Annotated in this window: 55 protein-coding genes and 2 pseudogenes (1 of these 57 cut by a window edge); 30 read left to right on the top strand and 27 right to left on the bottom strand. The window is 57.8% G+C overall.

The genetic code is table 11. The features are described from left to right. The first annotated feature begins 127 nt into the window (after positions 1-127). The 7 genes from BQ8011_RS02530 (at position 128) to nrdF (ending at position 8,540) form a co-directional block, all read left to right on the top strand. On the top strand, positions 128-2,311 hold the full coding sequence (locus BQ8011_RS02530) for a S9 family peptidase (RefSeq protein ID WP_072457843.1): 2,184 nt from the start codon (positions 128-130) through the stop codon (positions 2,309-2,311). Between the two features lie 11 nt (positions 2,312-2,322). Beyond that, positions 2,323-3,381 (top strand): ribonuclease H family protein, encoded by a 1,059-nt coding sequence (locus BQ8011_RS02525; RefSeq protein WP_072457182.1) that lies wholly within the window; start codon positions 2,323-2,325, stop codon positions 3,379-3,381. A 132-nt stretch (positions 3,382-3,513) separates the two neighbouring features. Beyond that, complete coding sequence (locus tag BQ8011_RS02520; protein ID WP_072457180.1) at positions 3,514-4,650, top strand: hypothetical protein; 1,137 nt, start codon at positions 3,514-3,516, stop codon at positions 4,648-4,650. Positions 4,651-4,905: 255 nt separating this feature from the next. Further along, positions 4,906-5,655: an AzlC family ABC transporter permease gene (locus BQ8011_RS02515; RefSeq protein WP_072457178.1), complete on the top strand. Its 750-nt coding sequence runs from the start codon at positions 4,906-4,908 to the stop codon at positions 5,653-5,655. After that, positions 5,655-5,984, top strand: coding sequence for a branched-chain amino acid transporter permease (locus BQ8011_RS02510; protein ID WP_072457176.1), 330 nt, complete (start codon positions 5,655-5,657; stop codon positions 5,982-5,984). Before BQ8011_RS02515 ends, BQ8011_RS02510 begins: the two co-directional genes overlap by 1 nt. 144 nt (positions 5,985-6,128) lie before the next feature. Beyond that, complete coding sequence (locus BQ8011_RS02505) at positions 6,129-7,439, top strand: alpha/beta fold hydrolase (RefSeq protein WP_072457174.1); 1,311 nt, start codon at positions 6,129-6,131, stop codon at positions 7,437-7,439. A gap of 138 nt (positions 7,440-7,577) precedes the next feature. After that, positions 7,578-8,540, top strand: a complete 963-nt coding sequence (gene nrdF, locus BQ8011_RS02500) for a class 1b ribonucleoside-diphosphate reductase subunit beta (protein ID WP_034500868.1) — start codon at positions 7,578-7,580, stop codon at positions 8,538-8,540. An 81-nt stretch (positions 8,541-8,621) separates the two neighbouring features. On the opposite strand, the gene BQ8011_RS02495 is transcribed toward nrdF, so the two are convergent. After that, positions 8,622-11,258, bottom strand: a complete 2,637-nt coding sequence (locus tag BQ8011_RS02495; RefSeq protein WP_072457172.1) for a SpaA isopeptide-forming pilin-related protein — start codon at positions 11,256-11,258, stop codon at positions 8,622-8,624. 231 nt (positions 11,259-11,489) lie between these two features. Between BQ8011_RS02495 and BQ8011_RS02490 the strand changes: the two genes are divergently transcribed. The 10 genes and pseudogenes from BQ8011_RS02490 (at position 11,490) to pknB (ending at position 22,371) form a co-directional block, all read left to right on the top strand. Beyond that, positions 11,490-12,191 (top strand): FhaA domain-containing protein, encoded by a 702-nt coding sequence (locus BQ8011_RS02490; RefSeq protein WP_034500872.1) that lies wholly within the window; start codon positions 11,490-11,492, stop codon positions 12,189-12,191. Then, positions 12,188-12,664, top strand: coding sequence for an FHA domain-containing protein FhaB/FipA (locus BQ8011_RS02485; protein ID WP_034500874.1), 477 nt, complete (start codon positions 12,188-12,190; stop codon positions 12,662-12,664). The genes BQ8011_RS02490 and BQ8011_RS02485 overlap by 4 nt, the downstream gene beginning before the upstream one ends. Position 12,665: 1 nt before the next feature. Then, a pseudogene (locus BQ8011_RS02480) lies at positions 12,666-13,361 on the top strand (PP2C family protein-serine/threonine phosphatase); the annotation flags it as partial. A 98-nt stretch (positions 13,362-13,459) separates the two neighbouring features. Further along, the gene (locus BQ8011_RS02475) at positions 13,460-14,161 is read left to right on the top strand and encodes an FhaA domain-containing protein (RefSeq protein WP_034500872.1); all 702 of its coding nucleotides are present in this window, start codon (positions 13,460-13,462) and stop codon (positions 14,159-14,161) included. Then, entirely contained in the window at positions 14,158-14,634 is a 477-nt protein-coding gene (locus tag BQ8011_RS02470; protein WP_034500874.1) for an FHA domain-containing protein FhaB/FipA, read from the top strand. Before BQ8011_RS02475 ends, BQ8011_RS02470 begins: the two co-directional genes overlap by 4 nt. Before the next feature lies 1 nt (position 14,635). Beyond that, a complete protein-coding gene (locus BQ8011_RS02465; RefSeq protein ID WP_034500875.1) occupies positions 14,636-15,976 on the top strand; it encodes a PP2C family protein-serine/threonine phosphatase in 1,341 nt (446 codons plus the stop codon). Continuing rightward, entirely contained in the window at positions 15,976-17,394 is a 1,419-nt protein-coding gene (locus tag BQ8011_RS02460) for an FtsW/RodA/SpoVE family cell cycle protein (RefSeq protein WP_072457170.1), read from the top strand. The genes BQ8011_RS02465 and BQ8011_RS02460 overlap by 1 nt, the downstream gene beginning before the upstream one ends. Beyond that, positions 17,391-18,848, top strand: coding sequence for a peptidoglycan D,D-transpeptidase FtsI family protein (locus BQ8011_RS02455; RefSeq protein ID WP_072457168.1), 1,458 nt, complete (start codon positions 17,391-17,393; stop codon positions 18,846-18,848). Before BQ8011_RS02460 ends, BQ8011_RS02455 begins: the two co-directional genes overlap by 4 nt. Then, complete coding sequence (locus BQ8011_RS02450; protein WP_072457166.1) at positions 18,845-20,392, top strand: serine/threonine-protein kinase; 1,548 nt, start codon at positions 18,845-18,847, stop codon at positions 20,390-20,392. The genes BQ8011_RS02455 and BQ8011_RS02450 overlap by 4 nt, the downstream gene beginning before the upstream one ends. Continuing rightward, a complete protein-coding gene (gene pknB, locus BQ8011_RS02445) occupies positions 20,365-22,371 on the top strand; it encodes a Stk1 family PASTA domain-containing Ser/Thr kinase (protein WP_072457164.1) in 2,007 nt (668 codons plus the stop codon). Before BQ8011_RS02450 ends, pknB begins: the two co-directional genes overlap by 28 nt. A 113-nt stretch (positions 22,372-22,484) precedes the next feature. Here pknB and BQ8011_RS09050 read toward each other — a convergent pair whose 3' ends face one another. The 3 genes from BQ8011_RS09050 to BQ8011_RS02435 are packed head-to-tail and all read right to left on the bottom strand — an operon-like array spanning position 22,485 to position 24,118. Further along, positions 22,485-22,637 carry a hypothetical protein gene (locus tag BQ8011_RS09050; protein ID WP_034500888.1) on the bottom strand — a complete coding sequence of 51 codons (153 nt, stop codon included), beginning with the start codon at positions 22,635-22,637 and terminating at the stop codon, positions 22,485-22,487. Between the two features lie 13 nt (positions 22,638-22,650). Continuing rightward, positions 22,651-23,397, bottom strand: coding sequence for a class E sortase (locus tag BQ8011_RS02440; RefSeq protein ID WP_072457162.1), 747 nt, complete (start codon positions 23,395-23,397; stop codon positions 22,651-22,653). After that, positions 23,390-24,118 carry a DUF881 domain-containing protein gene (locus BQ8011_RS02435; protein ID WP_083429972.1) on the bottom strand — a complete coding sequence of 243 codons (729 nt, stop codon included), beginning with the start codon at positions 24,116-24,118 and terminating at the stop codon, positions 23,390-23,392. Before BQ8011_RS02435 ends, BQ8011_RS02440 begins: the two co-directional genes overlap by 8 nt. Before the next feature lie 187 nt (positions 24,119-24,305). On the opposite strand from BQ8011_RS02435, the gene BQ8011_RS09285 reads away from it, so the two are divergent. Beyond that, the gene (locus BQ8011_RS09285; RefSeq protein WP_231945347.1) at positions 24,306-24,734 is read left to right on the top strand and encodes a cell division protein CrgA; all 429 of its coding nucleotides are present in this window, start codon (positions 24,306-24,308) and stop codon (positions 24,732-24,734) included. Between the two features lie 483 nt (positions 24,735-25,217). Here BQ8011_RS09285 and BQ8011_RS02425 read toward each other — a convergent pair whose 3' ends face one another. From BQ8011_RS02425 to BQ8011_RS02415, 3 genes are all read right to left on the bottom strand, one after another. Continuing rightward, positions 25,218-25,982: a DUF364 domain-containing protein gene (locus BQ8011_RS02425; RefSeq protein ID WP_072457160.1), complete on the bottom strand. Its 765-nt coding sequence runs from the start codon at positions 25,980-25,982 to the stop codon at positions 25,218-25,220. 8 nt (positions 25,983-25,990) lie between these two features. Next, positions 25,991-26,785, bottom strand: a complete 795-nt coding sequence (locus tag BQ8011_RS02420; RefSeq protein ID WP_231945346.1) for a rhomboid family intramembrane serine protease — start codon at positions 26,783-26,785, stop codon at positions 25,991-25,993. 121 nt (positions 26,786-26,906) lie between these two features. Next, positions 26,907-27,428 carry a peptidylprolyl isomerase gene (locus BQ8011_RS02415; RefSeq protein ID WP_034500899.1) on the bottom strand — a complete coding sequence of 174 codons (522 nt, stop codon included), beginning with the start codon at positions 27,426-27,428 and terminating at the stop codon, positions 26,907-26,909. A gap of 153 nt (positions 27,429-27,581) precedes the next feature. Here BQ8011_RS02415 and BQ8011_RS02410 point away from each other — a divergent pair, with 153 nt between their 5' ends. Beyond that, a complete protein-coding gene (locus BQ8011_RS02410; RefSeq protein ID WP_052040799.1) occupies positions 27,582-28,172 on the top strand; it encodes a hypothetical protein in 591 nt (196 codons plus the stop codon). Positions 28,173-28,294: 122 nt separating this feature from the next. Here BQ8011_RS02410 and BQ8011_RS02405 read toward each other — a convergent pair whose 3' ends face one another. From BQ8011_RS02405 to BQ8011_RS02395, 3 genes are all read right to left on the bottom strand, one after another. Next, positions 28,295-28,879: a hypothetical protein gene (locus tag BQ8011_RS02405; protein ID WP_231945345.1), complete on the bottom strand. Its 585-nt coding sequence runs from the start codon at positions 28,877-28,879 to the stop codon at positions 28,295-28,297. Positions 28,880-28,947: 68 nt separating this feature from the next. Beyond that, the gene (locus BQ8011_RS02400; RefSeq protein ID WP_072457156.1) at positions 28,948-29,868 is read right to left on the bottom strand and encodes a Cof-type HAD-IIB family hydrolase; all 921 of its coding nucleotides are present in this window, start codon (positions 29,866-29,868) and stop codon (positions 28,948-28,950) included. Between the two features lie 19 nt (positions 29,869-29,887). Then, positions 29,888-30,271 carry a hypothetical protein gene (locus BQ8011_RS02395; RefSeq protein WP_072457154.1) on the bottom strand — a complete coding sequence of 128 codons (384 nt, stop codon included), beginning with the start codon at positions 30,269-30,271 and terminating at the stop codon, positions 29,888-29,890. 128 nt (positions 30,272-30,399) lie between these two features. On the opposite strand from BQ8011_RS02395, the gene BQ8011_RS02390 reads away from it, so the two are divergent. From BQ8011_RS02390 to BQ8011_RS02380, 3 genes are read left to right on the top strand one after another with little or no spacing between them, the layout of a single operon-like run. Next, positions 30,400-31,866 carry an adenosylhomocysteinase gene (locus tag BQ8011_RS02390; protein WP_234952138.1) on the top strand — a complete coding sequence of 489 codons (1,467 nt, stop codon included), beginning with the start codon at positions 30,400-30,402 and terminating at the stop codon, positions 31,864-31,866. Between the two features lie 4 nt (positions 31,867-31,870). Next, positions 31,871-33,247, top strand: coding sequence for an amidohydrolase family protein (locus tag BQ8011_RS02385; RefSeq protein WP_072457838.1), 1,377 nt, complete (start codon positions 31,871-31,873; stop codon positions 33,245-33,247). Next, positions 33,244-33,720, top strand: coding sequence for a cupin domain-containing protein (locus BQ8011_RS02380; RefSeq protein WP_072457152.1), 477 nt, complete (start codon positions 33,244-33,246; stop codon positions 33,718-33,720). The genes BQ8011_RS02385 and BQ8011_RS02380 overlap by 4 nt, the downstream gene beginning before the upstream one ends. A 13-nt stretch (positions 33,721-33,733) precedes the next feature. Here the strand turns inward: BQ8011_RS02380 and BQ8011_RS02375 are convergent, their stop codons facing one another. Beyond that, a complete protein-coding gene (locus BQ8011_RS02375; protein ID WP_072457150.1) occupies positions 33,734-36,016 on the bottom strand; it encodes an FAD-dependent oxidoreductase in 2,283 nt (760 codons plus the stop codon). 94 nt (positions 36,017-36,110) lie between these two features. Here BQ8011_RS02375 and BQ8011_RS02370 point away from each other — a divergent pair, with 94 nt between their 5' ends. The 5 genes from BQ8011_RS02370 to BQ8011_RS02350 all read left to right on the top strand — a co-directional run bounded on the left by BQ8011_RS02370 (position 36,111) and on the right by BQ8011_RS02350 (position 39,878). Next, the gene (locus tag BQ8011_RS02370) at positions 36,111-36,704 is read left to right on the top strand and encodes a TetR/AcrR family transcriptional regulator (RefSeq protein ID WP_072457148.1); all 594 of its coding nucleotides are present in this window, start codon (positions 36,111-36,113) and stop codon (positions 36,702-36,704) included. A 114-nt stretch (positions 36,705-36,818) separates the two neighbouring features. Next, entirely contained in the window at positions 36,819-37,010 is a 192-nt protein-coding gene (locus BQ8011_RS02365) for a hypothetical protein (protein ID WP_072457146.1), read from the top strand. 227 nt (positions 37,011-37,237) lie between these two features. Continuing rightward, entirely contained in the window at positions 37,238-38,119 is an 882-nt protein-coding gene (locus BQ8011_RS02360) for an ABC transporter substrate-binding protein (protein WP_072457143.1), read from the top strand. Positions 38,120-38,247: 128 nt separating this feature from the next. Continuing rightward, positions 38,248-39,096, top strand: coding sequence for an amino acid ABC transporter permease (locus BQ8011_RS02355; RefSeq protein WP_072457837.1), 849 nt, complete (start codon positions 38,248-38,250; stop codon positions 39,094-39,096). Continuing rightward, positions 39,096-39,878 carry an amino acid ABC transporter ATP-binding protein gene (locus BQ8011_RS02350; protein ID WP_072457141.1) on the top strand — a complete coding sequence of 261 codons (783 nt, stop codon included), beginning with the start codon at positions 39,096-39,098 and terminating at the stop codon, positions 39,876-39,878. The genes BQ8011_RS02355 and BQ8011_RS02350 overlap by 1 nt, the downstream gene beginning before the upstream one ends. A gap of 66 nt (positions 39,879-39,944) precedes the next feature. On the opposite strand, the gene BQ8011_RS02345 is transcribed toward BQ8011_RS02350, so the two are convergent. The 3 genes from BQ8011_RS02345 to BQ8011_RS02335 are packed head-to-tail and all read right to left on the bottom strand — an operon-like array spanning position 39,945 to position 44,542. Then, positions 39,945-40,814 (bottom strand): alpha/beta fold hydrolase, encoded by an 870-nt coding sequence (locus BQ8011_RS02345; RefSeq protein ID WP_072457139.1) that lies wholly within the window; start codon positions 40,812-40,814, stop codon positions 39,945-39,947. Between the two features lie 25 nt (positions 40,815-40,839). Continuing rightward, a complete protein-coding gene (locus BQ8011_RS02340) occupies positions 40,840-42,792 on the bottom strand; it encodes an ABC transporter ATP-binding protein (RefSeq protein WP_072457137.1) in 1,953 nt (650 codons plus the stop codon). 1 nt (position 42,793) lies between these two features. After that, a complete protein-coding gene (locus tag BQ8011_RS02335; RefSeq protein ID WP_072457135.1) occupies positions 42,794-44,542 on the bottom strand; it encodes an ABC transporter ATP-binding protein in 1,749 nt (582 codons plus the stop codon). Positions 44,543-45,011: 469 nt separating this feature from the next. Between BQ8011_RS02335 and BQ8011_RS02330 the strand changes: the two genes are divergently transcribed. Next, positions 45,012-45,374 carry a hypothetical protein gene (locus BQ8011_RS02330; protein ID WP_072457133.1) on the top strand — a complete coding sequence of 121 codons (363 nt, stop codon included), beginning with the start codon at positions 45,012-45,014 and terminating at the stop codon, positions 45,372-45,374. Between the two features lie 23 nt (positions 45,375-45,397). Here BQ8011_RS02330 and BQ8011_RS02325 read toward each other — a convergent pair whose 3' ends face one another. From BQ8011_RS02325 to BQ8011_RS02280, 10 genes and pseudogenes are all read right to left on the bottom strand, one after another. Next, the gene (locus tag BQ8011_RS02325; RefSeq protein ID WP_231945344.1) at positions 45,398-46,030 is read right to left on the bottom strand and encodes a hypothetical protein; all 633 of its coding nucleotides are present in this window, start codon (positions 46,028-46,030) and stop codon (positions 45,398-45,400) included. Positions 46,031-46,032: 2 nt separating this feature from the next. Then, positions 46,033-47,688, bottom strand: a complete 1,656-nt coding sequence (locus BQ8011_RS02320) for an ABC transporter permease (RefSeq protein WP_072457131.1) — start codon at positions 47,686-47,688, stop codon at positions 46,033-46,035. Positions 47,689-47,716: 28 nt separating this feature from the next. Further along, the gene (gene modA / locus BQ8011_RS02315; RefSeq protein WP_072457129.1) at positions 47,717-48,541 is read right to left on the bottom strand and encodes a molybdate ABC transporter substrate-binding protein; all 825 of its coding nucleotides are present in this window, start codon (positions 48,539-48,541) and stop codon (positions 47,717-47,719) included. Beyond that, on the bottom strand, positions 48,538-48,954 hold the full coding sequence (locus tag BQ8011_RS02310) for a TOBE domain-containing protein (protein WP_072457127.1): 417 nt from the start codon (positions 48,952-48,954) through the stop codon (positions 48,538-48,540). Before BQ8011_RS02310 ends, modA begins: the two co-directional genes overlap by 4 nt. 74 nt (positions 48,955-49,028) lie before the next feature. Next, the gene (locus tag BQ8011_RS02305; protein WP_231945343.1) at positions 49,029-49,739 is read right to left on the bottom strand and encodes a helix-turn-helix transcriptional regulator; all 711 of its coding nucleotides are present in this window, start codon (positions 49,737-49,739) and stop codon (positions 49,029-49,031) included. Positions 49,740-50,150: 411 nt separating this feature from the next. Further along, positions 50,151-50,414 carry a SemiSWEET family transporter gene (locus tag BQ8011_RS02300; RefSeq protein WP_009408046.1) on the bottom strand — a complete coding sequence of 88 codons (264 nt, stop codon included), beginning with the start codon at positions 50,412-50,414 and terminating at the stop codon, positions 50,151-50,153. 200 nt (positions 50,415-50,614) lie between these two features. Continuing rightward, positions 50,615-51,403, bottom strand: a complete 789-nt coding sequence (narI, locus tag BQ8011_RS02295) for a respiratory nitrate reductase subunit gamma (protein ID WP_072457123.1) — start codon at positions 51,401-51,403, stop codon at positions 50,615-50,617. A gap of 8 nt (positions 51,404-51,411) precedes the next feature. Continuing rightward, positions 51,412-52,149, bottom strand: a complete 738-nt coding sequence (gene narJ / locus BQ8011_RS02290) for a nitrate reductase molybdenum cofactor assembly chaperone (protein WP_072457121.1) — start codon at positions 52,147-52,149, stop codon at positions 51,412-51,414. Further along, on the bottom strand, positions 52,146-53,660 hold the full coding sequence (gene narH, locus BQ8011_RS02285) for a nitrate reductase subunit beta (protein ID WP_072457119.1): 1,515 nt from the start codon (positions 53,658-53,660) through the stop codon (positions 52,146-52,148). The genes narJ and narH overlap by 4 nt, the downstream gene beginning before the upstream one ends. 38 nt (positions 53,661-53,698) lie before the next feature. Further along, positions 53,699-53,962 (bottom strand): annotated as a pseudogene (locus BQ8011_RS02280) (molybdopterin dinucleotide binding domain-containing protein); the annotation flags it as partial. Between the two features lie 41 nt (positions 53,963-54,003). Between BQ8011_RS02280 and BQ8011_RS02275 the strand changes: the two are divergent. Further along, the gene (locus tag BQ8011_RS02275; RefSeq protein WP_197678558.1) at positions 54,004-54,294 is read left to right on the top strand and encodes a hypothetical protein; all 291 of its coding nucleotides are present in this window, start codon (positions 54,004-54,006) and stop codon (positions 54,292-54,294) included. Continuing rightward, positions 54,245-54,853, top strand: coding sequence for a YbaK/EbsC family protein (locus BQ8011_RS02270; protein ID WP_083429971.1), 609 nt, complete (start codon positions 54,245-54,247; stop codon positions 54,851-54,853). Before BQ8011_RS02275 ends, BQ8011_RS02270 begins: the two co-directional genes overlap by 50 nt. Here BQ8011_RS02270 and ndk read toward each other — a convergent pair. From ndk to BQ8011_RS02255, 3 genes are all read right to left on the bottom strand, one after another. Continuing rightward, a complete protein-coding gene (gene ndk, locus BQ8011_RS02265; protein WP_034500937.1) occupies positions 54,850-55,320 on the bottom strand; it encodes a nucleoside-diphosphate kinase in 471 nt (156 codons plus the stop codon). The genes BQ8011_RS02270 and ndk overlap by 4 nt on opposite strands. A gap of 298 nt (positions 55,321-55,618) precedes the next feature. Beyond that, positions 55,619-56,284 carry a hypothetical protein gene (locus tag BQ8011_RS02260; RefSeq protein WP_072457115.1) on the bottom strand — a complete coding sequence of 222 codons (666 nt, stop codon included), beginning with the start codon at positions 56,282-56,284 and terminating at the stop codon, positions 55,619-55,621. Positions 56,285-56,345: 61 nt separating this feature from the next. Then, positions 56,346-57,016, bottom strand: partial view of a nitroreductase family protein gene (locus BQ8011_RS02255; protein ID WP_173656065.1) — the 3' portion only. Its footprint extends 130 nt past the window's final position; 671 of the gene's 801 nt are visible here — the last part of the coding sequence; the start codon falls outside the window, past its right edge; the stop codon is at positions 56,346-56,348.

The raw sequence follows: 57,016 nt of genomic DNA, 5'->3' as shown, positions 1-57,016 counted from the left end.
GGTGGGCGTCACTTGTTCTGTTTCCTGTGTGGGCACGGTAAAGATTTTAACGTTTATTTCGTCGACGTTTGGGAAGGCTCAGCTCAAGTGCGCTCCAGATGACGGCGTGCTCCCTTAGAGTATGAACATGACTGAAGAGACCGCTCCTGTTGCCCCGCAGCGTTTTGGGACGCGCGTGCGTTCCATTCACGGGGACCATTTTGATGATCCATGGGATTGGTTGCGTCAGCGTGACAACCCAGATGTCATTGCCCATGTCCATGCGGAAAATCAATGGGCGGAACAGGTCTGCAAACCGGCTCAAGAGCTGGCTGAGAACCTCGTTTCGGAGTTTGATTCTTTCACCGCACCGGTTGTGTATTCAGCTCCCCAGCGCGTTGGGGACTGGTGGTATTTCCAACGCCAGTATCACGAAGACTCCTATGCAAAGCACTACCGCGTGTCGGCCTCGCACTACCCGGACACTCCGGTGCTGACAGATAGCGAAACACTGGACGGCGAGCAGCTTCTCCTCGACGAAAACCTATGCGCACAAGGTGAAGAGTTCTTCAAGGTCGGGGAATTGGTGCCAACCGCGGATGGGCGTTTGATCGCGTGGTCTCAAGATACCGAAGGCGACGAGCGCTGGACGTGGATCGTTCAAGACGCGTCCAGCGGCGACATCATTGATCAGCGTGTCAGCGACGCGGGCTATGGGTTTGCGTGGGCCGCGGATTCTCAGTCCTTCATCTACACGCGAGTCGATGACGCGTGGAGGCAATTCCAGCTCATGCATCACCGCGTGGGTGCGGATGCCGATGGTGACTCCCTGCTGTTGGAAGAACCTGACGAGGCCTTTGACCTGTGGTTTTCCGCATCGAACGACCCCTGGCACGTCATCGTTCATTCGACCTCAACGACCAGTGGCGGTGCATGGCTGTGGGATCCTTACGCACCCAGCGTTCCGCCGCGGCCTATTGTCGCTAAACGCGATGATATCCAGGTCAATGTTGAGCCCGCAGGCGATCACCTGCTTGTCATCCACACAGCACTTTCACGCGAGGGAAGTTTGGCATGTATTCCTTTGCCTCAAGAGGGCACGGTGGATTCGCTTGTGGACCCCGAACGCTGGGTGACGCTCTACACCGCCCGCGACGGTGAGCGCCTGAGCGATCTCGAGGCATATCGCGATTTCTTCACGCTGTCCTACAGGCGTGACGCACTCCCCCAGGCACGCTACTACCGGCGCACACGACCCCTCGAAGTTGTCGACGGAAAGCCGGTTCCGGCCTCGGATTGCAGTGATCTATGGGCGCTCGGGGAAGAACTCAACAAGGAAGGCACGATCCGTAGCCTCTATCCCCTCAGTTCCGGGCGATTTGAAGACTGCCTTGTTCGAGTGGGATACCAGAGCGTCCTGACCTCGCCCACCGTAGAAGAACTCGATCTGCGAACTGGGAAGTCGCGTATCCTCAAGGCCACTCAGGTTCCCAACTGGGATCCGTCTGATTTCACGGAAGAGCGAGTGTGGGTGACCGCGCGGGATGGACACACACAGATTCCCGTGACCTTGGTTCACCGCCGCGATGCCCAGCCCGACGGTACTCACGCGGGGTGGATCCACGGCTACGGTTCCTACGAGGTTTCCTTCGACCCCGAGTTCGACATCCTGCGTCTTCCCGCCCTCAATCGAGGCGTCGTTCACGCGATCGCACATATTCGCGGTGGTGGCGAAATGGGACGCTCATGGTACGAAGACGGTAAGAAACTGGTGAAAACACACACCTTCACCGATTTCTTGGATGTCGCAAACTATCTGGTCGATTCCGGCTGGGTTCACCCCGAACGCTTGATCGCCGAAGGTCGCAGCGCGGGTGGTCTCCTCATGGGTGCGGTCACGAACGCACAGCCTGATCGTTTTGCTGCAGTGATCGCAGGAGTCCCTTTCGTTGACGCGCTAACAACCATCTTGGATCCCTCACTCCCCTTGACCGTGGGTGAGTGGGAGGAATGGGGTAACCCCATTGAAGATCCTGAAATTTACGCGCTCATGCGCTCCTACACCCCCTACGAAAATGTCCGCCAGGGCGTGCGTTACCCGGCGATCATGGCGACCACCTCGATCAATGACACGCGCGTCTTCTACGTTGAACCCCATAAGTGGGTCCAGCGCCTTCGACAGGCCACCGCACAGGTTCCCGACCAGCCTCCTATCGTGATCCGCACCGAAATGGTCGCCGGGCACGCGGGAGCTTCTGGGCGCAAGGGACGTTGGCAGGCTCGGGCTCAAGAATTTGCCTTCGCACTCCACCAGGTCGGAATCACCAAGTAGAGGAACTTCCTATGACGATTACAGCCGCAGTGGATGGTTCTTCTCTGGGTAATCCGGGGCCTGCTGGATGGGCCTGGGTGGTCTCGGAGGATTGTTGGGATGCGGGCGGGTGGCCCAGCGGTACCAACAATCTGGGCGAATTGAATGCTGTCCTTGAACTCCTCAAGGCCACTGCTCAGGCCGGTCTTGCCGACGAAGAACTCCACATCCTCGCGGACTCTCAGTACGCGATCAATGTGATCTCCAAGTGGTCACCGGGGTGGAAGAAACGCGGGTGGGTCAAAGCCGATAAGAAACCCATTAAAAACCTGGAGCTCATTCAAGAGATCGACCGCGCCATGCAGGGGCGCATCGTGACCTTCGAGTGGGTGAAGGGCCATGCGGGGCATCCTCTCAACGAGCGCGCCGATGATGCGGCGCGCTCGTGCGCGGAAGCTTATCGCGATGGCCGCGATATTCCCACGGGCCCGGGCTTTGCTTCAACTGAAAGCACCGAATCTGGCGCTGGGGTATCCACTACCACCACGGAAGCGTCGAGTACGGTCGGTACTGCGGCAAGCGCGGCGGAATTGGGGACCATCACACCCAAGGCTGATGCGGCCTCGGCAGACAGGGGAATTCTGGAAAGTACGACGGGGACGGAAGCTCCGGAAGTGCTGCTTGAGCGCCAATTCCTTGACGCGTGGCTTCAGGCAGATTCCCGCGCGCTTAAGGCGCTCGAGGCACCCGGGTGCATTCGGATCTGGCATAACGGTTCTCTCACGCAGGGTTTGGAAGGGCGCGCACCCGAGCACGTGGAGGCCTCAAATTTCCAAGTGATCCCGGTGACAAGACTGCGCGAAGACAGCGCTGTTCTGACCGATTCTGCGGCGATAGCCCGCTGCGAAGGACAAGCATCACTGCGCAATCACACCAGTTCAGAGGCTGTTTCACGTGCAACACCAGGTATCACTTGGGTCGTGACCTACGTTTTAACGTGGACGGGCGGGAAACTACGCGAAACTAGTACCTGGGTTGTTGGGGAAGACGGGCCTCGGATCCTCATGCACCAGTCCTCAACAATCCGGTAGCGCGACCTTCCAGCGCGACGAACGACTACGATTCGGAGTTCACCTTCAGTACAATACCGGCAAGGCCAACAAGGCCACCTGAATAATCCTCATCGTTCACACAAAATCCCATCACACACCAGGAGAACACACATGAGCGCCCCCGAGCTCAACAAAATCCATTTCACCAACCCGAAGCTGTGGTCGAAGCGTAAGAAGATCATTGCAGCCATCGTTGCAGCTGTTCTTGTTCTGGCGGGCATCACAGGCGCTGTTATCACCTCGCATATCCAGCACAAGAAGGACTGCCAGGCTCGCTCAGTGGCTTTCACTGACAAGATGGCCCAGCTCGATCAGTCCGTGGTCAAGGCTCACGACGCCCTCGCGACAGTCGATGAGTCCGTGAAGGAAGGCGAAGGCTCCCGCCTCGCTCACACCCAGGGCTTCACTCTTGCTCCCGAAGGACAGAGTGCAACCGCTGATCTCAACGACGCTATCGCCAAGGCTGAGGAAGCTAAGACCTCTGAGGCTGCAAAGGCAAGCGCAGAGCAGGGCAAGTGCCTGAGCCAGCAGGACGTCACTGACGCCGAAGCAGCTATCAAAGCTGTTGACGACAAGACTCAGTCGTTCGTGGGTGCTCGCGATGCATACCGTCTGACCAAGGCAACCGACGAAGCAAACTCCACCATGGACGCTGCAAAGGCAAACCTTGCCGAGGCTCAGAAGAACGCAGATGAGCAGATCAAGGTCGTTGACGAGGACTCGCAGATGGCCTCTGATGGAAACGTCAAGGGTGCATACGACACTCTTAAGAACATCAACAACGAGTCTCACACCCTCTCGACCACGGTAACCACTTCCTCTTACGACGAGGCTGTCGCCTCCATCGCAAAGGCAAAGGACGTTGACCAGAAGGCAAACGACATCAAGAAGGATCTGGAGTCGTTGAAGGGTGCTGTGAACACCTACCAGGAAGCCAAGGCTGCTGAGGCGGCTGCTGCCTCTCGCTCCACTCAACAGAGTGCATCCTCTAACGGTGGCTCAGCTCGCTCATACGGTTCGACCAGCGGATCGCAGGCACGCTCGTACTCCAATGGTGGCGGCTCTGGCTCCACTGGCGGATCGTCCTACTCTAACGGCGGATCTAACTCCGGTAGCGGCTCTGGCGGTAACCAAAGCCAAAGCAGGACCGGCGATGAAAGCTGGCGGCAATACGTCAAGAGCGGCAGTGAGATCAAACCTGGAATGCATTGCTACATTGTGGGTAAAGACCAATACATCTGCTCCTGATCCACACTAAGCAAAGCCCCGTAGCATGGTTCGCAACCTGCTACGGGGCTTTGGCATCATGACACCACGCACAACAAAACAACAACAGTAACTCCGCTTCGTCGTCCTCAGGTGGCGGTTCCAATACTTCCCCTGCTCCGGCACGCCAGTCCAACAATGGTGGCTCTGGCCGTATCGACCTCGGTCCCGGCCAAGCTGACCACCCCGGCATACGCCTCTCAGAGATCGACCTCCTCGACCGAGTAGAGTGGAGGAATGCCATCCTCGACCCGCACGGAAATCCTCACCGGAATCCGCATGACCGCACCCATTGCGGCGGGTTACATTCCTCTGGGGATTGCATACGGCATCTTGGTCATGCAGCTGGGAATGCCGTGGTGGATGGCCCCGGCACTGTCAATAGCAGCTTTCTCAGGATCTGCTGAGCTACTCGTCATCACTTTGGCGGCCTCGTACACTCCAATTGCCGTCATCGCTGTAACGATGATGCTCGTGAACTTCCGGCATCTTTTCTACGCGTTCTCTTTTCCTCTTCACCTGGTTGAGGGAAGGTTCGCGCGCTTCTTCTCCATGTATGCCCTGGTCGACGAGGCCTATGCGATCACCGCAGCGCGCCCCGAAGGCTGGACGAAGCCTCGTCTCCTTGCCATGCAAGCCACCTATCTGACGACATGGGTGGCCTCTGGTCTGGTTGGCGTTCTTGCAGGGTCGTTCATTCCCGCTCAGATCCAGGGCTTGGATTTCGCGCTCACAGCGCTGTTTATCACCCTCACCGTCGACTCGATTCGCTCCATCAAGGACATTCCCTCGGTTGTTTTGGCAGCTGGGTCCTTCCTCATCGCGATGGCCATCTGGCCTAAACAAAGACTTTTGCTTGCACTGCTGCTATTCGTCGCTTCCCTTGTGGTGCGTCATGTGCTTACAAGAAGACGCGAAGCCTCTTCCAGTCCCAGCGCCGATTCAGACCATCAGCTGCACGCGCCGCACACCGGTGAGGAGGCCTGATGTCCCACTCGCTCCCCTACCTCTTCGGAATCCTCCTGGTCGTCTTCGTCATCGACTTCACCTTGCGCGCGCTCCCTTTCAAGATCCTCGAGCCCCTGCGCGAGTCAAGCTTCGTTCGGAATATGGCCGTATGGATGCCTCCCGGGATTTTGCTAATCCTCGTCTTGGCGACGCTCAGCGATAACGCAGGCTCTGCAGGCTCCCAATGGTGGGCGGCGATTGTCGCGACCGTCATCACTGTTGTTGTCCATCTGGCAGCGAAACGGCGCCTCCTGTGGAGCGTCGGCCTCGGAACCCTCAGCTACATCCTCATGTTGAACTTGCTCTAGAAGCCTGACTTCCGCTGCCCGCCTCGCCCCTCCACACGAAGTCGACAAAAGACACAGCTCGTTCCCTGCGACATTCCGCAACTTCGTGTGGCATTTGGGCAGTAGGAGGCAAATCCACACACCCCACCGCGCTACCCTTGTCCCATGCGTACGAACTCCTACATCCACCACGCTCACACCGTTTACGAGCACCGCCTCGACGTCCCCCTCGATCACACGCGTCCCCTCGGCGCAGATAACCCGACCATCGAGATTTTCGCGCGCGAGGTCGTGCGTCCCGGCAAGGAAAACGCGCCCTACGCCGTCTTCCTCCAGGGCGGTCCCGGCTACCCCAGCCCTCGCTTCGGCACTTTTGACGGCGGGTGGATGAATCGTCTCCTGCAGGATTACCGCGTGGTCCTCCTCGATCAACGAGGCACCGGCCAGTCCACCCGCATGGATGCGCAATCCCTTTCCTTCCTTCCGACCCCACAGGAAAAGGCCAACTACCTGCGCTATTTCCGCCAAGACCAGATCGTCTACGATGCCGAGGCCTTCCGCCACGAGCTCGCGGGAGACGAACCATGGACGACTCTTGGCCAGTCCTACGGCGGCTTCATCACGACTTCGTACCTCTCGCTTGCGCCCCAGGGCCTGAAAGCCAGCCTCATCACGGGAGGCCTGCCCGGCCTCGTCCATGTCGATGAGATCTACCGCCTGACCTACCAGCGCACAGCAGCGCGCAACCGCGCCTATTTCCAGCGTCACCCCGAGGACGAGACAACGATCCGTCAGATCGCCGCGCACCTTCGCGACACTGAGGAACTCCTCCCGACCGGCGAGCACCTGAGCAGCGCGCGCTTCCGTCAGATCGGCATGATGCTGGGCGGACAGGGACGCACCGATCAGCTCCACTACTTGCTCGAGGGCCCGTGGGTGACCATCAACGGCCAGCGCCGCCTGTCTACCCAATTTTTGGAAGCAATCGGTGACGCAACGAATGTTGCGCCGATCTACGGCGTGTTCCAGGAATTTATCTACGCCTGCGCAACGCCCGAATTGCGCGGAACCACGACGAATTGGGCGGCAGATCGCCTGGCCGAAGAAGTTCCCGGTTTCGCCAAGGATGCTGATCCCCTGGATACTTCCGAGCCCTACTACCTCACGGGTGAGCACTTCATGCACCGCGTCTTCGACGAGGACCCGGGGCTCGCTCCCTTGGCGGAAGTCGCGCAGATCCTCGCTGAAACGACGGATGCGACTCCCGTCTATTTCCCCGAGGCCTTAGCTGAGAATTCCGTCCCCGTCGCCGCCGCGGTGTACTACGACGACATGTTCGTCCCGCGTGAGCTCTCCCTTCAGACTGGTGAACTCATGGGTGCGCACCACTACATCACGAACGAGTACCAGCACGATGGATCGCTCTACTCCGGTGGAAAGGTCGTCGATCACCTGCTCAAGCTTTTGGCGGACTAGTTCCTGCGGCCTCGTTATTTTCGTGATTCATTCAATCAGAGGCAGATTTCAACCGACGAAGACGGTAGTCTTTAGAACTATCAGGCCCGCTTCCTATCCCGGATCGCGCCGCATGAAACACTCGTGTCAGGAGGACGCGTGAGCGTAACGCCCGTTTTTGAAGCCATTAACTGGAACCGCATCGAAGACGATAAAGACCTCGAGGTCTGGGATCGTCTGACCGGTAATTTCTGGCTCCCCGAAAAGGTGCCCTTGAGCAACGACTTGGCATCGTGGAAGACGCTTACCGCCGAAGAACAGCGCATGACGAACCGTGTTTTCACCGGTCTGACCCTGCTCGACACGCTCCAGGGAACTATCGGCGCGGTCTCGCTGATTCCGGACGCCCGCACCCCCCACGAAGAAGCGGTTTACACGAATATCGCCTTCATGGAGTCCGTGCACGCGAAGTCGTACTCTTCGATCTTCTCCACGCTCTTGTCCACCGAGGAGATCAACGAGTCCTTCCGCTGGTCGAACGAAAACGAGGCCCTGCAGCGCAAGGCAGAGATCGTAAAGTCCTACTACCAGGGCGACGACCCGGAAAAGCGCAAAGTCGCCTCGACGATGCTCGAGTCCTTCCTTTTCTACTCGGGCTTCTACGCGCCCATGTACTGGAGCGCTCACGCGAAGCTCACGAACACCGCTGACTTGATCCGCCTGATCATTCGCGACGAGGCCGTGCACGGCTACTACATTGGCTACAAGTACCAGCTGGCCGTCAACGAGTCCGATGAGGCTCGTCGCCAGGAGCTCAAGGACTACACCTTCTCCCTGCTCTTCGAGCTGTACGAAAACGAGGAAGAGTACACCGAGGACCTCTATGATCCGCTCGGCCTGACCGAGGACGTCAAGAAGTTCCTGCGTTACAACGCCAACAAGGCCCTCATGAACCTGGGCTACGAGGCCCTCTTCCCCGCCGATGCGACGAACGTGAACCCCGCGATCCTGGCGGCCCTGAGCCCGAACGCGGATGAGAACCACGACTTCTTCTCGGGTTCTGGTTCTTCCTACGTCATGGGTGAAGTTGTCGATACCGAAGATGAGGACTGGGACTTCTAAGTTCTTTGCCCAACTCACCTGACTGAGCGTTAAAGGAGGGGGCGCCCGCCGTTTGGCGGGCGCCCCCTCCTTCGCTATTTCTTAGGCTTCAAGCCCTTCGCGTCGTTTCATCCACACGATGCCACCGGCAGCAACCATCAGCACAGCACCCGCTCCAAGGTAGGGGTAGATGCCTGTGGACCCGGCTACTGGTAGATGCCCAACCTGAGTATCAACCACGCGGATACCCGGCAGAGCCGCATCTCCAGTGCCGGCCTTTGCGGGTAAAACTCTCACGGAGGAGAAACCATCATCGGGACCAAAATCGGTGGTGATCACGGTCGAGGCAGCAGCATCGGTTCCAACACTGATATGGAAGGGAATGGGACGCGGCAGCAGAACGTGTCCTGCAGGCGCGCGGGTCTCAACCAGCCAGTAGGTCTTCCCCGTTTCAAGAGAGGGGCTGACGAAACTGGATCCACCATCAAGAACGCTGATCGGAGCACCGGTGAGTGCCTGATTGTCATAGATCGCGAAAGCCGCGCCATTGAGCGGATAGGTTCCATCATCGTTTTGAGTTCCGACCGGTTGGGTGCCGGCCTTCTCGATGCGGATCGGTCGCGGGCGAACCGGGGCGCAGGCCTCGTTATTGGATTCACCATCGTGGTCGTAGTTTCCGCTGACGCGGTTATACAGACCATTCTTTGGGCGAAGGCGATCATTCTGGGTTGCACACTCGAGCGCGACCTCGTTGTAGCCCGCCGCGGTCTTATCTCGGCTCACACGCATACGGATGTACCACGTGGCTGACTGACCGGGCTCAAGATCCGCGCCTTCGGTAAGGACATAGGATGCGGCGGCCGGCTGCACTGCAGCGCTTGCAAGTCCCTCAAGAGTGGTCGCGACCGCAGCCGAGCGGACATTCAATCCCGGTGCGAAGTCCGGGGTGTCGGTCAAGCGACCTGTTGTTCCCTTGAGCGAGCCGTCGTTGGTGGCGCTGATGCGATAGGTCACTGTAATGTCATCGGTCGTTGCGCCTTCAACGCTTTCCAGGTCCTTCTGGATGCGCAGCTTGGGGACCTTTTCTTCATTCGTGAAGGTGCAGGTGATGGGCAGGGCTGCGGGGGATGAGGCCGGGGCGACCTGGGAGAAGTCCACACCGCCCGTGTCAGGGTCACGAGTAACGTTGACCCGCTCGCCAATGCCGTTCAGACAGGTCACGTCGACGAGGTTCCACTGCGCGGAGTTCGGGTCGTCACTGGTCTTCCAGGGGCCGAAACGCCCCGGTGCTCCAAACTGCAACGGGAATCGGCCGGCGATGCGCGGCCCTGTCTCAGCGACGACGAACTGAGAGAAGCCGGGCATGAAGGCCCTGTACCCGGAGGTGACCGCCCCGGCCTTGCCGAAAGCGGTCGGGGTCAGGTTCGCGTCCTCGAAGGAGTTCCAACCGACGAAGCCATCGGCCGTGACGCTGGTGCTGAGCGGTGTTCCCGTGGGCGCGGACCAGTCACCAACGCCCATCGTTGTAAAGGTGAACGGTGGGATCGTTTCGCCCACCTGCTCGGAGTCCTCGGTGACCGTCTTCGCGACGCGCAGGTAGCGCTCTTGGCTGAAGGAGCCGTAGAGGCAGCCGAAGGAGCTCTGGTTTTCCTTGGTCGTGAAGGTGGAGACCGGCGTGGCGCCAGCAGGGGGTGTTGCCGGGCAAGAACCATCGGCGCTGGGAACGAACCCGTAGAGGACGAGTCGATAGGGGATCCCGTTGACGCTGATCGTCTGGTCCGAGGTGGTCTTCGTGATTGTCAGGACGTCGTCTGACTGGGGGGTATGGTCGGGCACGCCCGCCGAACCCGGATAGTACTGGGGCTGATCCGTGTAGATGTCGTATCTGCCTTTTCCTTCACCAACTCTTTTGAAGCAGTGCCAGTTGCCATCGGATCGAGCGAGCGCATAGTAGGGGGCAGTCGATGGGCAGGTGCGCGGCGCGGAGGCACGGGAGACCCACTCGTAGGGGCCTCCCTTGCGTCGCACGGCCGTCGTGTCCGTGTCGTTGTCGGTTTCCTGCTGGTCAAAGGGGAAGGATTCCTCCAGGTCACCAATACGAATGTCGAAAGACGAGTGCACCCAGTGAATCTGGGAGTAGATCGGGAAGTTGTTGTGTCGAACCGTACCGATAAGGAAGGTGCTGTTGAGGGAGACCGTCCCGGGGTCATTCGGCTTGTATCCGAGCGCACTGGTTGTCGAGGTCGAGATCGCGTTGGGAGTGTAGTCCCCGTGGTAGGCGTAGTGGTAGTAAGCGGCCATGTGGTAGTCCCAGGCCACGCCTCGAGTAACGTAGGACCAGTAGTCGCCGTTATTCGCAACATTCGCGTCAAGCCAGTCTTGGGAATAACCCGCGCGATAAGCGACGGAGCGCTGGTTCGGATCCGAGGAGTCGTAGTTGGTCATTCCGCGGACGACACCGAAGTAAGAGTTGTCAGCAACAACGGTGCTTCGATCGGTTCCCGAGTCATTGAGAACAGCCTTGCCAATTCGACCTTCGGAGCGATTGAAAGTAATGGTGTCGGCACCGGGTGTTTCAAGGGGGGCATCTGCCCGGGCCGGGGATTGAAAATTAGTCACTGCGGGAAGGGCAATGAGGGCTGCAAGGATGCACGAAATCACCGCATAGCGCGTAGACTTTCGACGCTCAGGACGACGCTGTACATGCTGCGGTTGGGGGGCAGTTCTGAACCGATTCATATGTCTCCGTATCAGGGATCTCACATGATATTAACAGCATTAATTGACATTGCAAACATGTGACCTGCGTCATCAATAGAGCACCTTAACGGGCCCACTCAAATAGCCTTTCAAATACCCTTCACCCCACCCAATTTGGGACGAAACTGTAAAATACTGTCAGTAGGTCTGTCGAATCCCTCGGGTTAGGGCCTGCACGCAAGGTTAGATACCGAACAAGGAACAGTCTGCATGAGTATTTTCGACCGTTTTGAAAGCGCGGTAGAGCGCGGTGTAAACGGTGCCTTCTCGCGTGTTTTCCGTTCGGGAATCAAAGCAGTTGATATCACCTCGGCGCTCAAGCGCTCCATGGAAGACCACGTCCAAGAACTCTCCACCGACCGCGCGATAGCCCCCAACCACTTCCTCATCCGCATGGCACCCTCCGATATGGACGCACTGGGTGACCTCGACATCCTCGCCGGCGAATTTGCCCAACAGGTAACCGATCACGCGGCCTCTCAGGGCTACGCTCTTCTAGGCCCGATCTCCATTGATTTCACGCGCGACTCGGAGGAATTCACCGGCCAGCTCCAAGTGGAAGCACGCAACGAACGAGGCGCCGCCGCCCCGGCCACGGCCTCGTCGCCCTCCCCCGAGCACCCCATCCTCGACATCGACGGCCAGAAGTGGCTCCTCACCGAACCCGTCACTGTCATTGGCCGCGGAGCCGAGGCCGACATCACCGTTGCAGACTCGGGCGTTTCGCGCCGTCACCTGGAACTTCGTATTACTCCGACCGGCGTGATTGCTACCGATTTGGGTTCAACAAATGGTACTTTCGTTGAAGGCCACCGCATTGATGCAGCGACCCTTTTGGACGGAAACCAGATCACCATCGGACGCACCCGAATCCTGTTCTGGACGCACCCGCAAAGTGAGGATGCCCAGTGACTTCAGATCTCACCTTCACCCTTTTCCGCTTGGGCTACCTTGTTCTCTTGTGGCTCCTCGTTTTGGGAGCGGTCTCAACGCTGCGCCGCGATATCTTCGGCACGGTCGTAACCCCGCGCGGAAAAGGACGCAAGGATGCGGATCGCAAGCGTCGCGAATCTCGGCGTTCAACACATACTTCCGAGCCGCGAAATCTTCTCCTCACCGGTGGCCCGCTTGTGGGCACGATCATTCCCCTCGGAAGCACTCAGATCGTCATTGGACGTTCACCTTCATCAACACTGGTTTTGGAGGACGAGTACGCATCTTCCCAACACGCGCGTCTGACCCCCGCTGACGGACGTTGGTGGATCGAAGACCTTGGTTCCCGAAACGGAACTTTCGTGGACGACGAAAGACTGACGTCGCCTCGGGAATTGAACGTGGGAGATATCGTCCGAATCGGCCAAACGACCCTCGAATTGGTGAAGTAACATGGCCCCACCCAAGCCCGTCGAATTTCACTACGCCGCTCGCAGCGACGTCGGCTTGGTGCGCCAAAATAACCAAGATTCCGGCTATGCGGGCGCGAATCTTCTGGTTTTAGCCGACGGAATGGGCGGCCCCGCAGGCGGCGATATCGCTTCCTCGGTTGCTATTGCTCACCTGGTTCCCCTCGATACCGACTCCCACCCCGCTGAGACTCTTCTCCCCTCTCTTCGCGATGCCCTCATGGACGCGCACGAGGAACTTTCCGAGCGCTCCGAGCAAGACCCCGAGCTCGCTGGACTGGGGACAACCTGCATCGCGCTCATGCGTTCGGGAAACAAGCTCGCCATGGTCCACATCGGCGACTCGCGCGCCTATCTCTTGCGCGGCGACACCCTGACCCAGGTCACCACCGATCACTCTTTTGTTCAGTACCTGGTGGACAGCGGCCAAATCACTCCTGAAGAGGCCGAACATCACCCGCAGCGCAATGTCGTCATGCGAATCCTTGGGGATTCTCAAGCCGATGTCACTCCCGATGAAACCATGCGTGAAGCAGTCGTGGGAGACCGCTGGCTGCTGTGTTCTGACGGGCTTTCCGGAGTTGTCTCCTCCGATACGATCGCTGAAATTCTCACCGATGTCCGCGATCCCGGAGAGTGCGCCGAAGAACTGATCCGGCTGGCTTTGCTTGCGGGTGGTCNTTGGGACGAAACTGTAAAATACTGTCAGTAGGTCTGTCGAATCCCTCGGGTTAGGGCCTGCACGCAAGGTTAGATACCGAACAAGGAACAGTCTGCATGAGTATTTTCGACCGTTTTGAAAGCGCGGTAGAGCGCGGTGTAAACGGTGCCTTCTCGCGTGTTTTCCGTTCGGGAATCAAAGCAGTTGATATCACCTCGGCGCTCAAGCGCTCCATGGAAGACCACGTCCAAGAACTCTCCACCGACCGCGCGATAGCCCCCAACCACTTCCTCATCCGCATGGCACCCTCCGATATGGACGCACTGGGTGACCTCGACATCCTCGCCGGCGAATTTGCCCAACAGGTAACCGATCACGCGGCCTCTCAGGGCTACGCTCTTCTAGGCCCGATCTCCATTGATTTCACGCGCGACTCGGAGGAATTCACCGGCCAGCTCCAAGTGGAAGCACGCAACGAACGAGGCGCCGCCGCCCCGGCCACGGCCTCGTCGCCCTCCCCCGAGCACCCCATCCTCGACATCGACGGCCAGAAGTGGCTCCTCACCGAACCCGTCACTGTCATTGGCCGCGGAGCCGAGGCCGACATCACCGTTGCAGACTCGGGCGTTTCGCGCCGTCACCTGGAACTTCGTATTACTCCGACCGGCGTGATTGCTACCGATTTGGGTTCAACAAATGGTACTTTCGTTGAAGGCCACCGCATTGATGCAGCGACCCTTTTGGACGGAAACCAGATCACCATCGGACGCACCCGAATCCTGTTCTGGACGCACCCGCAAAGTGAGGATGCCCAGTGACTTCAGATCTCACCTTCACCCTTTTCCGCTTGGGCTACCTTGTTCTCTTGTGGCTCCTCGTTTTGGGAGCGGTCTCAACGCTGCGCCGCGATATCTTCGGCACGGTCGTAACCCCGCGCGGAAAAGGACGCAAGGATGCGGATCGCAAGCGTCGCGAATCTCGGCGTTCAACACATACTTCCGAGCCGCGAAATCTTCTCCTCACCGGTGGCCCGCTTGTGGGCACGATCATTCCCCTCGGAAGCACTCAGATCGTCATTGGACGTTCACCTTCATCAACACTGGTTTTGGAGGACGAGTACGCATCTTCCCAACACGCGCGTCTGACCCCCGCTGACGGACGTTGGTGGATCGAAGACCTTGGTTCCCGAAACGGAACTTTCGTGGACGACGAAAGACTGACGTCGCCTCGGGAATTGAACGTGGGAGATATCGTCCGAATCGGCCAAACGACCCTCGAATTGGTGAAGTAACATGGCCCCACCCAAGCCCGTCGAATTTCACTACGCCGCTCGCAGCGACGTCGGCTTGGTGCGCCAAAATAACCAAGATTCCGGCTATGCGGGCGCGAATCTTCTGGTTTTAGCCGACGGAATGGGCGGCCCCGCAGGCGGCGATATCGCTTCCTCGGTTGCTATTGCTCACCTGGTTCCCCTCGATACCGACTCCCACCCCGCTGAGACTCTTCTCCCCTCTCTTCGCGATGCCCTCATGGACGCGCACGAGGAACTTTCCGAGCGCTCCGAGCAAGACCCCGAGCTCGCTGGACTGGGGACAACCTGCATCGCGCTCATGCGTTCGGGAAACAAGCTCGCCATGGTCCACATCGGCGACTCGCGCGCCTATCTCTTGCGCGGCGACACCCTGACCCAGGTCACCACCGATCACTCTTTTGTTCAGTACCTGGTGGACAGCGGCCAAATCACTCCTGAAGAGGCCGAACATCACCCGCAGCGCAATGTCGTCATGCGAATCCTTGGGGATTCTCAAGCCGATGTCACTCCCGATGAAACCATGCGTGAAGCAGTCGTGGGAGACCGCTGGCTGCTGTGTTCTGACGGGCTTTCCGGAGTTGTCTCCTCCGATACGATCGCTGAAATTCTCACCGATGTCCGCGATCCCGGAGAGTGCGCCGAAGAACTGATCCGGCTGGCTTTGCTTGCGGGTGGTCCCGATAACGTCACCTGCGTGGTCGCTGATATCGTCCCCGCGGGCACCGTCCCTCCCAGCGCACCGCAGATCGTTGGCGCTGCTGCGAAGGACCGCCTCGCGCCCACCCGTGGGGGTGGCGGGGCAGCGGCTCGCGCTGCGGCTTTGGCTTCCCCGACCAAGGAGCTTCCCGTCGACGACGAGGCCGAGGCCGAGGCCGACGCTCCTCGGCGCCCACGTTTCGCTTGGCTCTTGCCCGTCATCAGTTTGATGCTCGCAATTGGCGTCGTTATTGCCGGCTGGTTGGGCTGGCAGTGGAGCCAATCCCAGTACTACGTCATGGGCAAAGACGGCTCAGTCGTCATTTTCCAAGGGATCCCACAGTCCATCGGCTCGTGGAATCTCTCCCACGCCGTTGAAATCACCGACGTGAAGCTCGACCAGCTCGCAGCGGTCGATCAGCAGCGTCTTCAAGAGCCCGTCACGCGTTCCTCGCGCGGTGAAGTCGACGCCTATGTTGCGATCTTGCGCTCAAACGCCCGCGAGCGTGCCCTTCAGCAGGCGCGCGAAGCGCAGCAGGCTCAACAATCTCAGCAAAACAGCGACCAACAAAACCAGAGCCAACCCACCCCCACCCCTGAAGCAACACAGGAGGGGGGCAACTAGTGGCAACCGTTTCCATTAACCCTGTCCGCCCCCGGCGCGTCCTTGAGCTCTTCCTCATGTTGATCGCACTGGCGGTCGGAATCGGCGGCTACGTCCTGACCACGCTCAACCGCACGGGGGAAATCCCCGCGAATTTGGGACTCCACATCGGGATCTTGGTGGCTCTGGCGATTGTTGCCGAGGTCGGCGTTCACTTCCTCGCCCCCTACGCGGACCCCGTAATTTTGCCAATTGCGGTTGCCCTGACCGGCATGGGTTTGGCGATGATCTACCGAATCGACTTATCTCTTGATGCCCTAGGCATGGACACCGTCGGTGTCCGACAGTTGATGTTCGTTGGAATCGCCATCGTCCTTGCCGCGGTTGTCTTGGTGCTGGTGCGTGATCACCGTGTTCTTCGCCGCTACACCTACACTTTTGGCCTGGTTTCTGTTGTTTTGCTTCTGCTTCCTATGATTCCTGGCCTCGGCAAGGAAACCTACGGAGCGCGAGTGTGGATCAGCCTCGGCCCGCTTTCCATGCAGCCAGGCGAGCTGGTGAAGATCACTCTGGCGATTTTCTTCGCAGGCTACCTGGTTACTAACCGCGATAATTTGACCATCGGCGGGCCGAAGGTGTTGGGATTGCGCCTTCCACGCGCTCGCGACTTGGGCCCGATCTTGGTCGTGTGGCTTGTCGGCGTGGCAATTCTTGTCCTCCAGCGCGATCTGGGAACCTCGCTTCTCTTCTTCGGGCTCTTCGTCGCAACCCTCTATGTCGCAACGAATCGAGTCTCGTGGCTTGTCATCGGTTTCACCATGTTCGTCCCCGCGATTTTCATTGCGATCAAGACCTTCAGCCACGTGCGCGCGCGCTTCGATGTGTGGCTCAATGCCCTCGAGCCCGACGTCTACAACGCCGAGGCGGGAGGCTCCTACCAGCTGGTTCAGGGACTCTTCGGCCAGGCCTCGGGCGGGCTCATGGGAACCGGCTGGGGTCGCGGTTACCCGCAGCTCGTCCCCTTGGCGAACTCGGACTTCATTTTGTCTTCTTTCGCTGAGGAGCTGGGGATCACTGGTCTTGCAGCGATCCTTGTCCTGTACTTGGTCCTCATTGAACGAGGCCTGCGCGCAGCAATCGGCGTCCGCGACGGTTTCGGAAAGCTCTTGGCTACGGGCTTGAGTTTCTCCTTCGCCATCCAGATTTTCGTTGTTTTGGGTGGAATCACCCGACTGATTCCTCTGACCGGATTGACCGCGCCTTTCTTGGCCGCCGGCGGTTCGTCGATGGTGTCTTCTTGGCTGGCTGTTGCACTCCTGATCCGAGTTTCGGATGCTGCGCGCCGTCCTTCTGCGCCTTCCGCGTGGACGTCTGGCAGCCTCCCCGAGGTTGAACCTAAGCGCCGTCAGGCCCCCGAGCACATGGGAGGTCGCGCGTGAATACTCAGATTCGTCGCCTTTTCGTTATTGTGCTCATGATGTTTGCGGCCCTTGGCCTGATGGTGACCAATAATCAGGTGATCCAAGCCCCCTCGCTGAACGCCGATGGACGCAACCAACGCACGATTTTGCACGCGGCTGAAACCGACCGCGGTCCGATCATCGTTGATGGTACTGCGATTGCTTCCTCCGAAAAGGTTGAAGGATCCTCGCGCTACCAGCGCTCTTATTCCCAGGGTCCGCTCTACGCGCACACGACCGGCTATTTCTCGGCGGCATTCTCTCAGTCCACCGGGATGGAAGCTGCGGCCGAGGACATCTTGGACGGCCAGTCTCAGGCTCTTCTCGCTCAGCGTTTCCGCAATCTCTTTACGGGTCAGAACCGTCAAGGTGGTGGCGTTGTTTTGACGCTCAACCCGCAAATGCAGCAGATCGCCGCGGAAAAGCTGGGGAATCGTAAGGGAGCTGTCGTTGCTCTCGATGCCAAGACCGGTGCCGTTTTGGCCATGTATTCTTCGCCCTCCTACGACCCGAATTCCCTAGCGGTTTTTGACTCTCAGGAAGCCAATACGGCCTACACGGATCTGATCAACAATCCCTCAAAGCCTCTGTATAACCGTGCAATTGCTGGCGATCTTTACGCCCCCGGTTCGAGCTTCAAGATCCTCACCACCATTGCCCTGCTTGAAAAGGGCGCTGTCACGCCGCAAACAGAGATGGATTCTCCCGTCTCAACCGTCCTGCCGGGAACCCAGACCTCGGTGTCGAATATTGAGTCGACGGAGTGCGGTAATGGTCACCCGACTCTTGCCGAGGCCTTCGCGCGCTCGTGTAACACGACTTTCGTTCTTGCCAGCGAGAAGCTCACTCATACAGATCTGGCTGACCTGACGAATCGCTTCGAATTCGGAACAAGCCAGAAGATCCCCTTGAGTGTCACCGCCTCGCAGTTCCCGGATTCAACGGATTCTGCGCAGCTGGCGATGAGTTCCATTGGCCAGTACTCCGTGAAGGTCACGCCTTTGGAAATGGCTATGATCTCGCAGACCATTGCCAACAAGGGCACCATGATGCGCCCCTACATGGTTTCGCAGATCGTTGACTCTGACCTCCAGGTTCAGTCCGAAACTTCTCCGGTGCGCGTCGGTCAAAAGATCAGCCCCGAGATCGCTTCCCAGATGACTGAGCTCATGCAGGGAGTCGTCTCCCAGCCCTACGGAACCGGCACCGAAATGGCTCTTCCCGGTATTTCCGTGGCGGCAAAGACCGGAACGGCTGAAGTGGGTGATGGTTCGGGGCGCGCAAACGCATGGGCCGTTGGTTTTGCGCCCGCCGACAACCCGAAGATCGCCTTCGCAGTCTTGGTTGAGGGCGATGATTCTAGGCCCGTTCCCCACGGCGGAAGCGATGCGGGTCCCATCGCACGCGCGCTCCTCCAGGAGGGATTGAAGTGAGCGATTCGAAGCCTTCGACTGCCCCCAACCAACTTGCCGGACGAGTTCTTGGCGGTAGGTATCTTCTGCTCTCCCTGATCGCGCAGGGCGGCATGGGCGAGGTGTGGAAGGCACGTGACCGTGTCACAGGCCGGACCCTTGCCGCGAAAGTCTTGCGCCCCGAACTTTCCGGGCAAGAACTTTCTCTGTCTCGCCTGCGTATTGAGGCTCGAAACGCGATGAGCGTTGAGCACCCGAACATCGCGAACGTTCTTGATTCTGGCGAAGAAAACGGCCGTGGCTGGATCATCATGGAACTCGTTGAGGGCCGCCCTCTGACCGACTACCTACGAGGCGGACAATCAATCTCTCCCGAGTACCTCATGCCGATCCTCATGCAGATCGCCATGGCCCTTGGTGCAGCAGCCCAAGCGGGAGTCGTTCACCGTGACATTAAGCCCGCGAACGTTCTTATTCGCCCAGATGGCATGGTGAAGCTCACCGATTTCGGGATCTCGCGCACGGACTCGCAGATTGATCTCACTGCCGACGGTATGGTCATGGGGACCGCTCAATACCTTCCCCCCGAACAGGCGATGGGCGAGAAGGCTACGTCTTTGGGCGACCTTTACGCCCTGGGTGTGATTGCGTACGAGGCCGCAGCTGGGGTTCGCCCCTTTACCGGGAAGTCACAGGTTGATATCGCTTTCGCCCACGTGAATGAGCCTGTCCCTGCGCTTCCAGATTCGGTTCCTGAACCCTTGGCCCGAGTCATCTATCACCTTCTTGATAAGGATCCCCAGCGGCGCCCCGAGTCGGGATCGGCATTGGTCCGCGAGTTGGTTGCTGCTGGAAGTGAGATGGGGGTTTCCCTCCGAGCACGTCCGCTTCCCCCGCCGACGGTTGAGGCACCCCACCACGGGGCTCCTCCGACTCCCGGAGCGCCGGCCGTGGAGACTCGCGTGAATCCGACCCTTCGTTCCGGTGCCCCGGTTCAGCACACTCAGCGGCGCTCGCTTCCGGCGGATCTCCTCGAGCCGGTTGATCTTGAGGCGCAGGCAGCAAAGCCTTCCTTGGCTGCGCGCAAGCCGCTGGCCTCGCGAATGGGAAGTACTCCGCGCACGCCTCGCCTGCCCGAAACAACGACGCCCGAGGCGCAGGCAGCGAAGCCCGCTGCACCCACGCGCGAACGCCGGCCTTCCCCCACGAAGGCGGAGGCTGCCTCGGCAGAGACGCCCCGACGCCGCAGAAGCGCAACGCGGCCAAGCCGCGTCACGATCAACCCCGCTCTCATCCGCTGGCACGCAGTCACCGAAGAGAATGGGACAATCCGCACGAGCGCCCCGGTGAAGACTCGCTACAATCGTTCCGTTGTGGCACCGGAGCCAACGCGTAAGGACCAGATCGGGAAGTGGTTGGTCATCTTCTTGATCTCTCTCACCATTTTCTTAATTGCAGTTGCTACTATCCACAACAGATTCGGGTCACTCTTGCACCGAACAAGTGCAGAGGTCTCATCCAATCAGGAGGTTACGACATGGCAGATTCCGCCCCTCGAGTTCTAGGGGGACGCTATGAGGTGCGCTCGCTTATCGGGCGCGGAGGCATGGCCGAAGTACACCTCGGGTTCGACAAGCGCCTGTCGCGAATCGTTGCAATCAAGATGCTGCGAACCGACTTGGCGATGGATTCCGTCTTCCAGGCACGTTTCCGCCGCGAAGCACAGTCAGCTGCTTCGCTGAACCACCCCAACATTGTTGCCGTTTACGACACGGGTGAAGAGGCAACGCTTCTCCCCGATGGGCGTAAGGTCTCGATCCCCTACATCGTCATGGAGTACGTCGATGGGCGTCCACTCAAGGACCTCCTCTCCGACGATGCGGGTCCTTTCCCGATCGCCGAGGTCGTCGACATTGTTGCCGGCGTCTTGTCAGCGCTCGAGTACTCGCATTCGGCTGGCCTCGTGCACCGCGATATCAAGCCCGGAAATGTCATGCTGACCTCCAAGGGCGAAGTCAAGGTCATGGACTTCGGTATTGCTCGCGCGATTGCCGATTCACAGGCGACAATGACGCAGACCAATGCGGTCGTGGGCACGGCTCAGTACCTCTCCCCCGAGCAGGCACAGGGTAAGCCGGTTGATGCTCGTTCGGATCTGTACTCCACGGGCGTACTGCTTTTCGAGCTGCTCACTGGAAAGCCCCCCTTCACGGGTGATTCTGCCGTGGCCGTGGCCTACCAGCATGTCCAGACCATCCCGCCGCTCCCCTCCTCCATTGCGGGAGATGTTCCCGAGGCCATGGATCGCGTCGTGATGAAGGCTCTGGCCAAGAACCCCGACGATCGTTATTCTTCTGCGGCGGCCATGAAGGCTGATCTCTTGCGAGCAGCTCACGGCGCTCATGTGAATGCCCCCGAGACCGCTGTGTGGGAAAGCGCGGCAACCCAGACGCTTCCCACGGTTGCGGGCGCACCGGCATTCCCTTCGCCCTCTTCACCTTCGGATGCGACGCAGACCAGGATCGCACGCGCGGGTTCGCAGGCAACCGCGGTCCGTCGCGCAGATGAGGACGAGGAAGAAGACTCCAAGAAGAAGCGTCCTGCAGGTTTGATCGCTGGGATCATCACTGTCGTTCTTGTCGCTCTCATTGGCATCACGTGGCTCGTGGTCACGCATTCTCGCGAGGATTCCACCTCCGAGGTTCCCAATGTTGTCGGCCAGTCTCAGGCCGAGGCGATGCAGACCATTAAGAGCAAGGGCTTTGAGTGGGCAGTCGCCGATGAACAGGTCGCCTCCGATACGATCCCCGCGGGTTCTGTCGTGTCGACGGATCCTGCTGCGGGTACTGCCGCTAAGCCTGGTTCTCGAGTGATTGCAACGATTTCTTCTGGTCCCGCTTCGATTACGCTTCCCGATAACCTTGTTGGCATGAGTCCGGCTCAAGCCCAGCAGACCGTCGAGGCGCTGGGATTGAAGTGGACTCTGTCGGATCAGAAGGAAGCGTCAGATAACGTCGAAAGCGGCAAGATTGCACGCGTCAGTCCTTCTGCTGGTTCAAAGGTCCGCGCTGGATCGACCATCACCGGTTATGTTTCTTCCGGTTCTCAGAAGGTCACGGTCCCCGATGTTACGGGTATGAGCCAGGATCAGGCGCGCAATGCCCTCACCCAGGCCGGTTTGTCCGTTGGCAACGTCAACACTGTCGACGAGGCCGGGGCATCGCAGGGCCGCGTCGTGTCGACTTCACCCGCGGTTGGTTCCGAGGCGAAGCGCGGTGACACGATCTCGCTCAACATTGCTTCGGGTAACGTCGTCGTCCCCGATAACTTGACGGGACAGAACTACACAACCGTGGCCTCGTCACTGGAGGCTCTGGGCTTGCGCGTGACGATCATTCAGATGCCTGATCGTAATGCTGCCGCCGGCACTGTCACCGGCGTGACGCCCAGCGAAGGTTCCTCGGTGCGTCAGGGTAGCTCGATCACCCTGTACGTTTCGCAGGGAGCCAACGGCTCGGCATCACCCAGCGCATCGAGTCACTGAGGCGGAGCATAAAACTCACATAGTGTTGGGGGGCTTGGCACTGCCAAGCCCCCCAACACCTATATTCAGTAACTGAGCGGCGCTGCCCGCTCAAGCAGGCACAGCCTGGTTAATCAGACCGAGGCACCACCCAAGCCAAAGAAGCGTTCTGCCCACGGAAAGACGTAGGCGAAAAGCACTGCGACTGCGAAGGCAGCGATGACCAGGCACAAGAAGACGCGGAACCACGTGGGTCCCGGAAGGTGGCGGAAGAACCATCCGTACATGTTTTTTCCTTCCTTACTCCACGGGCTCGTCAAGCAATTCGGCGGGGACACCCGTGTTCTTCGGGGTCCACGATTCAAGCTTGAGGTGGACGATGAATCGTTCGGAATTTCCGTATTCGGGGTTGCAGGTCGTCATGGTCATCAGACGCTCAGTCGGCTGCTTCGAGAAGGTCAGGTCACCCGGTACTGGCGCGATGACGCGGATATTTGTTTCGTCGCTGGCGGGAACGATCTCGTTGGACTGGTAGGTGTAGACCAAGTAGAGGTCATTCGTTTCGACAACGACCTTGTCGTTTTGCTTGAGCAGATCGATGAAACGGAAGGAGTTGCCGTAGGAACGACGGTGCGCGGCAACAGAGAAGTTTCCAAGTTGCCCGGGCTGCGCGGTGTCCTTGTAGTGACCGGCCCAGCCCTGATCGATGATCGTGCCGGTTGTGCCCTCACCCAAGGGGATTTTCATCCAATTCCATGAGGGAACGTGGATGACGCCGTAGAGTTCATCGATCGCGGGGGTCTGGGTGAACTCCGGCGGGTCCTCGGTGTGGCGCTCACCGAGTGTGCGCTTCGAGGGGTGCTGATTGGAGAAGTCAGCAACGGCCTGCGCGCGCGGGCCCTCCACCTTGTAGCTGGTCCAGTACAACTGCCACACGGCAAATAACCCCAAAATGACGGCAATCGTAATGAGGAGCTCGCCGATGACCGAGAGGAAGGTGGCGCGCGACCGGCGGGGGGCTGCCGGTTCTTCTACGTGTTCACCCATTCTCTTTCACCACCTGTGCGTATCGAAGGGATAGATCTTGGGCGGACGCCGGAAACTCGAGGTTATCTGAAGTTTTCAGATCCCAGCCCAATCCGTAGCGTGCCACATAACGCTGGTAATTGACGACTCGAGGATTCGTTTCGACCGAATTTCGGAGCTGATTCACATTTCCGATGGCCGAGATTTTATAGGGCGGCGAGTAGGATGTGCCGCCGACAAGAATGACGTTTCCGATGCAGCGAACGACAGTCCGCGGTGCGATGCGTACTCCCTGCACTGTCATTGCTTCGGCGCCGCCCTCCCACATGGCGTTCATGACATCATCAATGTCTTGCTGGTGGATGACGAGGTCGTTCGGGTTGACGTTATCGGGAACCGTGTCAGTTGGCGCGTCGGAGAGCGTTACGGTGATGCCGGGTCCTGAAACGGGGTGCTTGGACAGTTCATCGACGGTGTCCGAAGCCTGTTGGTTCGTGGCGGGAACGTGAGCTGTGATCTGGTTCTTCAGGGAAGTGACAGAGTCTTGGAGTTCCTTCACTTCGCTTTGTCGGTGTCCGACGAGGCCCGCGAGGTCGAGGTGGGTTTGCGAGCGGGTTTCCGAGTTGGAATGCGCGCTTGCGACGAAGAGGATTCCCGAGGCCGTGGTGACGAGGAGAACCGAGGCCGCTGAACGCAGGGTGCGTCCCCGAGGACGGGTAAGCGGTCGTCCAAATAGTTTCACATCGTCTCCTGGTTGCGAGCAGGCTTTCGTTGAGATTGGGAAGTGTAGTTCTAGTATCCCCTGTTTGGGGTGTATACGCCCAGTTGCTTTTGATGTTTGGCCCAGTCCAGCTAGGCTAGAGGGAGGCCGCCTGTCGCGGCGTTACCCGGGAGTAGTTCCCGAATACCTGCCGCAAGAAAGGATAATCGTGGCTGAGCCGAAGAAGAGCGAGAGCGAGAAGGACACGAAGTCGCAGTCCGAAGAGACTCAGGCAGAAGAGTCAAAGCGCGAGGATCGCAAGCGCGAGACCAGCGAGAAGGATGAGCGCTCGAAGCGGGAGAAGCGCGGCAAGGCTGGTAAACGCGATAAGGCAAAGCGCGACAAGCGTGCGAAGGCTGCGAAGCGTGCAGCCGCTGAGTCCGAGTCTGAGATTCACGCATGGACCGATGGCATTCCGCTCTCTCCCGTGTGGTGGGCTCCGGTGTTCACGACGCTCATGATTGTGGGCCTGTTGTGGATTGTTGTCTTCTACATTTCGAGCGCCGCTTACCCGATCCCGCAGCTTGGTCAATGGAACCTCGCAGTGGGTGGTGGCATCGCGTTCATCGGCTTCTTGATGACAATGCGCTGGCGCTAAGCACTGATCTGGAAAAGCTCCTGCTGGGGGGTGTTCGCACGCGAACACCCCCCAGCTTTGTCTGCATTTCGCACGCTATCCACATACACGCGCGAGAATCCACACTCGCCCACACTCTATCCACAGGCAAATCCACAGCTGGGGATAAATCTCATGCGTGTAATTACCCAGCTTCGATTCCCAGATTTACGCATGAATTCGATTGGATGAAATGTGTATTCAAACCTACAAACCGCGAAATATCAACGAAAATCCAGAATTGTCTGCAAAGATCACGAAAAATGTGAATTTTTCCTTGGCTTTCAGCTTCGAACGCCCCCACATAACGTTTTCCACACGTTATCCACACCCTCAAAACTAAACAACAGCTAGTTCACAATAGATGCACAGCACTCGTTCAGAAAGCTGGGGAATAAGCAGCGAAAAGGCCGTAAATTGGGGCTTTTCTCTTCTAGTAAACAGCGCTGCGACTATGCCGCGCTACTAGCGAGCATGAAACTCGATACGCCTTCCGGCCTCGTACATGCCGCCGAGCAAATGCCCGTGCAATGCCGGCCGGAAGGAAGAGACATCGGTAACTGAGAAGGTTGTCAGAGAATCCACGCCGTATTCCGCAAGCATCGGTGCCGCAGGAGAGGAGGGGCCAACGATGATCGTACGCGCGCCTCGGGAAAGTTCAAGAAGGCGCGGCATGGTCTTATTGACGAAAGCAGAACCCGTAATAAACACGTAATCACAGGTCGGGAGAACATACTCGGCGGCAGAATCCGGCAAATCACCGGGAAGAGTATTGCGCTCGAGAACGATCAATTCGCTAACCGAGGGAAGCGCAGCAGGAGCAAAGGGAAAATGACCGATGACCGCCACTCTCTTACCAGCGGTCTGACGTGCCCAAGGATCAAAAAGGTTCTGCCAGTTATTGACCTCGCAGGGCGCGAATCCGGCAGCTTCAGCACGGGACGGAAGGGCATACCACGAGTTGAGAGCCGCCATGCCGACCGCGGCCTCGGCAAAGTTCCAACTCTTCGCGAAAGCTGCAACCTCGCGCAGACTCAGCCCCGTGACGTCTTCGGGAAGGGAACGCGGCACAGACTCGACGGGCATATGGAAAGCCATCCCGGCGCCGGCCTCGGAATTCTCAACGAAGGCCCACTTGCCTGCGCGCCCGCACGCGCTCACGCGCACGGAAGGATCGATCTGCTCGATCAAACGATCATAGATCTCCCACGGATTCCACATATCCAGCATTGCGAGTCCTAGATTCCGATAAGCACCATGTAGGTGACAACAAGGATGACGATCTCGGCGGCAAACATTCCAGCAACGCCAATAGCTGTACGTACTCCTTGCTTCTTCGCGGTCATTCCAGCGCGTGGTCGGCCGAGAAGGAGCAGCACCCACGCACAGAGCATTCCCGCGATGAGGCCGCCGATATGTGCCTGCCAAGAAATGCCCGAAACGATGAAACCGTAGAGGAGGTTGACGGCAAGAAGCCCGGCGATTGCGCGCGCATCGATACCTGCCGCGCGTTGAAGAACGAAAACCGCACCGAAGAGGCCAAAAATCGCGCCCGACGCACCTACGGTGACCGTATTCACCGTAGAGGTATCAATGAGCGCCCATCCCAGGACGCCGATTGAGCCGCCAAGAGCACTGATCAGGTACAGGGCAAAGAAACGGGCCCGCCCCAAGAGGGGTTCCAGTGCTCGCCCAACGGCATAGAGCGAAATCATGTTGAAGGCCAAGTGGGTGAGATTGAGATGCAGGTATGCAGTCGTCAAAATACGCCACGGCTGAATGAGTCCGTAAAGAGGAGTGAAACCCAAGTATCGCGTGACAATGTGGTTGCCCACAAAGTCCCCGAGCCACAGACCGATACACAAAATAATGGTCGCGTAGGTGATCAGCGGGGTTTCGGCGCCGATCCGCACATTCCCGACCTGACGAGGCCGAGCTGATCGGGAACGACCAAAGAAGTTGCCTCGGCCTCTGCCCGCGCAATCCACACAGATCGAACGAACTTCCGTGGGGACAACACACTGGGTGCACATCGGTCGATTACAGCGTTTGCAATAGTCGACGCTGCGCACTCCAGGGTGGCGCGGGCATTCCGGTGCGGCGTAGGGATCCGAGCGCCGCCCATACAGAGGCTGGGACATAGTTTCCTTAGTGTCAGTCGACGATATCGATCGAAGAGATCACGACATCGTCAACCGGACGGTCACCGCGACTCGTGCGGGTCGTGGCAATCGCGTCAACAACGCGCTTGGACTCATCATCGATCACTTCACCGAAGATGGTGTGGTTGCCAAGCAGCCACGGGGTCGGGGCGACGGTGATGAAGAACTGTGAGCCGTTGGTGCCCTTGCCCATACGCTTGCCCGCGTTGGCCATGGCCAGCAGGTAGGGCTTGTCGAAGTTCAGGTCGGGGTGGATTTCGTCATTGAACTGGTATCCGGGACCGCCTGTGCCGGTGCCCAGCGGGTCACCGCCCTGAATCATGAAGCCGTCGATTACGCGGTGGAAGATCGTGCCGTCGTACAGCGGACGGGAAGTCTGCTGGCCGGTCGAAGGATCGGTCCATTCGCGCTCACCCTTGGCAAGGGAGGTGAAGTTCTTGACGGTGTTGGGCGCCTGCTCGGGGAAAAGCTCGAGTCGAATATCGCCCATATTGGTATGAATTGTTGCTTCCATGACTCCATCGTTCCAGATTCACGTGAAATCGGCACGGGATTTTGCCGAGTTTTCCCGCGATTACGCTGCATGCGAAGGAGGAAGAGTGCACAATAGAGGGGTCACATACGTTCAAAAGCGAACGCAACTCTCTTAGACAGATTCGGAGACATCATGGCTAGGACCCCGAACATCGACACCGAAAAGCTCAAGGCTCAGAGCCTGCAGCTCCGTGACGCAGCGGCAGTGCACGCGGGCCGCATTGCCGTGCGCGCTGCCGATCTGGCAGAACAGGGACTGGATTGGGCAGCTCCCCGTGCACAGGCTGCACTGGCAAGCGCAATCGAGCGCGCCACCCCCCTTGTAGAGTCCGCAACTGATCGCGCACAGGCCGTTGCCGATCGCGCACAGCCCTTCCTATCCGATATTCACGGTCATGTCGTCGACGACTACCTGCCTCGCCTCAACCGTGCAGTGACCGAGTCCGCTGCTGCACTCTCCAGCGAGGGCGATCTTGGCGAACGCGCACGCGCTGCACGCTCGGCATCCGCAAAGGCCCTGACGACTCCGGCTCGCAAGAAGTCCTGCAAGAAGTGCCGCTTCCTGCGCGCCCTGTGCTTCACCGCTGTGGCCGCAGCAGCAGCCGGCGCAGGCTACGTCCTGTGGAAGCGCAGCCAGCCGATCGAAGATCCCTGGGCCGAAGACTACTGGGCAGACCTGGAAGTCGAAGACTACTCAGCCGATCAGGAAGCTTCTGCCGAGTAAGACAGAACGCCTCCAACAGGCTTCATGCTTTGTGGGGGGTCGCAACGCTTAGCGTTGCGACCCCCCATCAGTTTTTCGTCAAACCCGTCGTCAGCGAAGGCGCACGATCCTATAACGCTCCACTACACGCCGAACACGTAGAACATCGACCCCACAAACCCAATAGCTCCAAGCACCCAGGGGCTCACATTCAAAGCAATTCCCCACGTGTTGAGCTTGCGCTGTTTCTCAGAAACCGGGACTGCAGAACTCGGCATCGCCAAAACCACACCGAAAAGGTTGACCGGCGCAACAAGACCGATCCACATGATCAAGAAGAGAATCCATACCCAACCTGCGCCTTCGGGGTGCCCGCTCTTAATCGCATCTCGAATGAGGAGGTAGGGCACCAAGAACGAGCACGCGACAAACACCCAACCGACAAAACCAAGAATGAGCGGCGAACGCTTCAGCTTGGCTTCACCTTGGACCAGAGGCGCACCCACGTATTGGCCAGCCGGCTGCGGCATTGCCTGGTACCCAGGGCCCTGATAGAGCGCGGCGCCCTGCTGAACAAGCTGAGGATTCAGCGGCACTCCAGCGGCTTGCGGCATTGCTGCTCCTTGGACCGGCACTGTGCTTTGCGGCTGCCCCTGATCAGGGACTCCTCCAGCGACTCCCCCCTGATAGGGATTGCTTCCTTGGCCCGGTCCGCCCGACATGCTCACAATGTCCTCCTTGCGAATAAGTATTCCGGGGATTGAGACTATAGGAGGCCGGGCACCTACGCAAAGCTTTATTCAGCAAGAAGAGCCCGCAGCACCTGCACAACCCCGGCCTCGTTATTCGAAGGCGCAAGGAAGCGCGCCGCTGCACGCACGTCGGCAGAGGCATTCTCCATCGCGAACGAAAACTCAGCCTGAGCGATCATCGACAGGTCATTTCCCGCATCACCGAAAACAGCCGTCTGCTCCGGAGTAACGCCCAGATAGTCCTGAAGTTCGCGCAGTGCGCGCCCCTTATCCACGCCGCGGTCTTGCAGATCAGCCCAATTCGCGGCCGAGATCGCAAACTGATGACTGCGGGCAAAGCGCCCCAAAGTCGCATCCGCAAGCGGGGTGACATCACCGGCACTGTAAACGGCGAGCTTAATGATCGCCTCGTCGATCCGCCCCTGTTCAATGTCATCGATCACCTTCATCAGGTCATCAACGCATTGCGTGCGCACGTAATATGGCGTGACAGCCGCCAAGAAACCTTCGTCTGTGCGTTCCACATAGGCGCAGTTTTTCCCACATACAACGAGGCCACCATCGAAGTTATCCCGAAGATCCCCCTCAGCTGCGCCCTCCCCCGCATCCTCGAGCACTTCGCCCGCACCAGGCCTCGGCAATGAGTGTTGACGGACCAAGCGCACGCTCTCACGCACCGTTGCAAGGTCAAGCGGAGCCGACGAGATTTCACGTCCGTCGCGCATAACGATCGCACCGTTTTCTCCGATAAAAGTGAGCCCCGGGCGCTCGGGGAACATATCGATTAAGCTCCACACTTGCCTGCCAGAAGCGGGAACAAAGACGATTCCGCGTTCGTCCAACTGGTCAAGAAGCTCGTCTAATCCGGGAGGAAAATCCTTCTGATCGTCGAGCAGCGTTCCATCCATGTCGACGGCGACAAGACGGATCTGGGCACCGGCGTAGGACGCGGGATCGCTGACCATAGTTTCACCCTCGCTGAAGTCACAGGTAGAAGACGTAGATATCGATGAGGCTATCAAAGAGTTTCTCGCCCGCAAGCATCAGGTTCACAAGCACAATAACAATGACCGCAGCGATGGCATATCCGCCCAAACTCCACAGGCGCGTCCCATGAGCTCGCGAGGCGATCAGGGCATATTGCCCGGTGAAAAACGCTACTAGTCCCAAGGGAAGCTCGTAGACCGCAAATGCCTCCACGAAGAGGGGGGTGGCCCACCCATAGGTAACAATTTCACTGAAGAAGGCCAGCGCAAACATCACGAGCATCAGCGCTGCGCACACGGCAGAGACAACTCCAGACGTCGAAATCATGCTGCCCGAAGATGAATGCGTCGTGGGTTGATCAGCTTCTTTCGTTTTCTGCATCGACCGTCTCCTCTCAACCTTTGAACGTCAACGATGTCCGCTCACACTATCCCATTGCCTCCTCAAAGCAAACTGCCTGCGACGCCGTCTGCCTGCCCATCAGCTGGAATAGTTAATCTGCTAGGTTGATGGATATGACCCATGCGCAATTGCTCCTGCGAGCCTATGCTCGCGCAACAAATATGTTGATTGCCGGACGGCGTTTCATCACCTCCGACGGAGAGCTCACCGCGCTCCTTGAGGCTTTCGGAGCCCAGGTCATTAGCCCTGATTGTTCCGAGGCCGCTCCCACAGGCCTCGACGTCATCTTCGACCTGGATGAGGGAGCATTTCCTCGTCCGGGTGCGATCACCGTCCTCGCTCCCGGCGGCAGCTTCCAAGGAGTTTACGCGCCCGATACTTCCCTTTTGCGTGGCCCCGAGGATCCCGAGCGCATCGCGTGGGCCCGTTCGCTCATGCCCGTCACCGAGGCCGCAGTTCGCCGCATTGCCCACCTCCTCCCGGGCCGCCGCATCGGCCTCGCCCTGGTTTTGGAACCTAAGACCGCTGCACTTGCTTTGATGCTTGCCGAGGCCGGTGCTGAAGTTTCCGTCTTTGGGCACGCAAGTGAGACCCGAGATGATGTTGCCGACGCACTGCGCCGCGCGGGACTGAAGGTCTTCGCCGACTCCCACGCAACTCGGGAGCAGGAAGAAGCACTCGCCCGCGACTTCCTCGCGGAAAACAATGAGTACCTGCTGGATGACGGTTCGCATCTTATTCGCATGGCTCACGATCCGGGTCGCGCTCCCACAGCGCTTTCCGCCTTGCGCGGCGCTGCCGAGGAAACGACCTCGGGACTGCGTCCGCTGCGTCATTTCCCTCTGCGCGTTCCTGTGATTGCCAGCAATGATGCACGTTCCAAGACCCTCTTCGATAACGCCTACGGCACGGGCCAATCCTGTTGGACAACGATTCTTGACATCATCGATCCTGCAGGAATTGGAGCCCCAGTCCCTGGAATGGCGGTCGGAGTCATTGGTTACGGAGACGTCGGCAAGGGGTGTGCTCGCTTTGGCCGCGCACTGGGAGGAAAGGTCAGTGTTGTTGAGCTGGACCCGGTCCGCGCTCTCCAAGCGCGCATGGATGGCTTCACTGTCGCCCCGCTGCCTGAGCTTGCCGCACGCGCAGGCATGTTGATTTCCGCGACGGGTGAGCCCTCGACAATTCCGCTCAACGCGCTTGAGGCTCTCCCCGAAAATGCGATTGTCACTGTCGCGGGCGGCGTGGTCGGTGAAGTTGAGATCGAAGAGGCACTGGCCGCGGGCTGGACTTTTACCGAGGCCGGCGACCCTCATGTGCAAAGGCTGACCAGCCCGACGGGCAAGTCCCTGCGCATCCTCGAAAAGGGCGAGGGCATCAACTACACGGCCGGGGAAGGCAATCCCATCGAGATCATGGACATGAGTTTTGGAGTCCAAGTCGGCGCACTTACCGAGCTACTGACTCACGGAGATGAACTCGCACCCGGTCTCCATAACCTTCCCGTCCACGCTGATGATGCGGTATCTCAAGCTGCGCTTGATGCACTTCGCGGGACAGGCAATGCACAATAGTTCTATGACTTCGACGCTTTCCCAGGATGACGCAGAGATCCTCAGCCCCCGCCCGCATTCCGACGTCGTCGAGGTCTACTCAGCTGGGCTCGTCATTCCGATCACCGCCCCATCCGTCTTGGACGGTGCTATTGCGGTTTCCGGTGGACGGATCGAACACGTGGGATCTCGTGATTGGGTCATCCACGCACTTGAGCAGGCGGGACGATCTTTCGTCGAACACCACGTAAACGGGGTACTGATGCCCGGCCTCGTCAATGCGCACACCCACTTGCAGTACACGGGAATGGCAGAAGTTGGCGCGAGGCGTTACACGGGTTTCCCCTCGTGGGCGCAGGCTTTCGACGCGGTCTATGACCATACCGAATTCGATTGGAAGGCCGAGGCCGCGCGCGGTGCTCGCCTATCGATCCGTTACGGGACAACCAGTGCTGCCGACGTCGTCACCGATCCCGAGGCCGCGGGCGCGCTCCACGACCTAGGCCTGCACGGCGTCGCCTACTGGGAAGTCATGGGGTGGTCGAATGAGGATTGGGCGGCTCACGGTCCGGCAAGCGTCAATGCCTCCCTGGATGCGATGCCCACTCCCCCGCAGATCGGCATTTCTCCGCATGCGCCATACTCATTGGACGCGGAACCGCTTTTGGATCTTCCCGACCTTGCGCGCCGACGTAACCTTCGCCTGCATATCCACTTGGGTGAATCCCATTCCGAGGCCGAGTGGAAAGAAGGCCGAACCGCGCAATTGGACGATTTATGGCGCAGCGGGGCCTCGACCTCCTTCACGGAAATGCGTTCCTTGGGCGGGGGCTTCTCGGCGACACAATTCGTCGACCAACTGGGGGTTTTGGGTCCTGATTGCCATGTGGCCCACGGGGTGTACATGACCGCAGATGACCGGCGTCGCCTGCGTTCTCGCAATACTGCTGTTGCTTTGTGCCCACGCTCGAATCGTGTGATTGGCTTGGATGCTCCCCCTGTTGCCGCCTACCTAAATGAGGGCAATTTGCTGGCCGTGGGGACGGACTCTCTGTCCTCTTCTCCCAGCCTTGACGTCATGGAAGACGTTGCGCTCCTGTATAAGATCGCTCGCGCTCAGGGTTATGGGGAAGGCGACCTGGCTCGTCGTCTGCTCCACACCGCAACTTTGGGCGGGGCTGTCGCCTTGGGATTGTCGACTGGCCCGCAGCGCGTTGGCCAGCTTCAGTCCGGCGCGGTCGCAGACATGGTGTTTTTCGATGTATCCGTAACGACGATTGTCGACACGATCGAGGAGCTCGTCCAAACCGGCGCTTCTCGCCAGATTGCAACGATTATTGACGGAGACCTGCGCTGGATCGATCCGCGTTTTACCGGCATCTTTGAGGGAGACATGCAATGACTACTCTCACTCCGCTCGCTTCCACGCTCGTCAAGCAACTTGACCTTGAGCCCCACCCCGAGGGCGGCCACTTCCGCCGCACTTGGACCGCACCCACGCATGTGGAAACCCCTCGCGGCCAGCGAGCCACGGCCTCGGCAATCCTCTTTGTGCTCGATCGCGACGAGGAAGCGGCTTGGCACCTGGTGCACTCCGATGAACTGTGGATCTGGTCGGGTCCGGGAGCGCTGGAGATTCACCTCGGCGGAGATGGCGAGGCCCCCAGTTCCGAGCCGCAGATCGTAGTCCTGGCGTCGCCGGATGCTGGCGATGCAGAACTCTCCCCTTCTGAGCCTTCGAACCCCGTGCAATTCCTTGTCCCCGCCGGTTCGTGGCAGCGTACTTTTGCTCGAGGCCAAGCGGCGCTGGCCACTTGCGTTGTCTCGCCCGAATTCTCTTTCGAGGATTGGAAATTAGCCTCGGCTGGTCAGTGAAAGACCTCCTGTTTCAGAAGGATTCACAGTAGACGCGTCCCCCTCCGCTTCGGATCACGCGACGCACATCGGCGACCATGGCTGGTGACCCACACACGTAGTAGTCGGCGCTTTGGTCGATACCTGTCATGCGTAGATAGTCCGTGACGCGGCCCTTGAATGCGGCGTCGCTTGACTCACGTGTCATGCAGCGAATCACGTGAGGGATCGGTGTCTTGAGCCAACGCGTCAGATCCTCGTCTGCGGTTGTACACCCAAAGAGCAGTAGGTCGTCAGCGCGGATCCCTTCATCAAAGGCGGCACAAAATGGGGCAATCCCACTTCCCGTTGCGATGAAAATCCTGCGGCGGGTGGGAGCCTCGTCGTTTCCGCGTACGTCGCTGTGAATGTCGAAATTTCCCAATGGGAGTTGGAGTTCGACCTCGTCTCCGGGCTGCAGGCCACGCGCGAAGGCTGCTCCCTTCCCCTTGGTTCTCACGTCGATGATGAAACGGGCGCTTTGTCCAGATGCGCTTGCCAAGGAATACGGCCTCCACTCAAAGGGAGCAACTCGGATCAGGGAATACTGGCCGGGGCACCACTGCAGTGAACGCGGGAGCTTGAGGACAATGTCTCGGATATGGGGGCTTAGCCATTGCGCCTGGAGGACCTGAGCGGCGAGGCGTGGAGCGCTGTGGGTTGAATGGTCCTGCGTTGGTTCTGGATCTGAGGTTTCACGTCCACTCGTGGAAGCAGCGCTCAGGCTCTGATTGATCTGCAAGTAGCCCTTTGGCCCGAGGATTCGACAAGCGCTTGTCCACCCCGCCATCGCGGCTCCGACAATTCCGGGAAATCCCGCATCTTGGCCCGTCAGGAAGAGCCCTGGGATTGGTGTTTCAGGGGTGGTCAGTCCCGCTGTGAATCGTTGCGGGGTAAGAGGAAGGCCGTAGAAGCATCCCTGTGAATGAGAGGTGTAGTGCTCGATGGTGAGAGGCGTCGCTACTTCTTCGTAGCGAACAGAGTGCGCAAAGCCCGGGAGAGTGCGGTCAACGAGCGCGATCAATCCATGCGCCATTGTTGATTTGAGCAAGTCGTAGTCGCTTCCCCTGTCCCCTTTAGTTGTCTCCTCCCACGTATGGAATGCGCCGGCTTCAACGAAGGAGACAATTTCGGCGGTGGCGTGCTGGTCGTCTGCTTTGAGCCCCGGGAAGGAAACAAATGCCGTTTGGGGATTACCTTCCATCAGCGCCGCGGTCAATGCCGCTGGAGTCTGCGAGCCGTCACCCTCGTTGATCCAGATATTGGAGCCGTCGATCCCCTTGGGATAGTGGTCAAGAGTGAGGTAGACGATGACTGCTGTCCCCCCATATCCCATGCGCACGATCGATTCGCGTATCGGTTTTGTGAGTTTTCCCGTCCTTCCCTGCGCAGGAAGTAAACGGTTATACGTTTCGCTTGCTCCGACTCCGGAAACAATGATCGGGGCACGCTCTTCATAAGTCACTGAATGTGCACCGGAAGTATCAGTGACGCGGACTCCAACCGCCCGACCGTTTTCGACAAGAATTTCTTCGACGCTTTGAGAGACGCGAATTTCTCCCCCATTCGCGCGGATCTTTTCTTCGATCATTCGCGAGATCTGCCCGCTTCCTCCGCGAGGAAACCACGCTCCATTCATGTAGTGGCCGACGATCATCGCGTGGGCGACAAAAGCACTGCGCTCAGGTTCGACTCCGTAGTCCCCCCAGTGCATTGTCAGGAGTGTTCTCAACGCGGGATCGCGAAAACGACGATTCATATAGTGCGCAGTCGTCTCACATGCGAGCGATGTATGCATCTTCTGCGCCAAGCCGATCAAAGGGGCCACCTGTTGCGGGACAACCTGACGAACATAGTTGAGCGTCATCCACGAGTATGCCCGCGCGACATCCTTGAAATAGCGCTTCAGTGCTCGTTTCTCCTTCGGAAAGAGCGCCTCAAGCCGCTGGCGATAGAGAGCTGCGTTTGATGGGACATCAAGAGTCACTCCGAGCTTTGGGAGGCAGAAGCGGTCGTAGCTATCGGGCATCTGCATCCACGAGAGTTTCCCGTCCGTGAGGTAATCAATGATGTGACGAGGCCGAGTCCCCGGAGCCATGTCGCCGACGTAGTGCAAACCTACGTCCCAGCTTGCGCCTTGGCGTCGAAATGCGTGGGTAAGTCCCCCTGGGGTGGAATGTTTTTCGAGGACGAGCACTCGCTTTTTCGCCACTCCTGCGAGCAGTCCTGCGGTTGTCAGTGAACCTATTCCTGAACCGATCACAATTGCGTCGTACATACACACCCCTACTACTTGACAGTGTCTAGTAATGGAATCATGCACTCATAGACACTGTCAAGTAGTAACGGCACATTTCCCCTATACTGATGCCATGACACGCTCAAGCGAAGCTCCCGGCCTACGCAAAACGATCCTCACGATCAGCGGAGAACTCCTCAACGAAGGAGGACCCGCCTCTCTGTCCATGCGCGAGGTCTCGAGGCGAGCCGGATGCACACACCAGGCTCCCTACCACCACTTCAAAAGCCGAGAGGGAATCCTTGCAGCGCTCATTACAGAGGGATTCCTCGCCTTGGAAAAAGCGCTCAGCGAGACACTTCGCGCCAGCGCAGATGCGACACCCCAGGAGACAACGCGCGCAGCAGGACACGCATATCTGACTTTCGCCCTGAAAAACCCAGGGGTTTTTCGCATCATGTTTCGCTCTGACATGTACGATCCCGACTCACACCCCGAGCTCATCCAGGCCAGCCAAGCAGCGCGTTCCCAGCTCCACGGCCTCGCAAAGATTGCCTACGGGAGCGAGGATCCACACGCAGAAGCAACGCTTTGGGCGTACATCCACGGCCTCGCAATCCTCGTTCTCGACGGACCACCCGCACTTGGGGGGAGCGCAGAAACAGAAACACACCAATTCGCCCACGGGTGCATTGACTCCCCCTTCTTCATCGATGGTATTTCTTAACGTGTCACCCCAGCCTCCTTTAAAAATTGAAGCTATCGACAAGAACACCACCATGCCTTAGGCTGAGAGAGCGTTCCGGTAATCACTGGAAGTATCACTATTGAAGGAGTCATCGTGGATCTGGAAAACATCAAGAAGCAGGCCGAAGAAGGCTTTGAAGCTGCAAAGGACAAGGCCGGAGACGTCGTCGAGGCAGTTAAGGACAAGGCCGAAGACGCTAAGGACAAGGCCGAAGACGCCGTCGAGGCGGCTAAGGACAAGGCCGAGGACGTCGTTTCAGACATCAAAGACAAGCTTGGCAAGTGACCATTAGCGTCAAATAAATCAGAGGGCAGATCCAATCATCGGGTCTGCCCTCGGGTATTAGATATAGTCTAACCCGCATCCCAGAGTGATTTTTACCAAATCTCACCATCTGCACTATCGCTTCCCACCCGGTCGCAATTGCATTTAGCCTTATGACATGGGTGCTTTGCCCCTTCGCGGCAGGCACTCACAACAAAATTGTCCCAATACTTCCTTAGGGAGCACACGTGGTTCGTCCCAAGATCCATTTCCGTAAGTCCGCACTCGTCGCAATCGCAGCAACCACCGTCATGGCCCTGAGCGCGTGCGCGGGCGGGACCACTTCAAGCAACACCACTTCCGCAAGCGCCGATGCTAACGCAACCGGCGAAACACTTCCCACCGTCACCAAGGGCAAGCTGACCATCGCCACCGGCGACCCGGCCTACAGCCCCTGGGTCCTCAACGACAACCCCGAATCCGGTGAAGGCTACGAGGCCGCAGTTGCCTACGCCGTCGCCAGCGAGCTCGGATTCTCCAAGGATCAGGTCGTGTGGAAGCGCACCACCTTCGATTCGGCAATCGCACCCGGCGCCAAGGACTGGGACTTCAACATCCAGCAGTTCTCCATCACCGATGCGCGCAAGCAGGCTGTGGACTTCTCCAGCCCCTACTACACAACCTCAGAAGCGGTTGTCGCCGTTAAGGGCACTCCCGCCGCTGAAGCAAAGAGCATTAACGATCTGAAGAAGCTCAAGTTCGGCGTTCAGGCCGGCACGACTTCCCAGAACTACGTGATGAACAAGCTCAAGCCCAGCGTTGATCCCCTGGTCTTCAACGGTTCCGCCGATGTTGTCCAGGCCCTCAAGGGCGGACAGGTTGACGCAATCGTCGTCGATCTACCCACCGCATTCAACGTGATCGCAACCCAGGTTGACAACGGCACGGTCGTCGGTCAGTTCACCGCAAACGAGGACGGCAACAGCTTCGGCCTGCTGCTGCCCAAGGGAAGCGCGCTGACCCCTGCGGTCACCAAGGCTGTCGACAAGCTGCGTGACAATGGCACTCTGGCCGAACTCCAGAAGAAGTGGCTGGCGGACGCCGCGTCAGCTCCGATCTTCGAGCAGTGATTCTTCTTCTCCGGCTTGGGGTCTTCCCCAAGCCGGAGAATTTTCATTTATCCTTCCGCTGATTGCCCCGCGCACTCGTTATCCATTTAGAGGACCCCGTGCTCAATCACTCTCGTTCAGATGACCCGATGGCTGAATTCCCAGTCTCTGCGGTCGAAGAGCAGCGCCGTCGTTATCGACGTAAACGCACCACTCGTTCGCTTTTTATTTCCGCGATTTCCACCCTGATTATCGCCGCCATCATTGTTGCGGTCCTTGCTTCCTCTCCCGGATGGAAGACCACACAGGAAACCTTCTTTAACTGGGAATACGCACGTCAGGCCATTCCCGCCGTGCTCTCCGGTATGTGGCTGAATATCCGCATGCTGCTGGTGGCAGCAACCGGCGTGGCAATCTTCGCAACCCTCCTGGCTGCTACCCGCACCTTGGCTGGACCGGTGTTCTTCCCGCTACGTTTCCTCGCGGCCGCCTACACCGATATCTTCCGCGGAATCCCCTTCATCGTCGTCTTGTACTTGATCGGCTTCGGTATCCCGGCACTCAACCCCTCGAGGCGCATCGATGTCACGCTCTTGGGCACTGTCGCGCTCATCATCACCTACACCTCGTATGTTTCCGAGGTTCTGCGCGCAGGTCTTGAATCCGTTCACCCCTCGCAGCGCTATGCGGCGCGCTCCCTTGGCCTCACCCACGGTCAGACCATGCGTCACATCATCGTTCCCCAGGCAGTCCGCAAGGTCACCCCGGCACTGATGAACGACTTCATTTCGATGCAAAAAGACGTGGGCCTGATCTCGGTCCTGGGCGCAACGGATGCCATCCGAGCCGCTCAGCTCCAGCAGGCGACTACCTACAACTTCACCTCCTACGTGGTTGCAGGCATCTTCTTCATCATCTTGTCCTTCCCCTTCATTCGTCTTTCCGATTGGTACACCGCGCGCCTGCGTAAGCGCGAACAGATGGGAGGAACCGTCTGATGAGCCAGACAACAGTCACGAACGAGGCCAACGAGCAAGCGACCTGCGATGAAACCGTTCTGAGCATCCAAGGCGTCGTCAAGCGCTTCGGATCCAATATCGTGTTGCGCGGCCTTGACCTTGACGTCCGCCGTCACGAGGTCGTGGTCCTCTTGGGTGCATCCGGTTCCGGTAAGTCCACCCTCCTTCGCTGCGCCAACCTCTTGGAACGCGTTGATGATGGGCAAATCTTCCTCTCGGGCCAAGACATCACCGATCCGAGTATCAACGCGGACAAGATTCGCGCGCAGATCGGTGTCGTCTTCCAGCACTACAACCTCTTCCCTCACATGTCGGTCATCGACAACGTCACCCTTGCAGCACGCAAGGTTCACGGATGGAGCCCCGAAGAGGCAGCAGAGCGCGGAATGAGCCTGCTCGAGCGAATCGGTCTTGCCGCAAAGGCCCGCGAGTTCCCCGATCGCCTTTCGGGCGGTCAGCAGCAGCGCGTGGCAATTGTTCGCGCGCTCGCCACGAACCCTGAGCTTTTGCTTCTCGACGAGATCACCTCGGCACTGGACCCCATGCTGGTCGGCGAAGTGCTCGACCTGGTTCGCGAGGTCAAGGACAGCGGTTCAACGATCCTCATGGCTACACATGAGATTGGCTTTGCCCGTCAGGTCGCCGATCGCGTCGTCTTCTTGGAGCGTGGAAAGATCGTCGAACAGGGACCGCCTGAAGAAGTCATCGGAAACCCGAAGATGCCTCAGACTCAAGAGTTCCTTGCTCGAGTGTTCCACTGAGAATAAGCGAATAGTTGTGTGTCCCTTGGCGGCTTCCCACGGAAGCTGCCAAGGGACACACGGCATTTAGTCCGCGGGTGATTCGACGTCTTCCCAGAAGCGCGTCACGACATCCGCCAAAACAGCTGGATTTTCCAATTGAGCACTGTGCTTCGCATCGGGAATAGTCTCATAGCGTGCTCCAAGAACCAGCGCTTCTTGACGATGCATTCGCTCTGGCCAGACGCTGTCCCCTACCCCGTGAGCAATCAGTACGGGAAGTCCGCTCTGGCGCAGGGGCACAGAAACATCCGGATAACGGGCCAGAATAATGGCCGCTCCCATCAGCGAATCCTCACTTGTCACCATCGATCGATGCGCAATGAGCTCTTCCCGAGGATCCTCACTCAAGAACTGCGAAATGTACCAAGCCGAAAGCCTCTTCCCCGTCGTCGAGGACAGCAAACGCTGACGCAAGGGAGTCCACCGCATTCCTTCGGGGGGCCTAGGACCGGTAGAAAACAGGGTCAGTGAACGGAAAAGCTCAGGGGCTTTCACCGCAGCCTGCCGCGCAATGACGCCCCCGAAGGAGTGCCCCAAGAGGTGCACGGGCCTCTCTTGAGCGCCCATTGATCGAGCAACTTCAATCAGGTCGCCCACAAAGTCACTCAAACGGTAATTTTCCACGCCCTCAGGGGCCGCGGAATCAGCCTGTCCTCGTTGCGAATATGCAAGCGCCGCGCGACCGCGCTGCGCCAAATAGGGCATAAAGGGAGTGAAGTCTTCTTTTGAACCCGTAAAACCTGGCACGAGGAGCGCAGGGGTCGACCCAGCCACGGCCTCGTCAGTCACTACCGCAGTCAAGACGCCAGCGGCACTGGGAATCCCCAGGCAACGCAAACCCTCGGGAAGACCTCCCCCAAAAGGCGCGCAATGAACTTCTCCACGTATCTGCATACATTCCCCCACGCACATTGGAGTTTCACTCGAGCTCAAAAGCACCCGTGTACAGCTGGTAGTACACGCCCTTTTGAGCAATCAGTTCGTCGTGGCTTCCACGTTCAATAATACGGCCGTGATCCAGCACCATAATGGCATCGGAATTGCGGACCGTTGACAGACGGTGTGCAATGACGAAGACCGTACGCCCCTCCATGAGGTTATCCATGCCGTTCTGGACCAATGACTCAGTACGCGTATCGATCGAGGAGGTCGCCTCGTCCAGAATCATCGCCGGCGGATCGGCAACAGCTGCACGCGCAATAGACAGCAACTGTGCCTGCCCCTGCGAGAGGTTTGACCCATTGCCGCTGAGCTCGGTCTGGTAGCCATCGGGAAGACGCTCAATGAAGGAATGAGCATTCGCGAGCTTTGCGGCTGCGATACATTCCTCATCGGTCGCGTCCAGTCGCCCAAAGCGGATGTTATCCATGACGGTACCGGTAAAGAGCTTCACATCCTGAAGCACGACGCCCAGCGAGCGACGCAAATCAGGCTTATGAATCTTCCTGATATTGATACCATCAAAGCGGATCTTGCCATCGTCAATATCGTAGAAACGGTTGATCAGGTTGGTGATGGTTGTCTTACCTGCACCCGTCGCGCCAACGAAGGCGATCTTCTGACCGGGTGTTGCCCACAGCGAGATGTCGTGCAAAACCATCTTCTTCCCGTCGTAGGAGAAGTCGACATTTTCCATGACCAACTCGCCGCGCAGACGAGTGTAGGTAATCGTTCCATCGCTGTGGGGGTGGCGCCATGCCCACACTCCCGTGCGTTCTTCAGTGGGATGGACATCGCCACTTTCATCGACCCGCGCGCGGACCAGGGTCACGTAGCCCTCGTCTTCTTCACTCTCTTGCTCCATCAAGGCAAAGACTCGGGAAGCACCCGCAAGACCCAGGGCGATCATCGGGACCTGCATCGAGGCCTGCCCCAGCGTCTGCGTAAAGTTACGCACCATGCCCAGGAAGGAGACGACAATACCGACGGTGATTGTGCCCATACCCGCAAAACCAAGGTTCGGCGCGTGAAGCTCGATCATGATGCCACCGATGAGTGCGACAAGGACGTAGAGGATATTTCCAATGTTTCCCAGCGCCGGCATGAGCATATTGCCGAATTGGTTAGCGCGCTCCGAATCGTTGAAGAGCTGGTGGTTGTATGTGAGGAACTCTTTCTTGACGGCGTCTTCGTGGTTGAAGACCTTGATGACCTTCTGGCCATCCATCATTTCTTCGATATAGCCTTCCTCGTCGGCCAGTGAGCGCTGCTGGGCAACCATAAATTTCGCTGAGCCGCCGCCCATCTTCTTAGTTACGCCGAACATTGTTCCCGACATCAAAAGGACCACAAGTGTCAGCCACACCGAGTAGCTCAGCATAGTTGCGAGCAGCGCAAGGATGGTCAAGATCGAGGAGATCAAGGTCGGGATCGACTGACCGATCAACTGACGCAATGCGTCCGTGTCATTGGTGTAGGTCGACATCACCGCGCCGTGCGGGTGGGTATCGAAGAACTTCAGGGGCAAAGACTCCATGCGATCGAACATGTCGTCGCGCATCTTCTTCAAAGTGCCCTGGGTGATGATGGCCATCAGTCGCGTGTAGATGAAGGAACACACGATTCCCGATCCGAAAACAATCCCCATCACGGTAACGATGCGGATCAAGGTTGGCATGACTGCAGGAAGGCCGTGTTCCATGCCCGGGAGAATTACGCGGTCAACGATTTGCTGGAGGAAGATCGCACCAACAGCCGATGCGATTCCCGAAACAATGATGCACACGAAGACCACAAGGAGAAGGCCCTTGTAACTCGCCCACAGGTACTTGAGGAGCCGACCAAGCGGCTTGGGGACGCCTTCAAGCTTGTGCGGATCCTTTTCTTCCGCTTGCAGTGTCTGTTCTTTTTGCTCTGTTTGCTGCGTCGTCATCTCAGGCCACCTCGCTTTCGCTCGGGCTGTTTTGTGTGTCGTACAGTTCGCGGTATTCGCCGCCCAAGTCCAGAAGCTCTTGGTGCGTGCCGTGTTCCTTAATGCGCCCGTCATCCAAAACAATGATCTGGTCGGCGTGCTGAACTGAAGAAATGCGCTGGGCAATAATGATCGTTGTCGTATCGGGGATTTCGGTCTCGAATGCCTGTCGAATCAACGCATCGGTCTTGGTATCCACCGCGCTGGTGGAATCATCCAAAATGAGGATCATGGGCTTCTTGAGGAGCGCACGAGCAATGCACAGGCGCTGCTTTTGGCCACCAGAGAGGTTGGCGCCGCCTCGTTCGACCATGGTGTCGTAGCCATCGGGGAATTGACGAATAAACTCATCAGCCTGCGAAAGCTCGCACGCACGGATCAGCTCCGCATCGCTCGCGTCCGGGTTGCCCCAACGCAGGTTTTCTTTGATCGTTCCCGAGAAGAGGATGTTCTTTTGGAGGACGACGGAAACTGCATCTCGCAGGGGTTCGAGGCGGTAGTCGCGAACGTCGATGCCGCCGACCGTGACCTTTCCTTCGGTGACGTCATAGAGGCGAGGGATCAGCTGAATGAGTGAGGTCTTTGCAGAACCTGTTCCGCCCACAATACCCAGTGTTGAACCGGCGGGAATAGTCAGGGAGATATCCGACAGTGCTGGGCGCTCTGAGTCTTCCCTGTACTTAAAGGTGACGTTTTCGAAGGTGATATCCCCGGTCGGGACCTCGCGGATACCGTATTCGGGAGAGGTCAGCGGCGATTCGTAACGAAGAACTTCCGCGATACGATTCGCGGATTCTCCAGCGATCGTGATCATGACGAAGATGAAGGCGAGCATCATCATGGCCGTCAGGATTTGGATGCCGTAGGTGATTAGGGCCGAGAGCTGACCTGTGGTCAACTCCGTACCGCCAGAGGCAACAATCATTTGTGCGCCGATGAAATCCACCAGCATGATGGCTGCGAAGATGAAGAACATCATGACGGGAGTATTGAGTGCCAGAACCTTCTCCGCGAAGGTGAAGTCTGCTCGCACTTCCTCTGAACGACGTGCAAAACGCGTCTTTTCGTATTCTTCATTGACGAAAGACTTAACGACGCGAATACCTGCAATATTCTCTTGCACCGAGTTGTTCAAAGCGTCGTACTTCTTAAAGATCCGGCGGAAGACCGGGAAGATGAAGATGATGATCCCGAACATGATTGCCGCCAGGAAAGGCAACATGATGAGGAAAATCAGGGACATGTGCCAGTTGATGCGAAGCGTCATGACGATCGAGAAGACGACCATCAACGGGACACGGACGGCAACACGGATAATCATGCCGTAGGCGTTTTGGACGTTTGTCACGTCCGTTGTCATGCGGGTAACCAGGGAGGACGTCGAAAAACGATCGACATCCCCGAAAGAGAAATCCTGAACCTTAAAGAAGAGGTCTTGACGCAGGTGCTTTGCCAGACCAGCTGCTGCGGTTGCTCCGAAACGGGCGGCGAGGATTCCGAAAAGGAGCGAGAACATCGCCATAACCAACATGAAGACGCCCAGGCGCACGACCGGGGTGAGCGCGCCGCCTTGAAGGTGATCAACCAAGGAGGCCATGACCAGGGGGAGGAAGCACTCAAGAATGACTTCTCCCGTAACAAAAAATGGCGTCAGGAGTGATGCACGACGATACTCGCGAAGGCTCCTCAATAAGGTACGAATAATTGACATATAGTACTGAACCCCTGGCTGATTACTGTGTGTAGTCCATGCCTACCTGGCGGTGTCTTGAGCACGGAGCCCCGCTGCGACAACGATAGGAATGCCGAGAAGATGTGATGTCTTCATATTAACCGTCGTCGTATCAATTGGCATTGCGCGTCATTTCCTTCGCCATACTCATTCATAGCTTATTCATAGCTTGACCCCAAAGCTCCCACAGATTCGCCTCGTACATTTGCAATATCAGACATCGGGGGTCGCAAGGCCCCGTCTCCTTTTACCTGTTGAGGGACGCTGTTTTTTACGCATATTGTGTTGATGGGATGCACCGTGGGGGTCGGTTTCACCGGCCCCCACAGTGTTTTCCTATCCATGCAGCTCGCTTCCATAAAAGCCACTAAATATTCAAACTTTCTTTCGTTATACTGTGCCCAGCACAATCTACTCACAAGACAGCAAATCTAGAGGAGCGCGAGCAATGACGAACGACCAGGTAGCACCGCAGGCGACCCCCGAAAAGCAGACCGAGGACAGCATTCCTACTCGCCGCCTCGACCCCGCCGCCGACGTACTCGGGGCAGCTCAGTGGACCTGGGGATTTTCTACCAAGCACACGCCCTCAACGATGCTTCACCTTCTTCTCCTCCCGGTGGCCATCATGCTTCTGCACGCGGGGCTGACCAGTCGTGAGAACCTATTCCTCCCCATTTCAGTAACCTTGGGGGTTTTCTTAACCGCTCTGGGCGCTCAGAGCCGTTCATTTCTGCTCTGCACGATTTCCGTCATGATTCTGCTCTTCCCGGTCTATCTCGTCGTCTACGGACTTCTTTTTAATCCGTAATAGACAGTGAGGTCAGTGAGCTCTTATCCGCGGACTTCACTGACGTGTGTTACCACGCGCGTCCGGGGATACATCGAGACGGTAAAACTGTCCTCGTAGATGCAGTGCTTACGAAGTTGTCTGTATGCGTGAGTATTCGTGTAATTCGTGCCATCAGTGAACTTCAGATTGATCTCTTCGCCTGACTCCTTCGCCAAGGTGACACGCGTTGTAAATATGCGGGTCTTTAAATTTCTCCTGCGCATCACGGTTGAAGTCTCTTCTTTGTGCGCCACGCAACGCACGGTGAGTTCCTGACTTCCCGACACTGCATCTGCTACGACCTGGGCGCATAAGACCGACCCCATTCCGACAAGACCGCAGTCGATGGCAACCAGCCCGACACACAACACCTTTGACATCATGGGAGACAAACGGCGACGGAATTGCACCGCATCGCGCACGCTTCCCTGAGCACACCGCTTGATGATGGGAATCAACAACATCGCAACAGCGATAGGCGTCACGCACACCAGTGCCCAGCTCACCAACGCAAAAGACCACAATTTTGGCGACATGAGGTAGAAGAGTGGCCCGGTGATACCAGTGATGATGAATAGCCACAGGTTGACTGTGCCGCGCCGACTCATTGAGCGAAGCGATAGCAGTGGTTTCACCTTTACTCCTGCCCGAGTGCCCTCTCCAATGCACTCAGCCCCATTGCCAGCAGCGCGGAATCACTTCCCTGTGCCTGGCTCATCGATTGATCGACAAGTTCGCGCCATGGACCTTGCCGCAGAACACAACCATTCTTCAATACGATGATCCGCGCGTCCAGTGCCGCGGCGTCTTCGATCTGGTGCGTGGCCATAACGATCGTCCTGCCCGCAAAGCGCTGCGCAATCAACTCGCGCAAGCCGCGCGCCGCCTCGACGTCAAGCGCCGCCATCGGCTCATCCAAGAGCAGCACATCCGGGTCCACGACCAGCGCTCGCGCGAGCGCGATTCGCTGTGCTTGGCCCCCAGACACCTGCGCAGGCCGACGCTGCTCCAATCCTGCCAAACCCACAGACTCCAGGGCTTCGCGCGCACGCACCTCGGCCTCGGCAGTGGGAATGCCCGCGCAACGCAAGGGAAAGGCAACATTGGCGAGCACACTCATGTGAGGGAATAGAACGGGCTTCTGCTCCAAAGTGGCGATCTTTGGCTGGCGACCCGAAGCGCCATCTGGCCACTGCCAGGTACAGGTCATCTCCGGAGCATCGAGGGAAGCAGAGATCACCGACAAAAGCGTGCTCTTTCCCGAACCGTTATGACCCATAAACGCCGTGACGGCGCCGCCATGACAGGTGAGGTCGACATCGATATGCCGCTCGGGAAGTTTTCCGGCAATCCGCACGCCGGGGACAAGGCGGCGTGGAGGCTGGTCTTGCGCGTCTCCATTCTCATTCCCGAGGCCGTGGCCGGGCTGCGTGGCCACGCGCGAGGTCTCTGAGGGAACTTTTGCCTCGTCAAGGGCGGCACCACCCATCAGGCGCGAATACCACCACTGCGAGAAAGCCGAAGCGCCGCCAACTAAGACAAGTGCGACAAAGACCAAGATCACTGACAACATCAGGGCCATATCAGTTGACTCTTCGCGCTGGAGGTAAATCTCTAGGGGAAGCGTACGGGTTACTCCAGCCAACGACCCAGCAAAAGTGATCGTCGCACCGAATTCACCGAGCGCTCGCGAGAAAGCCAAAGCGGTCGAAGACACCAGCGCGGGAATCGTAAGCGGCAGGGTGACAAACCAGAGCGTCCGTGAGGGGGTAGCGCCCAAAGACGAGGCGACGCGTTCCTCATCGAAACCTCGCGTGCGCAGTGCACCTTCGAGCGAAGACACAAAGAAAGGCAGCGAGACGAAGGTCTGCGCCATGATGACCGCAACCGTCGTGAAGGCAATATTGATGCCGAAGATTTGCAGATAGGCTCCGATCAGCCCACGGCGGCCCCAGGTGATTAAAAGCGCCAAACCCGCGACAACCGGCGGAAGAACCATGGGCAAGGTGACCATGGAGCGCAGGAGCCGCGACCACCACGTATCTCGCGCACGCGCGCACACCAGCGCCAGCGGGAGTCCAACAAGGATGCATACAAGGGTCGAGGAAAGACAGGTGCGCAGCGAGAGCGCAAGGGCCTGCGAACTCAGTGCTTGAGTGAATAGGTGGGGAAATTGAACCCAATCAATGCGCAGGAGCAGTGCAATGAATGGGACAAAGAGAAAAAGAACAGCACAGGCTGCGGGGAGTGCGATCCATCGCGGGATCCCCGCATGCCTATGCGTGCGCGTCATCGGTATGAATTCTGTTCTCTTCGGAATCTCAGCCCTGATCAGAGGCAATCGGACCCGAGAAGCCGTACTTCTTCAGCACCGCCTGTCCCTTGTCGGAAAGAACGGCATCGATGAACTTCTGCGCGGCTTCCTTGTTCTTTGTCGAGACGGTCAGGGCGATCGGGTATGAGTTCACGACCTCGTTCGCTCGAGCAACCTCGATGGTTTCGACCTTGTCGCCAGCGGCCTTCGCATCGGTCGCATAGACCAGGCCTGCATCGGCTTCACCGCTCTCGACCTTTGCGCGTACGTCCGTCACCTTCTGTTCTTCAGAAACCGGGTTGAGCGTGACGCCAAGCTTTTCCGCCAATTGCTTGGTCGCGTTACCGCAGGGAACGCCCTGTGCGCACACAACGAGCTTCTTCCCATCCAAAGAAGCGTCGAGGCCGGTGATCTTTCCCGGATTTCCCTTGGGGACAATCAGTGTCAGGACATTAGATGCGAAGGGCTTTGGCATATCGACGAGCTTCGCATCACTTGCTTTGGTCATGTTCTTCTGGTCTGCAGATGCAAAAACGTCAGCAGGTGCGCCTTCCTTCATCTGGTCAACCAGAGTCGATGAGCCCTGGAAGTTGAAGGTCACCTTGATGTTCGGATCACTTTCCTTGAGGAGTGTGTCGGCCATCTCGGGGAATGCCTTGTTGAGCGAGGCTGCTGCGAAAACCTTGAGTTCGACGGGCGTTGCGCTGGCAGTCGGCGCCGTTGACGAGGCCTCGGAGGAACTAGAGGAAGCTGATCCACTTCCTCCCGAACACGATGAGAGAGCAATAAGACTTAATGCCGCGATGACGGCAATTCCACTGAAGCGTTTCATAGGTTCCCTCCGCGCGGGATTTGAAGAGAAACATTCGTTGCTTTGATTTGTGCCATAGCAATAGAGCCAACCTCAAGCCCCAGCTCACGCACCCCTTCAGTGGAGATCAGAGAGACGACTCGATAGGGACCACACTGCAAATCGACTTGGCTCATTACTGTGTCACTGCGGATAGCAATTACCAGCCCTTGAAGGTGGTTTCGAACGGACTGAGAGTCCTGTCCTGCAGCGATCTGGTGAACTTCGGGTTGACTGACGATGAGCTCGGCAACCGATGCGCCATCAACGCGTAGTGGCCCATTATTTCCATTGTTTTCCGCGCGTCTAACTAGGCCCTCGTCGAGCCAACGACGAACGGTATCGTCACTAACACCAAGGAGGGTCGCAAGAGTGGAGATTTTGTAGTGTGGCACGCACTCAGTTTAATGGAAATAAACAGATATTTCCGAATAAATTGAATTTTTTTAACTAACTCTCCGCAAATACGTCATTCTCCAGCTGCTTGGCGTACGGGAATATCTTCAAAGAGCACACGACATCCGCAATCATCAGCAAAGGGAACAACCGTCAAGGAGATATCCCCATTGCTCAGCTCCTCCACAATGTGGCGGACGGCCGAGCCGTGCATGCGACAAACGATCTGTTGAATACGGGTATCCCCAATACCCACGTAGGGGCAGGAATTAATGGAAAGATTCCCGTCATCGGTATTTTCGGCACGGAAGCCGCGCGTCGAGAGGAACACCCTCAACAAAGAGAAGAGTGCTTCCTGATCATCGTGAGCAGCATCAAAAGCACCTGATTCGCGAATGAGGTCAACATACTGCTGCCCCCAGTTGCGCCCCATTGCGTCCGCAAGCTGTTCGCCGCCATCGTCCGCCTGCGCCATTGCCGAGGCCGCAGCAATAAGAAGTTCTGTCGACTGACGCTGGAGGCGAGCTGCGTCTTCAAGGACAGCAATTTCGTAGTACATCGCGGGACGACCGCGACCTTCGGGCGAATGCGTGCGGCGCACGACCAAACCCTGTTCGAGTAAGGGGATCAGGGTCTCACGGACAGAGTTCTTGTGAATGCCAAGGTACTCGGCAACCTCAACGACGGTTGCCTCTCGACCAATATCTGTCAACGCATGCAAAACCTTGCGTTGAGCGGGAGACGCGGTCGCCAACTGGGTGATCATGTATTCGATGCCGTTCAATCTCTACCCCTTTTCCATAAACAGTCATAAAGTTTGTCAGAATAAGCTTTGTAAGTGTATAAATTACATTTCTACAGAACTAAACTATTCCCCTGTTTAAAATAAATTGATTCATATTTTATAAAATCAATATGTATATATAGTTCCGAAAACAGAAGATATTGCATTGTTTTCACTTTAATTGAAAGCTATTCTTGTCAAACCAGGTTTTACGAAAAGTCTTATTTGTGCCACATTTGTACCAAATTGAACTTTAGTCTATTTGTATATGAAATCTAATTTAGTTAATTTAGATTTAAATTCGGTATATATATTGTTGAATATAGTTCGCCCGAACAAATAGAATGCTTGCAATCGGCAGAAATAACCGGCAACTATTTTATGAAGCTGCTGGTTTTGTTTATTTAATTTTTATAAAGAAGTAATAAAAGTTAAACCGCCTAATATCACTCCCGCTGCATTGGGAATGATGAGGATCCAGTCTTTTTTAGGTTCTTTTGTCCAACCATAGATTACCCAAATTAAACAAGAAAATGCTGCGAATAGTGGTTGGAATGGTTGAGCTTTTTCTCCTTGTAAGTTAGCGATAATTTGTGGAATATATGCAATAAAGACAAGGATCCCAATAAAAGCTCCAATAGATCCGACAAAGCGATTAATTTTTTGTTTAGACATGTAATACCTCCTGGGGTTTTTATATCAGAAAGGAGAATCGACCGGCTTTCACCTCGCCGTTAGTCACAGCTACTCCTTGTCTTGAGGGACTTGGTTGACATTCTAGTGCACAGACAACAACTAGCCGTCATTCGTTTCAAATACTGGGGCCTGTATGCGCAGGTCAGCACATACAGGCCCCAGATCACATCACCCACAGATCAGGCACCCTGATAGGGAGCATCATCTTCGGGGAAGCTCTGGGCCTTGGGACCTGCAGCGCCACCTCGAACCGGCGTCCAGCCTCGTGCGGGACGAGAGGTAGAAGTCGCCGATCGACGTGAGCGGTAGACAACGTAAGGACGCGTCGGGTATGCCACCGGAGCCGAGACGACGTGCACCAGACGGGTGAAAGGCCAGGCAGCAAAAAGGATGAAGGCAGCAATGATGTGCAGCTTGAACTGGAGCGGGACGTCCGTCATCAAAGAGACATCAGGCTGGAGCGTGAAAATCGAACGGAACCACACCGCGATTGTCTCGCGGTAGTTGTAACCACCAGGCTTACCCAAGATCTGCGTCGTCAAAGTCGCCGCAGCTCCCAAGAGGATGGCGCAGGTCAAGAGAAGGTACATGAAGATGTCATTGCGGTTAGTTGCCAGACGCACCGACTTCTTGACAATGCGTCGATACAAGAGGCCGAACAGACCAACCAGCGTCATCAGGCCAGCAATACCACCACCAATGATGGCCACCATGTGGTAAGCATGCTCGCTTACGCCCATTGCCTCGGTCCAGGACTGCGGAATAACCAGGCCCATGACGTGGCCTGCAGCAACGCCCAAAATACCGAAGTGGAATAGGGGCGATGACAGACGCAGGATGCGGCCTTCATTGAGCTGAGATGAACGCGAGGTCCACCCGTACTGATCGGTGCGATAGCGCCAAATCAACCCGCCGATAAGGAGGGTGAAAGAAATGTAGGGAAGCACTCCCCAGAGGAAAAGGTTCATGACAATCCTTAGAGTTCGTTCTCACCCGCGGGCGAAACAAGGGAAGACGGTGTTTGGATAGTGGGCCACGGCAGTTCGCTTCGATCGGCCATACCGACCATCTCGGTCGGGGGACCCTGACGGACCAGGGTCTGCATGCGAGCAAAAGTTGCGTCATCTACCTCGGGCAAAGCCATTCGCAAAGCAGCAACCACATGCGCCCAAGGCGAAGACAGCGAAAGCAGTGCCGCGTGAAGGATCTCAACACCCTCGCGGTGCGAAGCCAGCATAGCCTCGACCAGCTCATGCTCTTCACCTTCGGTTCGCGCCGCCAACTCCAAAATATTGGGAAGGTAGTCGGGCAGCTGATCATTCTCAAGCTGCCAGCCAACGGCGGCGTAGAGGTCACGAACAATGGTCAAAGCAATACCGCGCTGGCGGGTGTCACCCGTAGCGTAGTAGGTCAGCTCCAAGCAGCAGCGACGCTTCTGGTCGAAGGTCTCAACGTAGGCCTCTTCGACCTCACGACGCGACTTGCCTCGTGCCCACTCAAGGAACTGCGAAAACTCCGCAGCAGCCTCGGTACTGACATGCCCCAAAGAGGAGTCAATCTGAGCGAGGATCTCATCCCATTCCTGCCCCGGGTAATCCAAAAGGGCAGCAGCGATCATGAAGGTTGCGGCGCGTGACTCCCGGCTCTGGTTCACAACCGGAACCGCGGGAGCCGGGTTACGCGTCGGAATGAAAGTCGCGGTCTTTTGACTCATTCGGGTCGCCGACCAATCGAGACGGGGACCTTACCACCCTTGTGTGAACCGCAGCCGGACTCTGTACCTTCGCCCACCGGGCACAGGTACGGGGTCGGGGTACGCATTTCCTCGGGGTGCGAGGTCGGGATCACGTAGCGATCCTCGTACTTTGCAATCGAGAGCAGACGGTACATGGCCAGAACTTCTTCTTCGGTCATGCCCACGGACTCGGGGATCGAAGGATCCACGGGCTGCCCCATATTGACGTCACGCATGTAGGAACGCATGGCGGCAAGGCGGCGGAGCGAAAGCTCGACAGGGCGAGTATCTCCAGCGCTGAACAGTCCTGCCAAGTATTCCAGCGGAATACGCATGGTGGACAGTGCGGTCAGCAGAATCTTGTGGTTTTCACCATCGGCACCCGATTTGGTCACCGCGTCCACAACCGGGGAGAGCGGCGGGATGTACCACACCATGGGGAGAGTACGGAATTCGGGGTGCAGAGGAAGAGCCAGCTTGTAGTCGATAATCAGCTTGTAGGCGGGGGAATTCTGCGCGGCCTCGATGAAGGAACGCGGAATGCCAGAGGCCTGGGCTGCGGCGATGACCTCGGGATCATTGGGATCCAGGATCAGATCACGCTGAGCGTAGTAGAGCTCCTGCTCATCCTTCACGGAAGCAGCCTCAGTCACGCGATCGGCGTCGTAGAGGACAACACCCAGGTAGCGCAGACGACCAACGCAGGTCTCAGAGCAGATCGTCGGCTCGCCAACTTCAATGCGCGGGTAGCACAGCGTGCACTTCTCGGCCTTACCGGTTGAGTGGTTGAAGTAGACCTTCTTGTAGGGGCATCCGGAGACGCACATACGCCAACCACGGCAGGCATCCTGGTCAACCAGAACAATGCCATCTTCTTCACGCTTGTACATCGCGCCAGAGGGGCAGGCCGACACACAAGTGGGGTTTAAGCAGTGGTTGCAGATACGCGGCAGGTAGAACATGAACGCTTCTTCGATGCTGGTTTGCACCATGGTCTGCATCTTGGCAAGCGTCGGGTCCTCGTGCATGGTCTCCAAGGAGCCACCCAAGTTGTCGTCCCAGTTCGGGCCCCACTCGATGGTGTCGATGGTCTTACCCGTCATCTGCGAGCGTGCACGAGCAGTTGGCATTGCCTTCGCTCCGGCGGGCGTGGACAGCAGGCGATCGTAATCGTATGTCCACGGCTCGTAGTAGTCGTCGATCTCAGGCATGTCGGGGTTTGCGAAGATCGTTGCGAGCTTCTTCAAACGCCCACCGCTGCGAGGAACGAGCTTGCCAGACTTGGTCAGGCGCCACCCGCCCTTCCAGTGATCCTGATCTTCCCAGGTGCGCGGATAGCCAACACCCGGTCGGGTCTCAACGTTGTTGAACCACATGTACTCGGTACCTTCGCGGTTCGTCCATGCCTGCTTACAGGTCACCGAACAGGTGTGGCAGCCAATGCACTTGTCAAGGTTCATCACCATGACGACTTGACTCATGACCTTCATCGTTTCATTCCCTCTCTTCAGATCTGGGGGACGAACCCTCAGAACTCCACATCCTGGCTACGGCGACGAATCATGGTGACTTCATCGCGCTGGTTACCCGTCGGACCGACGTAGTTATAGGCGTAGGTGAACTGGCCATAACCACCGATCAAGTGCGAGGGCTTCAAGAAGATGCGCGTCAAGGAGTTATGCGAACCACCACGACGCCCGGTCGATTCATTCAAAGGAGTGTTCGCAACACGCTCTTGAGCGTGGTGCATATACACGGTGCCCTCCGGAATACGGTGCGAAACCACTGGACGCTCCCCTTGCATCGCTGTGCTTTCCTCTTCTTCTCGAGGCCGTGGCTGATTTGGCGGCGCAGGGTAAGCACGTAGATGGCGTCAGTGCCTGCGCCGATGGTTACCGCCAAAATCTCATCGGAGTTTTTTCGCTGGAGGCAGTGAGCCGGTTCCCCGCGAGTGAGTGGGTCAATCGTTCGATGCGTTCGCTGCTTGCCGAGCTCAATACCGTTGATATCGAGGTCCCGGCATCGTGGGTCGCTGATATTGATACTCCCCTTGATTTGGAACGTGCGCAGACATATGCAATGGACGGGAAGCTTTGCGTTAAAGGAGAAACCTCAGGTGAGTGAATCGATTGAAATTCCAGGTTCGGGAAACTTGGAGACCCGTCCCGCTCTTGAGCACCTCGATCTTGTGGCTCCGCCAGTCGCGCGTGCGCTCACTGCGCTTGAAGCGGCCAACCCCGCGGTGGCCTCGTTAGCGCGAGTAAGTGAAGTTGACCCAGAACTGGCTGATACGGAGGTTCTCACCCAAGCTTTCGGGATGGATCTTGCGCTGTCCTCGAATTGTATTTTGGTTGCGGGCAAGCGCGCGGGTGAAGAAAGAATCGCAGCGTGTGTTGTACGCGCGACAACGAATGCTGATGTTAATCACGTGGTGAAGAAGCTTCTCGACGTACGAAAAGCCTCGTTTTGGCCGCAAGAACGCGCAGTCGAGGCCTCGGGGATGGAATACGGAGGGATCACTCCGATTGGCATCCCCGAGGCCTGGCGACTGTTAATCGATTCGCGTTGCGTGCAGGGATGGTCCTGCATCGGCTCGGGACTGCGCCGCTCAAAGCTCTTCGTTCCCGGAGAACTCCTTGCCGCGCTTCCGGGCGCTGAAATCGTGGAAGGCCTGGGAATTTAGTCGATTTCGGGGAACCAGATGCCGATCTCGCGCAGCGCGGATTCGGGCGAATCTGAACCGTGAATGATGTTCTCCATGTTCGGCGTATCCCAGGCGCGTCCGAGGTCCCCGCGGATGGTACCGGCGGGAGCGGTTGTCGGATCGGTCGAACCCATCATGGTGCGCATGCCTTCGATGACGCGCTGGCCTTCAACGATGATCGCGACCAGGGGGCCGGCGCTCATGAAGTCCAGGAGGCCCTCGAAGAAGGGCTTGCCTGCGTGGTCGCGGTAGTGCTCGGCGAGGATTTCACGCGAGGCGACCATGATCTTCAGGCCCTTGATGATGTAGCCCTTCGCTTCGATGCGGCGCAGGATTTCTCCGGTCAAACCGCGGGCGTAACCGTCGGGCTTGACGAGGATGAGGGTGTGCTCCAACGAGGGATCCAATAGGTGCTGACGTGTAATCAGAACGGAATCGGCGCTCACAAAATCTCCTTTGCTTGAGTGAGGACGCTTCAGCATAACCGGCGATGGGCTGAAAGTCATAGCCCCAGACAATACGAAAAAGGACTGACCGCCATGGTCAGCCCTTTTTCGTTATCCCATCAACACAGAGCAGTCTTCCCAGAAAGTCTTCCGGAGAGATACGAGCAACACCAGTCACTCGTTGTCTGATGCACCTAGTCTACGAAGATCAACTGCGAGGAATACGTGCGTTTCCTGAGAGTTTTCTGGAGCAGGTTTCCCATGCGTCAACTGCGCTACTTGGCTTTAACCCCGTATCTCACAGATTCGCATCATTGGACTGCGAAAAATGATCTTCCACAAATGCTGGGCCTTCAAAACCATGACGACCCAGAGTCTGGAAAATATCGTCCATGATCTGCGAAGGTTCCTGCAATCCCGCCGAAAACTCCGGGTGTTGAATTTCGATTGCGGCAAAACCTGCCGGATCCGACACGGGCTGAGTATCGTACTTCTCCCTCAGAAGCCCATTCACTTCCTCGAGGTCCGCGGGCGCGCCGAAAATCCATGTTGTCGCTGCGGGGCCTTCGGCGTTTCGCCCCAAGTAGAGGCGCATCAGCACGACCTTCTTACCCGCTCGCGGGAAACTTCCGCCCACGCGCGTGAAGAGGTGCAGATCCAGATCGCCCAGTGATCCATCAACGAGGCAGTAGGCGTAAGCGCCGATGCCTCGAACGCTCAGCGCATCGGCCAAAATCCCGAGGAACTCATCCGGGAAGGGTTCTTCTTGGAAGTAGATTCCTTCTCCGCGCTCAGGTGCGTGCTCGCCCATGATGGAAATCGGCAGTCCCGCTTCCTCAAGTGCGCGCGCCACCAAGGAGATATTGAATTCAGGGAAAGGGTGCAAGATTGCTGCGTTCTTACCTAGGCGCTCGACGAACACGTAGGTTGAAAACCCCAGTTCTTGCGTGACCTGTGTACTCACAAACTCTCCTCTTTCAGCGGGGTCGATGACCACCTACGCCCTACCGCCTCGGCAATGGAAATTAACTCAGGCACAGGCCTTGCGAATGCAGGACCTCAAGGACGGGGGCCGTGTCAAAGGTGTCAGGCAGTCCCATCTGTTCGCTGATGATCTGAGTGAAGGCATTGGTGGCTCCAAGGCCGGCCTTGCGCATTTCGTAGTAGGTGCGTACGTCTTCGTCATATTCGGCAAGGGCCTCCAGGTAGGAACCCTCGACCTTCGGGTAGGTGTTTTCGCCGACGGCCAAGTCCTTGGGGATACGAGGACGGTAAGGCGGGTCCTGCAGCGGGCGTCCCACCAGCAGGCCGAGGATCGGGAAGGTCATGCGAGGCAGTTCGAGGAGCTCGATCGTTCGCGCGGGGTTGCGTAGCAGCGAGCCGAGGTAAACCGTGCCCAAACCCATGGATTCAGCGGCAACCTCCATGTTGTGAGCGGCCAAAACCGCGTCTTCCATGGCTGCCAAGAACAGGTTGGTGCGCTGGAGCGGAGCAATATCCATTCCCGCTTCTTCACGAATTCGCGCATTGCGGTAGAGGTCGACGACGAACATGAAAAGGTCGCCCTTGGAGGTGCCCACGTAGGGCTGCTGTGCGACCTCAGCCAGAGCATCACGCTTTGCCACATCGGTGACGTGAATGATTGAGAACTGCTGGCGGAAGGATGAGGTGGGTGCGCGACGGGCTACGTCGATGA

It is taken from the genome of Actinomyces marseillensis (genome assembly GCF_900155605.1).
Lineage (GTDB): Bacteria > Actinomycetota > Actinomycetes > Actinomycetales > Actinomycetaceae > Pauljensenia > Pauljensenia marseillensis.
This window is presented reverse-complemented; position numbering and strand designations above follow the sequence as displayed.

What these genes read in the sequence shown, in the direction of transcription:
- BQ8011_RS02530 (WP_072457843.1), top strand. Translation starts at nt 128, where the DNA reads ATGACTGAAGAGACCGCTCCTGTTGCCCCGCAGCGTTTTGGGACGCGC.
- BQ8011_RS02525 (WP_072457182.1), top strand. Translation starts at nt 2,323, where the DNA reads ATGACGATTACAGCCGCAGTGGATGGTTCTTCTCTGGGTAATCCGGGG.
- BQ8011_RS02520 (WP_072457180.1), top strand. Translation starts at nt 3,514, where the DNA reads ATGAGCGCCCCCGAGCTCAACAAAATCCATTTCACCAACCCGAAGCTG.
- BQ8011_RS02515 (WP_072457178.1), top strand. Translation starts at nt 4,906, where the DNA reads ATGCCATCCTCGACCCGCACGGAAATCCTCACCGGAATCCGCATGACC.
- BQ8011_RS02510 (WP_072457176.1), top strand. Translation starts at nt 5,655, where the DNA reads ATGTCCCACTCGCTCCCCTACCTCTTCGGAATCCTCCTGGTCGTCTTC.
- BQ8011_RS02505 (WP_072457174.1), top strand. Translation starts at nt 6,129, where the DNA reads ATGCGTACGAACTCCTACATCCACCACGCTCACACCGTTTACGAGCAC.
- BQ8011_RS02495 (WP_072457172.1), bottom strand. Translation starts at nt 11,258, where the DNA reads ATGAATCGGTTCAGAACTGCCCCCCAACCGCAGCATGTACAGCGTCGT.
- BQ8011_RS02490 (WP_034500872.1), top strand. Translation starts at nt 11,490, where the DNA reads ATGAGTATTTTCGACCGTTTTGAAAGCGCGGTAGAGCGCGGTGTAAAC.
- BQ8011_RS02475 (WP_034500872.1), top strand. Translation starts at nt 13,460, where the DNA reads ATGAGTATTTTCGACCGTTTTGAAAGCGCGGTAGAGCGCGGTGTAAAC.
- BQ8011_RS02465 (WP_034500875.1), top strand. Translation starts at nt 14,636, where the DNA reads ATGGCCCCACCCAAGCCCGTCGAATTTCACTACGCCGCTCGCAGCGAC.
- pknB (WP_072457164.1), top strand. Translation starts at nt 20,365, where the DNA reads ATGGCAGATTCCGCCCCTCGAGTTCTAGGGGGACGCTATGAGGTGCGC.
- BQ8011_RS09050 (WP_034500888.1), bottom strand. Translation starts at nt 22,637, where the DNA reads ATGTACGGATGGTTCTTCCGCCACCTTCCGGGACCCACGTGGTTCCGC.
- BQ8011_RS02440 (WP_072457162.1), bottom strand. Translation starts at nt 23,397, where the DNA reads ATGGGTGAACACGTAGAAGAACCGGCAGCCCCCCGCCGGTCGCGCGCC.
- BQ8011_RS02425 (WP_072457160.1), bottom strand. Translation starts at nt 25,982, where the DNA reads ATGCTGGATATGTGGAATCCGTGGGAGATCTATGATCGTTTGATCGAG.
- BQ8011_RS02420 (WP_231945346.1), bottom strand. Translation starts at nt 26,785, where the DNA reads ATGTGCACCCAGTGTGTTGTCCCCACGGAAGTTCGTTCGATCTGTGTG.
- BQ8011_RS02415 (WP_034500899.1), bottom strand. Translation starts at nt 27,428, where the DNA reads ATGGAAGCAACAATTCATACCAATATGGGCGATATTCGACTCGAGCTT.
- BQ8011_RS02410 (WP_052040799.1), top strand. Translation starts at nt 27,582, where the DNA reads ATGGCTAGGACCCCGAACATCGACACCGAAAAGCTCAAGGCTCAGAGC.
- BQ8011_RS02400 (WP_072457156.1), bottom strand. Translation starts at nt 29,868, where the DNA reads ATGGTCAGCGATCCCGCGTCCTACGCCGGTGCCCAGATCCGTCTTGTC.
- BQ8011_RS02395 (WP_072457154.1), bottom strand. Translation starts at nt 30,271, where the DNA reads ATGCAGAAAACGAAAGAAGCTGATCAACCCACGACGCATTCATCTTCG.
- BQ8011_RS02390 (WP_234952138.1), top strand. Translation starts at nt 30,400, where the DNA reads ATGGATATGACCCATGCGCAATTGCTCCTGCGAGCCTATGCTCGCGCA.
- BQ8011_RS02385 (WP_072457838.1), top strand. Translation starts at nt 31,871, where the DNA reads ATGACTTCGACGCTTTCCCAGGATGACGCAGAGATCCTCAGCCCCCGC.
- BQ8011_RS02380 (WP_072457152.1), top strand. Translation starts at nt 33,244, where the DNA reads ATGACTACTCTCACTCCGCTCGCTTCCACGCTCGTCAAGCAACTTGAC.
- BQ8011_RS02375 (WP_072457150.1), bottom strand. Translation starts at nt 36,016, where the DNA reads ATGTACGACGCAATTGTGATCGGTTCAGGAATAGGTTCACTGACAACC.
- BQ8011_RS02370 (WP_072457148.1), top strand. Translation starts at nt 36,111, where the DNA reads ATGACACGCTCAAGCGAAGCTCCCGGCCTACGCAAAACGATCCTCACG.
- BQ8011_RS02355 (WP_072457837.1), top strand. Translation starts at nt 38,248, where the DNA reads ATGGCTGAATTCCCAGTCTCTGCGGTCGAAGAGCAGCGCCGTCGTTAT.
- BQ8011_RS02350 (WP_072457141.1), top strand. Translation starts at nt 39,096, where the DNA reads ATGAGCCAGACAACAGTCACGAACGAGGCCAACGAGCAAGCGACCTGC.
- BQ8011_RS02345 (WP_072457139.1), bottom strand. Translation starts at nt 40,814, where the DNA reads ATGCAGATACGTGGAGAAGTTCATTGCGCGCCTTTTGGGGGAGGTCTT.
- BQ8011_RS02340 (WP_072457137.1), bottom strand. Translation starts at nt 42,792, where the DNA reads ATGACGACGCAGCAAACAGAGCAAAAAGAACAGACACTGCAAGCGGAA.
- BQ8011_RS02335 (WP_072457135.1), bottom strand. Translation starts at nt 44,542, where the DNA reads ATGTCAATTATTCGTACCTTATTGAGGAGCCTTCGCGAGTATCGTCGT.
- BQ8011_RS02330 (WP_072457133.1), top strand. Translation starts at nt 45,012, where the DNA reads ATGACGAACGACCAGGTAGCACCGCAGGCGACCCCCGAAAAGCAGACC.
- BQ8011_RS02320 (WP_072457131.1), bottom strand. Translation starts at nt 47,688, where the DNA reads ATGACGCGCACGCATAGGCATGCGGGGATCCCGCGATGGATCGCACTC.
- modA (WP_072457129.1), bottom strand. Translation starts at nt 48,541, where the DNA reads ATGAAACGCTTCAGTGGAATTGCCGTCATCGCGGCATTAAGTCTTATT.
- BQ8011_RS02300 (WP_009408046.1), bottom strand. Translation starts at nt 50,414, where the DNA reads ATGTCTAAACAAAAAATTAATCGCTTTGTCGGATCTATTGGAGCTTTT.
- narI (WP_072457123.1), bottom strand. Translation starts at nt 51,403, where the DNA reads ATGAACCTTTTCCTCTGGGGAGTGCTTCCCTACATTTCTTTCACCCTC.
- narJ (WP_072457121.1), bottom strand. Translation starts at nt 52,149, where the DNA reads ATGAGTCAAAAGACCGCGACTTTCATTCCGACGCGTAACCCGGCTCCC.
- narH (WP_072457119.1), bottom strand. Translation starts at nt 53,660, where the DNA reads ATGAAGGTCATGAGTCAAGTCGTCATGGTGATGAACCTTGACAAGTGC.
- BQ8011_RS02270 (WP_083429971.1), top strand. Translation starts at nt 54,245, where the DNA reads ATGCAATGGACGGGAAGCTTTGCGTTAAAGGAGAAACCTCAGGTGAGT.